The sequence below is a fragment of the Nonomuraea mesophila genome, from assembly GCF_004352805.1.
Classification (GTDB): domain Bacteria; phylum Actinomycetota; class Actinomycetes; order Streptosporangiales; family Streptosporangiaceae; genus Nonomuraea; species Nonomuraea longispora.
The window spans coordinates 1-55,011 of the sequence record NZ_SMLD01000029.1 but is presented as its reverse complement, the minus strand read 5'-3'; the positions used below and the strand labels follow the sequence as shown (position 1 = coordinate 55,011).

58 protein-coding genes, 1 tRNA gene, 2 pseudogenes and 1 riboswitch (1 of these 62 only partly in view) are annotated in these 55,011 nt (G+C 70.0%); of the genes and pseudogenes, 34 read left to right on the top strand and 27 right to left on the bottom strand.

Translation table 11 applies throughout. The features are described from left to right. Window positions 1-24 carry the beginning of a glycosyltransferase 87 family protein gene (locus tag E1295_RS14080; protein WP_132630709.1) on the bottom strand. The gene continues 1,293 nt to the left of window position 1, outside the view, so only the first 24 of its 1,317 coding nucleotides appear in the window; the start codon lies at window positions 22-24; the stop codon falls past the left edge of the window. Between the two features lie 139 nt (window positions 25-163). Here E1295_RS14080 and E1295_RS14075 point away from each other — a divergent pair, with 139 nt between their 5' ends. The 3 genes from E1295_RS14075 (at window position 164) to E1295_RS14065 (ending at window position 3,066) form a co-directional block, all read left to right on the top strand. After that, complete coding sequence (locus tag E1295_RS14075) at window positions 164-1,135, top strand: NAD-dependent epimerase/dehydratase family protein (protein ID WP_132630728.1); 972 nt, start codon at window positions 164-166, stop codon at window positions 1,133-1,135. Beyond that, window positions 1,132-1,788 carry a glycosyltransferase family 2 protein gene (locus tag E1295_RS14070; RefSeq protein WP_132630708.1) on the top strand — a complete coding sequence of 219 codons (657 nt, stop codon included), beginning with the start codon at window positions 1,132-1,134 and terminating at the stop codon, window positions 1,786-1,788. Before E1295_RS14075 ends, E1295_RS14070 begins: the two co-directional genes overlap by 4 nt. A 174-nt stretch (window positions 1,789-1,962) precedes the next feature. Next, complete coding sequence (locus E1295_RS14065) at window positions 1,963-3,066, top strand: epoxide hydrolase family protein (RefSeq protein ID WP_132630707.1); 1,104 nt, start codon at window positions 1,963-1,965, stop codon at window positions 3,064-3,066. Between the two features lie 14 nt (window positions 3,067-3,080). On the opposite strand, the gene E1295_RS51820 is transcribed toward E1295_RS14065, so the two are convergent. Beyond that, window positions 3,081-3,206, bottom strand: a complete 126-nt coding sequence (locus tag E1295_RS51820; protein WP_281284738.1) for a hypothetical protein — start codon at window positions 3,204-3,206, stop codon at window positions 3,081-3,083. Between the two features lie 308 nt (window positions 3,207-3,514). Further along, window positions 3,515-4,384, bottom strand: coding sequence for a hypothetical protein (locus tag E1295_RS14055; protein WP_132630706.1), 870 nt, complete (start codon window positions 4,382-4,384; stop codon window positions 3,515-3,517). A gap of 395 nt (window positions 4,385-4,779) precedes the next feature. Between E1295_RS14055 and E1295_RS14050 the strand changes: the two genes are divergently transcribed. After that, a complete protein-coding gene (locus E1295_RS14050; protein ID WP_132630705.1) occupies window positions 4,780-6,501 on the top strand; it encodes a serine/threonine-protein kinase in 1,722 nt (573 codons plus the stop codon). A gap of 66 nt (window positions 6,502-6,567) precedes the next feature. Further along, complete coding sequence (locus E1295_RS14045) at window positions 6,568-7,002, top strand: protein-tyrosine phosphatase family protein (RefSeq protein ID WP_132630704.1); 435 nt, start codon at window positions 6,568-6,570, stop codon at window positions 7,000-7,002. Window positions 7,003-7,063: 61 nt separating this feature from the next. On the opposite strand, the gene E1295_RS14040 is transcribed toward E1295_RS14045, so the two are convergent. Both E1295_RS14040 and E1295_RS14035 read right to left on the bottom strand, forming a co-directional pair. Beyond that, window positions 7,064-8,410 (bottom strand): hypothetical protein, encoded by a 1,347-nt coding sequence (locus E1295_RS14040; protein WP_132630703.1) that lies wholly within the window; start codon window positions 8,408-8,410, stop codon window positions 7,064-7,066. Between the two features lie 92 nt (window positions 8,411-8,502). Next, window positions 8,503-8,793 (bottom strand): hypothetical protein, encoded by a 291-nt coding sequence (locus E1295_RS14035; protein WP_132630702.1) that lies wholly within the window; start codon window positions 8,791-8,793, stop codon window positions 8,503-8,505. 82 nt (window positions 8,794-8,875) lie between these two features. Here E1295_RS14035 and E1295_RS14030 point away from each other — a divergent pair, with 82 nt between their 5' ends. The 4 genes from E1295_RS14030 to E1295_RS14015 all read left to right on the top strand — a co-directional run bounded on the left by E1295_RS14030 (window position 8,876) and on the right by E1295_RS14015 (window position 12,933). Further along, window positions 8,876-9,145 (top strand): GntR family transcriptional regulator, encoded by a 270-nt coding sequence (locus E1295_RS14030; RefSeq protein ID WP_132630701.1) that lies wholly within the window; start codon window positions 8,876-8,878, stop codon window positions 9,143-9,145. Between the two features lie 129 nt (window positions 9,146-9,274). Beyond that, complete coding sequence (locus E1295_RS14025) at window positions 9,275-11,080, top strand: flavin-containing monooxygenase (RefSeq protein ID WP_132630700.1); 1,806 nt, start codon at window positions 9,275-9,277, stop codon at window positions 11,078-11,080. Between the two features lie 63 nt (window positions 11,081-11,143). Then, window positions 11,144-12,301 carry a sensor histidine kinase gene (locus E1295_RS14020; RefSeq protein ID WP_246080031.1) on the top strand — a complete coding sequence of 386 codons (1,158 nt, stop codon included), beginning with the start codon at window positions 11,144-11,146 and terminating at the stop codon, window positions 12,299-12,301. Beyond that, window positions 12,292-12,933, top strand: coding sequence for a response regulator transcription factor (locus tag E1295_RS14015; protein ID WP_166427217.1), 642 nt, complete (start codon window positions 12,292-12,294; stop codon window positions 12,931-12,933). The genes E1295_RS14020 and E1295_RS14015 overlap by 10 nt, the downstream gene beginning before the upstream one ends. Here the strand turns inward: E1295_RS14015 and E1295_RS14010 are convergent, their stop codons facing one another. After that, the gene (locus E1295_RS14010; protein WP_132630699.1) at window positions 12,934-13,365 is read right to left on the bottom strand and encodes a VOC family protein; all 432 of its coding nucleotides are present in this window, start codon (window positions 13,363-13,365) and stop codon (window positions 12,934-12,936) included. It abuts the gene before it with no gap. A gap of 31 nt (window positions 13,366-13,396) precedes the next feature. Between E1295_RS14010 and E1295_RS14005 the strand changes: the two genes are divergently transcribed. The 4 genes from E1295_RS14005 to E1295_RS13990 all read left to right on the top strand — a co-directional run bounded on the left by E1295_RS14005 (window position 13,397) and on the right by E1295_RS13990 (window position 16,317). Further along, complete coding sequence (locus E1295_RS14005; RefSeq protein WP_166427216.1) at window positions 13,397-14,194, top strand: MBL fold metallo-hydrolase; 798 nt, start codon at window positions 13,397-13,399, stop codon at window positions 14,192-14,194. Window positions 14,195-14,274: 80 nt separating this feature from the next. Further along, the gene (locus E1295_RS14000) at window positions 14,275-14,847 is read left to right on the top strand and encodes a PadR family transcriptional regulator (RefSeq protein WP_132630697.1); all 573 of its coding nucleotides are present in this window, start codon (window positions 14,275-14,277) and stop codon (window positions 14,845-14,847) included. A gap of 109 nt (window positions 14,848-14,956) precedes the next feature. Further along, a complete protein-coding gene (locus tag E1295_RS13995) occupies window positions 14,957-15,334 on the top strand; it encodes an SgcJ/EcaC family oxidoreductase (RefSeq protein ID WP_132630696.1) in 378 nt (125 codons plus the stop codon). Between the two features lie 23 nt (window positions 15,335-15,357). Beyond that, window positions 15,358-16,317 carry a GNAT family N-acetyltransferase gene (locus E1295_RS13990; RefSeq protein WP_132630695.1) on the top strand — a complete coding sequence of 320 codons (960 nt, stop codon included), beginning with the start codon at window positions 15,358-15,360 and terminating at the stop codon, window positions 16,315-16,317. Here the strand turns inward: E1295_RS13990 and E1295_RS13985 are convergent. Continuing rightward, window positions 16,314-17,693: a sensor histidine kinase gene (locus tag E1295_RS13985; protein ID WP_132630694.1), complete on the bottom strand. Its 1,380-nt coding sequence runs from the start codon at window positions 17,691-17,693 to the stop codon at window positions 16,314-16,316. The two genes, E1295_RS13990 and E1295_RS13985, sit on opposite strands and share 4 nt — an antisense overlap. Beyond that, window positions 17,690-18,361, bottom strand: coding sequence for a response regulator transcription factor (locus E1295_RS13980; protein WP_132630693.1), 672 nt, complete (start codon window positions 18,359-18,361; stop codon window positions 17,690-17,692). The genes E1295_RS13985 and E1295_RS13980 overlap by 4 nt, the downstream gene beginning before the upstream one ends. 124 nt (window positions 18,362-18,485) lie before the next feature. Here E1295_RS13980 and E1295_RS13975 point away from each other — a divergent pair, with 124 nt between their 5' ends. Then, a complete protein-coding gene (locus E1295_RS13975; RefSeq protein WP_132630692.1) occupies window positions 18,486-18,959 on the top strand; it encodes a hypothetical protein in 474 nt (157 codons plus the stop codon). Between the two features lie 255 nt (window positions 18,960-19,214). On the opposite strand, the gene E1295_RS13970 is transcribed toward E1295_RS13975, so the two are convergent. Then, a complete protein-coding gene (locus E1295_RS13970) occupies window positions 19,215-19,715 on the bottom strand; it encodes a YtxH domain-containing protein (protein WP_132630691.1) in 501 nt (166 codons plus the stop codon). 159 nt (window positions 19,716-19,874) lie between these two features. Between E1295_RS13970 and E1295_RS13965 the strand changes: the two genes are divergently transcribed. Together E1295_RS13965 and E1295_RS13960 are read left to right on the top strand one after the other, a co-directional pair. Continuing rightward, window positions 19,875-20,414, top strand: a complete 540-nt coding sequence (locus E1295_RS13965; RefSeq protein WP_132630690.1) for a peptidylprolyl isomerase — start codon at window positions 19,875-19,877, stop codon at window positions 20,412-20,414. A gap of 111 nt (window positions 20,415-20,525) precedes the next feature. Continuing rightward, complete coding sequence (locus tag E1295_RS13960) at window positions 20,526-21,392, top strand: rhomboid family intramembrane serine protease (protein ID WP_166427215.1); 867 nt, start codon at window positions 20,526-20,528, stop codon at window positions 21,390-21,392. Window positions 21,393-21,427: 35 nt separating this feature from the next. Here the strand turns inward: E1295_RS13960 and E1295_RS13955 are convergent, their stop codons facing one another. Further along, window positions 21,428-21,673, bottom strand: coding sequence for a cell division protein CrgA (locus E1295_RS13955; protein WP_132590961.1), 246 nt, complete (start codon window positions 21,671-21,673; stop codon window positions 21,428-21,430). Window positions 21,674-21,830: 157 nt separating this feature from the next. On the opposite strand from E1295_RS13955, the gene E1295_RS13950 reads away from it, so the two are divergent. From E1295_RS13950 to E1295_RS13945, 3 genes are read left to right on the top strand one after another with little or no spacing between them, the layout of a single operon-like run. Next, window positions 21,831-22,448 carry a class E sortase gene (locus E1295_RS13950; protein ID WP_132630689.1) on the top strand — a complete coding sequence of 206 codons (618 nt, stop codon included), beginning with the start codon at window positions 21,831-21,833 and terminating at the stop codon, window positions 22,446-22,448. Window position 22,449: 1 nt separating this feature from the next. Further along, on the top strand, window positions 22,450-22,608 hold the full coding sequence (locus tag E1295_RS48680) for a hypothetical protein (RefSeq protein WP_166427214.1): 159 nt from the start codon (window positions 22,450-22,452) through the stop codon (window positions 22,606-22,608). Continuing rightward, on the top strand, window positions 22,605-23,177 hold the full coding sequence (locus tag E1295_RS13945) for an anthranilate synthase component II (RefSeq protein WP_132630688.1): 573 nt from the start codon (window positions 22,605-22,607) through the stop codon (window positions 23,175-23,177). The genes E1295_RS48680 and E1295_RS13945 overlap by 4 nt, the downstream gene beginning before the upstream one ends. 185 nt (window positions 23,178-23,362) lie before the next feature. Here the strand turns inward: E1295_RS13945 and pknB are convergent, their stop codons facing one another. The 7 genes from pknB to E1295_RS13910 form a co-directional block, all read right to left on the bottom strand. After that, window positions 23,363-25,234: a Stk1 family PASTA domain-containing Ser/Thr kinase gene (gene pknB / locus E1295_RS13940; protein ID WP_132630687.1), complete on the bottom strand. Its 1,872-nt coding sequence runs from the start codon at window positions 25,232-25,234 to the stop codon at window positions 23,363-23,365. Window positions 25,235-25,317: 83 nt separating this feature from the next. Beyond that, a complete protein-coding gene (locus tag E1295_RS13935) occupies window positions 25,318-26,688 on the bottom strand; it encodes a protein kinase domain-containing protein (protein ID WP_132630686.1) in 1,371 nt (456 codons plus the stop codon). A 21-nt stretch (window positions 26,689-26,709) separates the two neighbouring features. Next, window positions 26,710-28,170 carry a peptidoglycan D,D-transpeptidase FtsI family protein gene (locus E1295_RS13930; RefSeq protein WP_132630685.1) on the bottom strand — a complete coding sequence of 487 codons (1,461 nt, stop codon included), beginning with the start codon at window positions 28,168-28,170 and terminating at the stop codon, window positions 26,710-26,712. Next, entirely contained in the window at window positions 28,167-29,561 is a 1,395-nt protein-coding gene (locus E1295_RS13925) for an FtsW/RodA/SpoVE family cell cycle protein (protein ID WP_132630684.1), read from the bottom strand. Before E1295_RS13925 ends, E1295_RS13930 begins: the two co-directional genes overlap by 4 nt. Continuing rightward, entirely contained in the window at window positions 29,562-30,860 is a 1,299-nt protein-coding gene (locus E1295_RS13920) for a Stp1/IreP family PP2C-type Ser/Thr phosphatase (RefSeq protein ID WP_132630683.1), read from the bottom strand. Next, on the bottom strand, window positions 30,857-31,327 hold the full coding sequence (locus E1295_RS13915; protein WP_132630682.1) for an FHA domain-containing protein FhaB/FipA: 471 nt from the start codon (window positions 31,325-31,327) through the stop codon (window positions 30,857-30,859). The genes E1295_RS13920 and E1295_RS13915 overlap by 4 nt, the downstream gene beginning before the upstream one ends. Window positions 31,328-31,344: 17 nt before the next feature. After that, entirely contained in the window at window positions 31,345-32,085 is a 741-nt protein-coding gene (locus E1295_RS13910; protein WP_132630681.1) for an FHA domain-containing protein, read from the bottom strand. A 199-nt stretch (window positions 32,086-32,284) separates the two neighbouring features. Here E1295_RS13910 and E1295_RS13905 point away from each other — a divergent pair. Beyond that, window positions 32,285-32,367, top strand: a tRNA-Leu gene (locus E1295_RS13905). A gap of 616 nt (window positions 32,368-32,983) precedes the next feature. Here E1295_RS13905 and E1295_RS13900 read toward each other — a convergent pair. Then, on the bottom strand, window positions 32,984-34,012 hold the full coding sequence (locus tag E1295_RS13900) for a hemolysin family protein (protein WP_132630680.1): 1,029 nt from the start codon (window positions 34,010-34,012) through the stop codon (window positions 32,984-32,986). After that, window positions 34,009-35,355: a hemolysin family protein gene (locus E1295_RS13895; protein WP_132630679.1), complete on the bottom strand. Its 1,347-nt coding sequence runs from the start codon at window positions 35,353-35,355 to the stop codon at window positions 34,009-34,011. Before E1295_RS13895 ends, E1295_RS13900 begins: the two co-directional genes overlap by 4 nt. Window positions 35,356-35,644: 289 nt before the next feature. On the opposite strand from E1295_RS13895, the gene E1295_RS13890 reads away from it, so the two are divergent. Continuing rightward, window positions 35,645-36,901, top strand: coding sequence for an LCP family protein (locus E1295_RS13890; RefSeq protein ID WP_246080030.1), 1,257 nt, complete (start codon window positions 35,645-35,647; stop codon window positions 36,899-36,901). A gap of 5 nt (window positions 36,902-36,906) precedes the next feature. On the opposite strand, the gene E1295_RS13885 is transcribed toward E1295_RS13890, so the two are convergent. Beyond that, complete coding sequence (locus E1295_RS13885) at window positions 36,907-37,566, bottom strand: GOLPH3/VPS74 family protein (protein ID WP_132630678.1); 660 nt, start codon at window positions 37,564-37,566, stop codon at window positions 36,907-36,909. 23 nt (window positions 37,567-37,589) lie between these two features. Here E1295_RS13885 and E1295_RS13880 point away from each other — a divergent pair, with 23 nt between their 5' ends. The 5 genes from E1295_RS13880 (at window position 37,590) to E1295_RS13860 (ending at window position 42,081) form a co-directional block, all read left to right on the top strand. Next, entirely contained in the window at window positions 37,590-38,195 is a 606-nt protein-coding gene (locus tag E1295_RS13880; RefSeq protein WP_132630677.1) for a TenA family protein, read from the top strand. A 46-nt stretch (window positions 38,196-38,241) separates the two neighbouring features. Continuing rightward, window positions 38,242-39,120 carry an Fpg/Nei family DNA glycosylase gene (locus E1295_RS13875; protein ID WP_132630676.1) on the top strand — a complete coding sequence of 293 codons (879 nt, stop codon included), beginning with the start codon at window positions 38,242-38,244 and terminating at the stop codon, window positions 39,118-39,120. Between the two features lie 380 nt (window positions 39,121-39,500). Next, the gene (locus E1295_RS13870; RefSeq protein WP_132630675.1) at window positions 39,501-40,385 is read left to right on the top strand and encodes a hypothetical protein; all 885 of its coding nucleotides are present in this window, start codon (window positions 39,501-39,503) and stop codon (window positions 40,383-40,385) included. Next, the gene (locus E1295_RS13865; RefSeq protein ID WP_132630674.1) at window positions 40,382-41,329 is read left to right on the top strand and encodes a DUF3558 domain-containing protein; all 948 of its coding nucleotides are present in this window, start codon (window positions 40,382-40,384) and stop codon (window positions 41,327-41,329) included. Before E1295_RS13870 ends, E1295_RS13865 begins: the two co-directional genes overlap by 4 nt. Window positions 41,330-41,757: 428 nt before the next feature. Next, a complete protein-coding gene (locus tag E1295_RS13860; protein ID WP_132630673.1) occupies window positions 41,758-42,081 on the top strand; it encodes a rhodanese-like domain-containing protein in 324 nt (107 codons plus the stop codon). 72 nt (window positions 42,082-42,153) lie between these two features. On the opposite strand, the gene E1295_RS13855 is transcribed toward E1295_RS13860, so the two are convergent. Then, window positions 42,154-42,516: a hypothetical protein gene (locus E1295_RS13855; protein ID WP_132630672.1), complete on the bottom strand. Its 363-nt coding sequence runs from the start codon at window positions 42,514-42,516 to the stop codon at window positions 42,154-42,156. 221 nt (window positions 42,517-42,737) lie between these two features. Beyond that, a riboswitch (TPP riboswitch) is annotated at window positions 42,738-42,850 on the top strand. Between E1295_RS13855 and E1295_RS13850 the strand changes: the two genes are divergently transcribed. Next, entirely contained in the window at window positions 42,841-44,175 is a 1,335-nt protein-coding gene (locus tag E1295_RS13850; RefSeq protein WP_132630671.1) for a purine-cytosine permease family protein, read from the top strand. Its footprint overlaps the riboswitch before it by 10 nt. Here E1295_RS13850 and E1295_RS13845 read toward each other — a convergent pair. Then, window positions 44,138-44,713: a methylated-DNA--[protein]-cysteine S-methyltransferase gene (locus E1295_RS13845; RefSeq protein ID WP_132630670.1), complete on the bottom strand. Its 576-nt coding sequence runs from the start codon at window positions 44,711-44,713 to the stop codon at window positions 44,138-44,140. The genes E1295_RS13850 and E1295_RS13845 overlap by 38 nt on opposite strands. 97 nt (window positions 44,714-44,810) lie before the next feature. On the opposite strand from E1295_RS13845, the gene E1295_RS13840 reads away from it, so the two are divergent. Together E1295_RS13840 and E1295_RS13835 are read left to right on the top strand one after the other, a co-directional pair. Beyond that, complete coding sequence (locus tag E1295_RS13840; RefSeq protein ID WP_246080029.1) at window positions 44,811-46,676, top strand: sensor histidine kinase; 1,866 nt, start codon at window positions 44,811-44,813, stop codon at window positions 46,674-46,676. Between the two features lie 144 nt (window positions 46,677-46,820). Next, entirely contained in the window at window positions 46,821-47,249 is a 429-nt protein-coding gene (locus E1295_RS13835) for an ATP-binding protein (protein ID WP_246080028.1), read from the top strand. Here E1295_RS13835 and E1295_RS13830 read toward each other — a convergent pair. The 3 genes from E1295_RS13830 to E1295_RS48675 all read right to left on the bottom strand — a co-directional run bounded on the left by E1295_RS13830 (window position 47,233) and on the right by E1295_RS48675 (window position 48,337). Continuing rightward, window positions 47,233-47,874 (bottom strand): YidC/Oxa1 family membrane protein insertase, encoded by a 642-nt coding sequence (locus E1295_RS13830; RefSeq protein ID WP_132630668.1) that lies wholly within the window; start codon window positions 47,872-47,874, stop codon window positions 47,233-47,235. The two genes, E1295_RS13835 and E1295_RS13830, sit on opposite strands and share 17 nt — an antisense overlap. An 84-nt stretch (window positions 47,875-47,958) precedes the next feature. Next, complete coding sequence (locus E1295_RS13825; protein WP_132630667.1) at window positions 47,959-48,159, bottom strand: DUF6412 domain-containing protein; 201 nt, start codon at window positions 48,157-48,159, stop codon at window positions 47,959-47,961. Window positions 48,160-48,163: 4 nt separating this feature from the next. Continuing rightward, a complete protein-coding gene (locus E1295_RS48675) occupies window positions 48,164-48,337 on the bottom strand; it encodes a hypothetical protein (RefSeq protein WP_161714338.1) in 174 nt (57 codons plus the stop codon). A 94-nt stretch (window positions 48,338-48,431) separates the two neighbouring features. Between E1295_RS48675 and E1295_RS13820 the strand changes: the two genes are divergently transcribed. Together E1295_RS13820 and E1295_RS13815 are read left to right on the top strand one after the other, a co-directional pair. Beyond that, on the top strand, window positions 48,432-49,133 hold the full coding sequence (locus E1295_RS13820) for a response regulator transcription factor (protein ID WP_132630666.1): 702 nt from the start codon (window positions 48,432-48,434) through the stop codon (window positions 49,131-49,133). Then, the gene (locus E1295_RS13815; RefSeq protein WP_220448697.1) at window positions 49,133-50,266 is read left to right on the top strand and encodes a sensor histidine kinase; all 1,134 of its coding nucleotides are present in this window, start codon (window positions 49,133-49,135) and stop codon (window positions 50,264-50,266) included. Before E1295_RS13820 ends, E1295_RS13815 begins: the two co-directional genes overlap by 1 nt. 115 nt (window positions 50,267-50,381) lie before the next feature. Here the strand turns inward: E1295_RS13815 and E1295_RS13810 are convergent, their stop codons facing one another. After that, window positions 50,382-50,786: a hypothetical protein gene (locus tag E1295_RS13810; RefSeq protein ID WP_132630665.1), complete on the bottom strand. Its 405-nt coding sequence runs from the start codon at window positions 50,784-50,786 to the stop codon at window positions 50,382-50,384. A 189-nt stretch (window positions 50,787-50,975) separates the two neighbouring features. Between E1295_RS13810 and E1295_RS13805 the strand changes: the two genes are divergently transcribed. From E1295_RS13805 to mptB, 3 genes and pseudogenes are all read left to right on the top strand, one after another. Beyond that, a complete protein-coding gene (locus E1295_RS13805) occupies window positions 50,976-51,323 on the top strand; it encodes an STAS domain-containing protein (RefSeq protein ID WP_132328427.1) in 348 nt (115 codons plus the stop codon). 30 nt (window positions 51,324-51,353) lie between these two features. Further along, window positions 51,354-52,079 carry a glycosyltransferase family 2 protein gene (locus tag E1295_RS13800; protein WP_132630664.1) on the top strand — a complete coding sequence of 242 codons (726 nt, stop codon included), beginning with the start codon at window positions 51,354-51,356 and terminating at the stop codon, window positions 52,077-52,079. 126 nt (window positions 52,080-52,205) lie between these two features. Continuing rightward, a pseudogene (gene mptB / locus E1295_RS13795) lies at window positions 52,206-53,345 on the top strand (polyprenol phosphomannose-dependent alpha 1,6 mannosyltransferase MptB); the annotation flags it as partial. Window positions 53,346-53,772: 427 nt separating this feature from the next. Here mptB and E1295_RS13790 read toward each other — a convergent pair. Then, window positions 53,773-55,011, bottom strand: a pseudogene (locus tag E1295_RS13790) (hypothetical protein); the annotation flags it as partial.

Genomic DNA, 55,011 nt, shown 5'->3' with positions numbered 1-55,011 from the left:
GGCGAGGAGCAGGCTTCGGTTCACGAGCGGCAGCCTCGCATCCCGCGGCCGTTCCAGGGCCGCGGTGGCGGCGTCCGTTCGCCGTCCGTAAGAGCCCTTACGAACCTCTTACGTCCCTTCGGCGCGGCCGGGGCGACGGGCTAGCGTCGGCGGCGTGAGAGTGATGGTCACCGGCTCGGCCGGTTTCATCGGCGGGCACGTGGCCGAGACCCTGGAGGCGGCGGGTCACGACGTCGCCGGCCTGGACCTGCGCCACGGCGCCGACGTACGCGACGGGGACACCCTGGACGCGCTTCTGCCGGGCGCCGACGTCGTCGTGCACCAGGCCGCCAAGGTCGGGCTCGGCGTGGACGTGTCCGACCTGCCGGACTACGCCTCGGTCAACGTGTACGGCACCGCCGTGCTGCTGGCCGCCATGGCCAGGCACGGCGTCGGACGCCTCGTGCTGGCCTCCTCCATGGTCGTCTACGGCGAGGGCGACTACGAGTGCGTACGGCACGGCCGGGTCCGGCCGGGGCCGCGTACCGTGCCGGACCTGGAGCGGGGCCGGTTCGAGCCGAACTGCCCGCAGTGCGGCGAGCCGGTGCGCTGCGCCTCCATCGGCGAGGACGCCGCACCCGATCCGCGCAACGCCTACGCCACCAGCAAGCTCGCCCAGGAACACCTGAGCGCCAACTGGGCCAGGGAGACCGGCGGGAGCGCCGTCGCCCTCAGGTACCACAACGTCTACGGCCCGCGCATGCCCCGCGACACCCCCTACGCGGGAGTGGCCGCGATCTTCCGCTCCGAGCTGGCGGCGGGCCGGGCTCCGAAGGTGTTCGAGGACGGCCGCCAGCTCCGGGATTTCGTGCACGTACGCGACGTCGCCCGTGCGAACCTGGCGGCGATGACGGCTACGCCGCGGGCGGGGGAGCTGAGGGCGTACAACATCGCGAGCGGCACCCCGCACACCGTGGGCGAGATGGCGGCGGCGCTGGCCGCCGAGCGGGGCGGGCCCGACCCGCGGATCACCGGGGACTACCGGCTGGGCGACGTGCGCCACATCGTGGCCTCGCCCGAACGGGCCGGCGAGGAACTCGGCTTCCACGCCGAGATCGGCTTCGACGCCGGGATGAAGGAGTTCGCTCGATCATGACGGTGGACGTGATCCTCCCCTGCCTGAATGAGGAGGCGGCGCTCGGCTGGGTGCTCGGGCGCATGCCCGACGGCTACCGGCCCATCGTGGTCGACAACGGCTCGACCGACCGTTCGGCCGAGGTCGCCCACGAGCTCGGCGCCCACGTCGTCCACGAGCCGCGGCGCGGCTTCGGCGCCGCCTGCCACGCCGGCCTGCTCGCCTCGGCCGCAGACGTCGTCTGCTTCATGGACGCCGACGCCTCACTCGACCCCCGCGAGCTGCCCACGGTGGTCGCGCCCGTCGCCGGCGGCCAGGCCGACCTGGTGCTCGGCGCCCGCCGGCCGCAGGCCCGCGGGGTGTGGCCCTGGCACGCCCGGCTCGGCAACGCCGTGCTCGCCCGCATCCTGCGCCGCCGCACCGGGGCCGTGCTGCACGACCTCGGGCCGATGCGGGCCGCCCGGCGGGACCGGCTGCTGGACCTCGGGCTCACCGACCGCCGCTTCGGCTATCCGTGCGAGATGGTGCTGCGGGCAGCCGCGGCCGGCTGGCGGATCGCCGAGTCGGAGGTCGCCTACCTGCCCAGGGAGGGACGTTCGAAGGTGACGGGGACGGTGCGCGGGACCCTGCAGGCCGTCTCCGACATGCGGCGGGTCATGGCCGAACTCGGCTGACTTCCTCGGGAAACCAATCTCCCACTGGGCTTTCCTCCCGCTCGTCCTGCCGGTGACGACGCGAAGCCTACGGCTCTCCAACGACATGTCGGCCGGCTCGCCTCGTTCAACGCGGAAAGAATCTTGCCGCAATGGCTTCTAGCGTGGGCCTCACCCAACCGACAAGGAGTCCCCATGGACATCCGGCCGTTCACTGTCGCCATTCCCCAGCCCGACGTCGACGACCTGGCCGACCGGCTGGCCCGTACCCGGTGGCCCGACGAGCTGCCCGGCGTCGGGTGGACCCGCGGCCTGCCGCTGACGTTCCTCAAGGAACTGGCCGCGTACTGGGCCGACGGGTACGACTGGCGTGCCGCCGAGGCGGAGCTCAACGCCTACCCGCAGTTCACGACCGAGATCGACGGGCAGCGCATCCACTTCCTGCACGTACGGTCCGAGGACCCCGGCGCGCTCCCCCTGGTGCTCACCCACGGTTACCCCAGCGCCTTCGCCGAGTTCACCCAGCTGATCGAAGAACTGCGGCAGGACTTCCACGTGGTGGTCCCCTCGCTGCCGGGCTTCGCCTTCTCCACCCCGGTGCGCGAGACCGGCTGGTCGATGGGCCGCACCGCGCGGGCGTGGATCGAGCTCATGCGCCGCCTCGGCTACGACCGGTACGGCCTCCACGGCGGCGACGTCGGCGCCGGCGTGGCCGGTGCGGTGGCCGGCCTGGACGGCGAGCACGTCGCGGGCGTGCACACCGTGACCGACCCGTACACCGCGGCCGCCACGGCCACCTTCATACCGGGCATGGCCGACCGCCTCGACCCGTCCGACCCGGTGGACCGTACGGCACTCGACCGGATGGCCCGCTTCCGCGCCGAGGACAGCGGCTACCTGGCCATCCAGAACAGCCGCCCGCAGACGATGGGCTACCTGCTCAACGACTCGCCGGCCGGGCAGCTCGGCTGGATCGCGGAGAGCTTCGAACGCTCCACCGACCTGCCGTACGACCGGGACCAGCTGCTCACGATCGTGAGCCTGTACTGGTTCACCGGCTCGGGCGTGTCCGCCGCCCGCTTCCTGTACGAGCAGGCCCACTTGTCCGACTGGGGCGAGCCGCCGACCGTGCCGCAGGGGTTCTCGGTGTTCGGTGCGGACTCCACGGCGCGCAGGCTCGTCGGCCCGCCCGACGGCGCCTTCTGGACGGAGCACGAGCGCGGCATGCACTTCCCGGCGATGGAGGCGCCGCAGACGCTGGCCGCCGACCTGCGCGCCTTCTTCGGCGAGCTGAAGTGATCCGCCCGGGCCCGTCAGCGACGTGCCGTGGCCTCCGCGTCCGCGTGGCCGGGGGCGGCGAACGCGGCCCGGTGCTCGGTGACGAACTCGGCGAACGAGCGGGCCGGGCGGCCGGTGACGTCGGCGACGGTGCCGGTCACGCGGTCCTCCGCGCCGCGCCGGATGTCCGGGCGCGACCACCGCGACGGCGCTGCGCGGCGTCGGCGACTGAGGGGCGTCGGGGCTGAAGGGCGGCCTGCCCGGCGATCAAGGAACGTACGTCCCTGATCGCCGGGAGAGGGGGATGGCCGCCGCGGCGTCGGGGGGTCGGCGCGCCGCACCCCGCTCGTCCCGTACGCTGCCGGTCACGCGCAGGCGGCAGGCAGGGCGTCGGCGAGGTGGTGTCCGGCGCGCACGGAGGATCACCGGTGGCCGCGGCCGCACCGGGATCCCGCGCTTGCGGGAGCGGTCAGCCCTTGCTCCAGATGGCCGCGAAGGTGTTGCCCGCGGTGTCCAGGACGACAGGCGTGTAGCCCAAGGCCTTCATCTTGGTGTTCTGCACGGTGTAGGTCACGCGGTTGAGGTTCAGGCGTTCCTTCAGGCCGGCCGTGCTGCCCTTGCTCCACACGGTGGTGTAGAGCTGACCGGGCTCGATGGCCATGAGGACAGGGCGCAGGCCCTGCCTGGCCATCGCCAGGAGTTCCTTGCCGCGCTGCTCCACGGTCTGGCCGAGGCTCACCTTGACGGCACCGGTGGCGGAGCCGGTGACCCAGACGGCCGCGTAGAGAGGCTTCTCGACGGTGCCGTAGACGTCGATCGAGGCGAGGCTGAGACCGGAGCCGCTGAGCTTGGTGTTGAGCTTCTGGAAGGCGTCCTTGGTCAGGTCGACCTTGGCCTCGGCCTTGCCGGCGGACTTCTTCTCGAAGACCGCCGCGAAGATGGCGCCGGGACCCGAGCCGGTGCCGCTGATGATGGTGGGCACGTAGCCCAGCTTCAGCTGCTCGGTGATGCGCTTCTGCAGGTCGAGGGCCGACAGGCCCTGCAGTACGTTGACCTTGCGGGTGGCGTCCTTGACCCAGACGGACGCGTACTGGGGGTTGGCCGCGTTCGTCACGCTCAACGCCTGCGGCACGTAGCCGGACTTCAGCAACTGCTTGACGCGCTTGAGCTGCTGCAGCGGGTTGAGTCCCTGGATGGGGAGCACGTCGTCCAGCGGCAGGGCCTGCTGAACGGCCGTCGCGGGCTGCGCGGCGGCTGCGGGGGACGCGACTGCCAGCAGGGGAGCGGCGGTCGCCGCCACGGCGGTGCTGATGGCGATGATCCTTCGGGCGCTCCGCATGATCCTCCTCAGGTAAAGGGTGTCCCTTATTTTCGGGCAGGAAGGGACCATAACAGAGGATGCGAGATATTTGACCATGTGTCCGGGGGATCGTGACGTTGCTGTGTCAGGCCGTTCACGTATCGAATGCGATTCGGTAACGGGGTGCGAAACTGCGGTGTTTCCCCAGGTCGGAGCCGGGTTTTCCATTAAGATCATCCGGGGATGGCACGGTCTAATTTGGTAATCTGGCGCTCCGAATTTGCTGCCTTCAATGCAATTCGCGGCTTCTTCGTATATGGGGCATCTCGGGCATTTCGGTCCCGGTGCTCGGGCGGGCTCCGGCACACCTTGATCATCACGGAATCAAGCGACCTGCTACCGGCGGCCAAGCATCTCTCGCAACAATCGTCACTGTGACCCACGAACCCCAGCACATCGGTCCATACAGCATCGTCCGCCCGCTGGGGGAAGGCGGCATGGGCATCGTGTACCTCGCCCGCGACCGCGCGTCACACCTGGTCGCCGTCAAGACACTCCGTCCTGGCCTCGGCGCCGACGCCGACTTCAGGCGCCGCTTCACACGGGAGATCGAGGCGGCGCGGAGCGTGGCCCGCTTCTGTACGGCACCCGTACTCGACGCTGGCATCGACGGCGACCTGCCCTACCTCGTCACCGACTACGTCGAGGGCCCCGACCTGGCCGGCGAGATCACGAGGAAGGGGCCCATGACGGGCGCGAACCTCGAGGCGCTGGCCGTCGGCGTGGCGACCGCGCTCACCGCCATCCACCACGCCGGGATCGTGCACCGCGATCTCAAGCCCGCCAACATCCTGCTCAGCTCCGTCGGGCCACGTGTGATCGACTTCGGCATCGCCCAGCTCGTCGAGCCGGACGCGACCCGGTCCGCGTCGGTCGTGGGCACTCCCGCGTACATGTCGCCGGAGCAGGCCACCGGCGGCCAGGTCACAGCGGCAGGCGACGTGTTCGCGTGGGGCGGCGTGGTGGCGTACGCATCCACCGGGCGGGCGCCGTTCGGCACGGGAGGTGCGCCGGAGGTGCTGTTCCGGGTGGTGCACTACGCGCCCGACCTGCACGGCATGGACGAACGGCTGCGGCCGCTGGTGGAGCAGGCGCTGGCCAAGGAGCCGGAGCGGCGGCCGACGGCGCAGCAACTCCTCGACCGCCTCCTCGGCCGCGAGGCGATCACCGCCGCCACGGCCACGCACCTGGTGAGCGACTCCTGGTCGGCCCTCATGAGCGGTGGTTCCGGCGCCTCGCCCGAAGCCCCTGGCGTCCCCTCCCCGGCGTCCGGCGCTTCGCCTGGCGTCCAGGGTCCGGCGTCCGGGCGGTCCGGCGGGAAGGACCCGGGGTCCCGGCCCGGCGGTGACGCGGAGCCGGTGTCCGGCGCGGGCGGGTCCCGTCCGGGGCCCACGAAGCGGCTCCTGCTGGAAAGCCTGAGCCGCCACCTGCCGGGCCCCCTGAGCCGGTTGCTGCCGTACAGAAAGGTGCTGCGGGACGGAGGGACGCTGTCGCGCGGGAGGTGGCGGCGGTCGGCGGCGGCGGCCGGGGCGGTGCTGCTGGCGTCGGCGGGTACGGCCGTCGTGTTGTGGCAGACGCGGCAGGCGAGCCCGCCCTCGGAGCCCAGGGCGACCGCAGTGAGCTCCCAGCAGGTCGCCGCCACCGTCACACCCCGGGGCGCCACCCGCCCGCCGCGTGATCCGGACGCCCTGGCGCAGCACAAGGTGATGATCACGAACGTGTCCGGGGCCCAGGTGCCGCTGTACGTCACGATCGACAAGGTCGTGCAGGTGGGCGACCAGGCCAGGTTCGAGGCGACGGTCACCAACATCGACTCCACCGGCGCGAGAGCCGACCTGGACTCGATCCTCGGCACGCCGGCGTCCGACCTCCGGGACATCACCCTCGCCCCGTACGGCACGACCGAGCCGCTCCACCCCGTCCTGGAGGACGAGGTCTGCACGTGCACGACGTGGAGCAGCCGGGCCAACGCGATCGACCCGGACGAGTCCGTCATGCTCCACGCGACCTTCTCCGAGGTGCCGCTGGATGCCGGTGAAGCCGACCTCCATCTGCTGGGGCTCGGCACGTTCAGAGGGCTCCCCTTGAACCCATGAGACGGCGGCCGATCAGCCGGAAGCTGAACGCCGCCACCGCGCCGCCCGTACGGCTACGCTTGCCGCATGGTCGAGACCTGGGATCCCGCTGCGAAGGGGGTCATGCGTCTGCCGTCGGGGCGCCTCGTGCGCGGCCGGGGGCTCAGGCGTGCGCTGCCCGAAGGTCCGCTGCCCGCGTTCGGCCTCTATCTGCTGGGCCGCCCCCCTGCCGAGATGGAGTGGCGGCATCTGTGGCTGCGCTGGCCTGACTTCTGGTTGCCGTCCGACCGGCACGCGACCGCGCAGGCCCTGGGCGAGGCGCTGCGCCGTGCGGGTTCCGAGCGGGTCGAGATCGCGTGCGGCGGCGGCCGGGGCCGCACCGGCACGGCGCTGGCCTGCCTGGCCGTGCTCGACGGCGTGCCCGCCGACCAGGCGGTCGCCTACGTACGCGAGCACTACGCCAAGGGCGCCGTCGAGACCCCGTGGCAGCGCCGCTTCGTCCGCGGCTTCCGGCACACCTGAACGCGAACGTCTCACGCCTGAACGCGACCGGCGTGAACGTCCCGCGACAGGCGAGAACGTGTCACGCCTGCACGCGGCCGGCGGGCTCCGGTTCGGTGGTGGCGGGCTCCTGGCGCGACGGTGAGCGGGCGCCGAGGGTGAGCCCCACGGCCAGGCACACCAGCGGGATCGCCGGGATCACATACCTGATGTCATAGGCGGCGAGGAAGGGCGGCGAGGCGATCAGCGCGAGCGCCGCGACCCCGGGCAGCAGCGCGTCCCACCGCCGCCGCACCAGCGCCGCGACCAGTGCCCCGCCGAGGGCCAGCACGAGCAGCGGGAAGGGCGTGTACCCGAACCGCTGGTACGCCCGCAGCCACCCGGCGACCGGCTCCACCACCCGCGTCGCGGCCGGACCCGCTTCGTATGACTCGGCGACGTCCCGCACCGACTCGTTGATCGGCTTCTCCGACGTCGGCAGCTTGTAGGGCGTCTTCTCGTCGACGGCCGTACGCTCCCAGCGCAGCAGCTCCGTCAGGTCGGTCGCGACCGCGGCGAGATAGTCGCCGGGCTGGGCCAGGATCGCCATCCTGGCGAACTCGCCGGCGAGCTGGTTGCGGTTGGCCGTGCCCGGCACCTTGAGCAGCGGCGAGAAGTCCTCCCAGAGCCAGTGCGGCGGGTAGGGCCGCTGCTCCACCGGCATGCGGGGGCAGAGCACGGCCAGCCGTTCCGGAGGCTTGATCACGTCGCAGTCGGCGAAGCTCATGGTCCGCGACCACAGGAAGTTGCCGTCGGCCTCGGTCAGCCCGAACTTGCCCTTCTCCACCTTGGTCCACGTCGCGTACGCGCCCAGCGGGATCGCGCCGGCGACCAGCAGCGCCAGCAGCGGGCGCCAGCCGTACCGGCGGATCAGCAGGTAGGCGGCGACCAGGATGAGCAGCGGCAGCCCGACGGTCCTGGTGATGCCGGCCAGGCCGAGCAGCAGCCCGCCGACGGCGGCCGTGGTGGGGGTGACGCGCCAGACGACGAGCACGACGGCGGCGGTGACCAGCACGATGAAGATCGCGTCCGCCATGATCATGTGCTCGAGCAGCAGCATGAACTCGTCGTACAGCAGCGGTGTGACCAGCAGCGCGGCGCCCCAGCCCGGCAGGCCGCGCCGCCGCAGCAGCGCATAGACGGCCACGGCGAGCCCCAGCACCAGCAGGTGCTGCAGCACGGTGACGAGGGTCAGGCTGTGTGCGGGGCGGAGCAGGGCGAGGAGCAGCGAATATCCGGACGGCCGGGTGGTGCCGGGGGCCAGTTCCTCGCGCATGAACGCGAACGAGTCGCCGTAGAACAGCAGCGCAGGAGGGTACCCGAGCATGGCGAGCACGCGGAGCCCGATCGCGGGCAGCATGGCGACGACCAGTGCGCGATGAGCTGACATGAATCGGCTTCCTCGTGAGTCGGGGCCCCCACAATAGTGCGTGTTCCGGTCACCGGTCGGGGCCCCGGGATCACTCCGACCGGCACTCCTGGCTACACACGCCTGCGGGTGCCGGCGAGAGTCTTGACGAGGGTCGGCTCGCGCTTGCTCGGAAACGAGATGTCGTAGACCGCAATGTCGCCGTAGTGACCATCGCCCACATTTTCATCCAGCCAGTCGTAGGCGTCGTTGACGTCGATCGTCAGGTATAGGTCCCGGACGTCGGCCGATCCGGCCTTGAACACGTGAGCCACGAATGCGAGCGAGTAGAGATGTTCGAGGACGGTGAGGCTTTGACCTTCGAATTTGAGTGTGACCTGGGGTGAAGCTGGCTGTCGATTCATAGGATTCACGGTAGACCTCTATAGACCTATGTGGAAGATAGAAGGTGACATCGAAGGTCTCAAGCCTTCTACTGTTGATCACATGGCGAAGGACGATCTCGGGCAAGAGCTTCCTGAAGTGGACCCATCGGGCCAGGAGCTGGTCTACATGGCGGTCGCCAACCACATCGCGGGGCAGATCGAGCGCGGTGAACGCGCTGTCGGCTCTCGCCTCCCGAGCGAGCTGGACCTGTCGAACATGTGGGGTGTGGCTCGGATGACCACTCGCCGCGCGATTCGGGAACTGAGCGAGCGCGGACTGGTCCGAGCCGTGCACGGCAAGGGAACCTTCGTCACGCGGCCGGACTCCTGATCTTCGCGGTGAACCCGGCGTAAGCAGTCGACCTTCCTTGCCGGGGCTATTTCCGAATGTCATTCTGGAATTGGTGCCCCAGCGCTTCAGCGCTCCAGCGTCCTGGACCCTCGTCGTCGCGGAGGATGCATGACCGATCACCCGATCATCGACAAGGAAGCGCTTCGCCTGAAATATCGGGAAGAGCGTGACAAGCGGCTGCGTCCTGACGGCAATGACCAGTACCTCCGCCTCACCGGCCGCTTCGCGCACTACCTCGACGACCCCTACACCCCGGTCACCGAGCGCCCGCCTAAGTCCGACCACGTGACGGTCGCCGTCATCGGTGGCGGCTTCGCCGGGCTCCTCACCGGCGCGCGGCTGAAGGAGGCCGGCGTCGAGGACGTGCGCATCGTCGAGAAGGGCGGCGACTTCGGCGGCACGTGGTACTGGAACCGCTACCCGGGCGCGCAGTGCGACACGGCCTCGTACGTCTACATGCCGCTGCTCGAGGAGACCGGGCACATGCCGACGGAGAAGTACGCCCACGCGCCCGAGATCCTCGATCACTGCCGCCGCATCGGCGAACACTTCGGCCTGTACGACAACGCCCTGCTCCACACCGAGGTCACGGACCTCGTATGGGACGGGTCCCGCTCCCGCTGGCGCGTCAGCACGAACCGGGGCGACCACTTCACCGCCCGGTTCGTCACCATGGGCATCGGCCCGCTGCACGTGCCCAAACTCCCCGGCATCCCGGGCATCCAGACGTTCCGCGGGCACGCGTTCCACACCAGCCGCTGGGACTACGCCTACACCGGCGGCGACCCGTCGGGCGCGCCCCTCGACCGGCTGGCCGACAAGCGCGTGGCCGTCATCGGCACCGGCGCGACGGCCGTACAGTGCGTGCCGCACCTCGCGCGGGCCTGCGAGGAGCTGTACGTCTTCCAGCGCACCCCCTCGTCGGTCGACGTGCGGGACAACCGGCCGACCGACCCGGAATGGTTCGCCCAGGTCGCGACCCCTGGCTGGCAGCAGCGCTGGCTGGAGAACTTCACCGCCAACCAGACCGGCGCACTGGCCGACGAGGACCTGGTCATGGACGGCTGGACCGATCTGGCCCGCCGCGTGCGCTTGCGCATCCGGGCGCTCCCGGCCGGGGATCGTACGACGGAGAACATGCTGGCCGCCTTCGAGGACTCCGACTTCGAGAAGATGGAGGAGATCCGGGCCCGGGTCGACGCCGTCGTCACCGACAAGGAGACCGCGCGCAAGCTGAAGGCGTGGTACCGCCAGCTCTGCAAACGCCCGTGCTTCCACGACGAATACCTGCAGGCGTTCAACCTCCCCGGCACCCACCTGGTCGACACCGACGGCAAGGGCGTGGAACGCATCACCGAGAAGGGCGTCGTGGCCGCGGGCAGGGAGTACGTCGTCGACTGCGTCATCTACGCCTCCGGCTTCGAGGTCGGCACCGACTACACCCGCCGCGCCGGCTACGAGGTGACCGGACGCGACGGGGTCAAGTTGTCGGACCACTGGGCGCAGGGCATGCGCACGCTGCACGGCATCCACGCGCACGGCTTCCCCAATGTCTTCCTCGTCCAGCCGACGCAGGGCGCGAACCTCATCTCCAACATCCCGCACAACCTCACGGAGGCGGGCAGGACCATCGCGCTCACCGTGCGGCACGCCCTCGACCACGGCTACGGCGAGATCGAGGTCACCAAGGAGGCCGAGGACGCCTGGATCGAGCTGCTGCTGTCGGGCGGCGGCGGGATCCTGGGCTCACCCGACTGCACGCCGGGCTACTACAACAACGAGGGCCAGGGCCTCGGCCTGCGCAGCTGGCTCAACGTCGGCTATCCGCACGGGGCCACGGCGTTCTTCGCCTACATCGACCGCTGGCGCACGTCGGGCGCGTTCGAGGGGCTGGAGTTCCAGTACGGCGCGTAGAGACGCCGGAAAGGTACACCCTGGACTACTGCCCTGCCCCGCGCCCCTGGTTACGGTCGTAAGGTGCTCAACCGGACCGCGCTGGAGGCGCTGACCAGGCGCCCGCTGCCCTTCCTCAGGTCGTCGTGGCCGTGGCGGAGCGTGGCGTACCTGATGGGCGGCGCCGTCCCCGGCGCGGCCTTCGCGCTGGCCGCCGTCGCCGCGGCGTTCATCGAGCCGCCGCGGGGCTTTCTCGTGGGGGCGGCGGTCGTGGCGGTGGCCGTGCTGCCCGTCGCGTGGTTCGAGCCGCGCCGGCTGCGGCTGGTCGATGACGTGCCCCTTCCCGAGGCGCGAGACCGGCGCGGGCGTGAGCTCGGGCTCGCCGTCCTGACGTTGCTCGCGATGTGGTGGATCGACCTGCTCATGGTGCTGTTCACCGTGGTGGGCCCGGTGCTGCTCATCCTCACCCCGGCCGTCCAGCCGGACGTGATGCCCGCCGTCGGGGTCGCGGTCAGCGTGGCGGGCGTGCTGCTGCTGCCCGTGGCCGCGTACACGGTCACCGCCTGGGCCGGCGCGCGCGGGGCGATGGCGCGGGCGGTCCTCGTGCCGCAGGGGCCGGAGCTGAACGAGGTGCGCAGGTCCCGGGCCCGGCTGGTGGACGCGTTCGAGATGGAACGCCGCAGGATCGAGCGGGACCTGCACGACGGCGCCCAGCAGCGGCTGGTGTCCCTGTCGATGGCACTCGGCCTGGCCAGGCTGGACCTGCCCGAGGACTCGCCCACGGGACGGCTGATCGGGCAGGCCCACGACGAGGCCAAGCAGGCGCTGGCCGAGCTGCGCGAGCTGATCAGAGGCGTGCACTCGCAGGTGCTCACCGACCGGGGCCTGGCCGCGGCCGTACGCGACGTCGCGGGACGCTCGCCGGTGCCGGTGGACGTCGACGTCGAGTTGCCCGGACGGCTGCCCACCGCCGTGGAGGTCACCGCCTACTACGTCGTCACCGAGGCCCTCACGAACCTCGCCAAGCACGCCCGCGCGACCAGGGGCTCCGTCACCGGCCGGGCGGAACGCGGCACGCTGGTCGTCGAGGTGCGCGACGACGGCGTGGGCGGCGCCGACCCCGCCCAGGGGACGGGGCTGACCGGCCTGGCCGACCGGCTGGCCGTCGTGGAAGGAAGACTGTCGGTGTCCAGCCCGGCAGGGGGTCCGACCCTGGTACGAGTGGAGATCCCGTGCGCATAGTGATCGCCGAGGACGCCGTCCTGCTCAGGGAGGGCCTGGTCGGGCTGCTCGAACGCTTCGGCCACACCGTGGTCGCGGGGGTCGGCGACGCGCCCGCGCTGGAGTCCGCCGTCGCCGAGCACCGCCCCGACGCCGTGGTCACCGACGTACGCATGCCGCCCGGCTTCAGCGACGAAGGGCTGCGCGCCGCCCTGCGCCTGCGCCGCCTTCGCCCCGACCTCGCGGTGCTGGTGCTCAGCCAGTACGTCGAGCAGACGTACGCCACCGAGCTGCTCGAGTCGGGCGGCGGCGCGGGCGTGGGCTACCTGCTGAAGGACCGCGTCGGCGACGTACGCGAGTTCGCCGACGCCCTGGTCCGGGTGGCCGCGGGCGGCACGGTCGTCGACCCCGAGGTGGTGCGGCAACTGCTGAGGCGGCGGCGCGACCCTCTGGGCAGGCTCACCTCGCGCGAACTGGAGGTGCTCGGCCTGATCGCCGAAGGGCGCTCCAACGCCTCGATCGCGAAGGAGCTGGTCGTCACCGACGCGGCCGTGGCCAAGCACATCGCCAACATCTTCGCCAAGCTCGACCTGCCGCCGGCCGCCGACGGTCACCGCAGGGTGCTGGCGGTGCTGGCGTACCTGCGGGGCTGATCAGGTGATGCAGAGCTCGTTGCCCTCGGGGTCGGCGACGGTGATCCACCAGTTGGGGCCCTGGCGGCCGCGGTGCAGCACCTTCGCGCCCCTGGCGGTCAGCCGCTCGACGACCGGCTCGATGTTGTCGGCCCCCACGCGAACGTCGAGGTGCACCCGGTTCTTGACCGTCTTGGCCTCGGGCACGAGCTGGAACAGCACGCGCGGCGCACGTTCGAGCCCGTCGGGATGCCTGATGGCCGCGCCCGCCTTCCACACCAGCGCGCCGTTGTGCGTGGTGGTGTCGTCCTCGGTGGCGTGACCCTTCTCGATCATGGCGTGGATGAACGCCTCGTTCGAGGGCTCCACCTGCCAGCCGAGCGCGTCGGCCCACCAGTCGGCGAGGGGATGCGGGTCGACCGTGTCGACGACGACTTGGAAGTCATATGCCATGAGTCCAATGCTAAAAGTAGGGTTCGTGGGCATGAATGAGCAGTGGCAGGAAGTGGGGGACCGGGTCTACGTCCGGCGCCACCGGTCGTACGACATGAACGTGGGTCTGGTCGTGGGTGACGGGCACTGCCTGGTGCTCGACACCCGTACGTCCTATCGGGAGGCGGCGGACCTGATCGACGCGATCAGGAGGATCACCGCGGTCCCGTGGACGATCGTCAACAGCCACTCCCACTTCGACCACTGCTTCGGCAACGCGCTCTTCCGCCCCGCCGAGATCTGGGGCCACGTCAGGTGCGGGGAGGAACTGGAGCTGTACGGCGAGCGGCAGCGGGCCGGCGTCATCAGGAACTCGCCGGAGCTGCGCGACGAGCTGGAGGAGCTCACCATCGTGCCCCCGGACCAGACGTTCAGCACGGCGGCCGAGCTCGACATCGGCGGTCGCATGGTGCACCTGCGGCATTTCGGGCTCGGGCACAGCAGCAACGACGTCGTCGTACAGGTTCCCGACGCCGGGGTGGTGTTCGCCGGTGACCTGGTGGAGGAGGGGGCGCCTCCGGCGTTCAGCGACTCGTACCCGCTCGACTGGCCGGCGACCGTGGGGAAGATGCTGGAGGAGATGCCCGAGCCGGTGGTCGTGCCGGGGCACGGCGCGGTGGTCGACCGGGCGTACGCGCTGGCGCAGCGCGAGGAGCTGGCCCTGGTGGCGGAGCTGGCCGAACGGGCCCACGTGGAGGGGCTGCGCGACCTGATCAAGAGTTTCCCCTATCCGGAGGACGTGACCAGGCAGGCGATCGACCGCGCCTTCATGCAGCTCGACGCGGCCTGAAGGGGTCTGAGGGGGTCCGGGCCTCGACAGCGGCGAAGTCGTCGCGCTATATTGCATTTTGCAATATGGAGGGAGGCGGCATGGCGCGACGGCACGACCTGGTGGGCCTCACCGTGCTGGCCATGCTCACGGTGCGCGCCGCTCACCCGTACGAGCTGCACCGGTTCATCGTCGACACGCACAAGGACTTCATCACCGGCCTGCCGCGCAGCCTCTACCACGCCGTCGAGCGGCTGGCGAAGGAGGAGCTGATCGTGCCCGCGGGCACCGGCCGCGAGGGCCGCAGGCCGGAGCGCACGGTCTACGAGATCACCGACGAGGGCCGCGAGGAGCTGGCCACCCGGCTGCGCAGGCTGCTGGAGACGCCCGACCCCAACCGGCTCACGTTCGTCGCGGCCGTCTCCCTCATGGGCTGCCTCCCGCTGGCGGACGCGCAGCGCGCGCTGCGCAGCCGCGGCGCCGCGATCGAGGGCATCCTGGCCGGCCTGGACGCCCACATGCGCGCGCTCGACGCCGGCGGCCTGCCGCGCGTCCTCATGCTCGAGATCGAGTACGAGCAGGCGCTCCACACCGCCGAGCTCGCCTGGATCACCGGGCTGCTCGACCGCCTCGACAAAGGGGAGCTCGACTGGTCCCCCACGATCGAGATGTGAAAGGCCGCCGGAGTGCGCCAACACCCCGGCGGCCGTAAATCCGAACAAGGCGCCTGCCCTGCCGAACTCGCATGCACAGGATAGGCGCCGCAACCGAAGGAGCAGTGCCATGTCCGCAGAAGTCACCCACCTGCTCGCCCGCATGACGGAGACCTGGAACGCCGGTGACGCGACCGCGTACGCCGAGCTGTTCACCCAGGACGCCGAGTACATCACGTTCTTCGGCCTGCACCTGCGCGGCAGGCAGGCCATCGAGGACACGCACAGGGAGCTGTTCAAGACCCCGATCAAGCTCGAGCCCGACGGCGAGCAGCCGGTCGTCAAGGCGCTCTCCGGCGATGTCGCCCTGGTGATCTCGGGCGGCGGCTCCACCGTGGACGGCCAGGCCGACCCGAGCCGCACCTCCATCATCACCCTCACCGCCCTGCGCACCCCCGAGGGCTGGCGCTTCGCCTCGTTCCAGAACACCCGGGTACGGCAACCATGAAGAGGCTCACCTAGGCTTCCCGCATGCAATGGGGACCGCTGACACGGGAGGACGCCCGGCCCTTGGCCGAGCTCTGGGCCGCCATCGAGGCCGAGGACATGACCGGCGCCGTCTACGGCACCGACGACGTGGCGGAGCGGCTCGGCTCCCGCCTGCTCGACATGACCGAGGGCACGCTGGCGGCCAGGGACGGCGACCGGATCGTCGCCTTCGGCTGCCTCCCGGCCCGTCAGTCCGCCGGCGAGACGCACCTGATGCATCTGTGGGGCGGCGTGCACCCGGCCCACCGCAGGCGGGGGCTCGGCCGGCGGGTCATCGACTGGAGCCTGCGCGCGGCGCCCAAGGTGAGCGCGAAGCCCTATCCCGGGTTGCCCGTGGAGGTCACGTTCGACGTCTTCGACGACCTGCCGGGCACCCGGGTGCTCGCGGAGGGCGCCGGCTTCACGGCCGCACGCCATTTCGCCCGCATGGAGCGGTCCCTGACCGGCGACCTGCCCCCGGTGCGCCCGCCCGCGGGCGTGTCGATCGCCACCTGGTCGCCCGAGCTCGACGACGGCGTACGCCACGTGCGCAACGCGGCGTTCCGCGACCACTGGGGCAGCGTGCCGCACACCCCCGAGAGCTGGCGGCACTCCATCACCGGCTCCCGCAACTTCGTCCCCGAGGCCACGTTCGTCGCCCTGGCGGGTGAGCAGCCGGTCGGCGCGCTGGTCACCCACTTCTTCGACCGGAAGGCCGCGCTCACCGGGGATCGCCAGGCCTGGATCCAGATCGTCGCCACGCTGAAGGAATGGCGCGGCAGAGGCGTGGCGAGCACGCTGATCGCCCATGCCCTGTCCGCATTCGCCGAGCAGGGCTACACCAGCACCGGGCTCGGCGTCGACGCCCACAACCCCACCGGAGCGGTCAGCGTCTACACCGGGTCGGGCTTCGCCGTCACGAGACGCTGCACCAGCTACCTCCGCGCCCTCCCCGCGGGTTAGCCAGGGGTCCGGGGGAATCTGGCGATGAACCCGGCGTCTTCGTACACCAGGGTGCCGTCGTGCAGCGCGGCGATGTCACGGGCGATCGAAAGCCCCAGCCCCGCCCCTCCCGCGTCACGGGCGCGGGCCTCGTCCAGCCGGGTGAACCGGTCGAAGACCGCCTCCCGGTGCTCCGGCGGGATGCCGGGCCCGTCGTCGGCCACCTCCAGCACCGCGTGCTCGCCCTCGACGCGCACTCCCACCCGCACGGTCGAGGCCGCGTGCCGGACGGCGTTGTCGACCAGGTTGGTCACCAGACGGTCGAGATGCGCGCGTGAGCCCTTCATCACCACGTCGGGCTCGACGTCGAGCTCCACCCGCACGTCGGGCCGCCGCCTGACCCGCAGCGACTCCTCCGCCGCCACCTGCCCCAGATCCAGCTCCACCGTACGCGGCGGCTCACCCGCGTCCAGCTTGGCCAGCATGAGCAGGTCGGCGGCCAGCGACTGCAGGCGTTCCACGTCGGCCAGCGCCTCCTGGGTGAGTTCGCTGCGCTCGGCCAGCTCCAGCCGGGCGCGCAGGGTGGCGATCGGGCTGCGCAGCTCGTGCGCCGCGTCGGCGACGAACCTCTTGTGCGTGCCGACCGCCGTCTCCAGCCGGTCGAGCGTCGCGTTCACGGTGGTGGCCAGCGCGGCGATCTCGTCTTTGGAACCGGGTACGGGCACCCGCTGGTGCAGGTCGCGCGCCGTGATGTCGGACACCTTCGCCCTGATCGCGGCCACGGGGGCCAGCGCGCGGCCCACCGAGAACCACGTCATCCCGGCCACCACGGCCAGCACGGCGGGCACACCGGGCACCAGGGCGGCGTACAGCGTGTTCAGGGCGTCCTCGGCGCTCGCCAGGCTGACCCGGGACCACAACATCGCGGGGCCGGCCTCGGTCGTCACCTCGACGCCGGCGATGGCGTACCGGCCGGGCTCGGCCCATTCGCCGGTCGCGGCGGGAGCGGGCTCCGCCTTGGTCAGCATGACGTCCGGGTCGGCGATCCTGGCCACCGCGCCGTCGCTGCCGTAGATCAGCTCTCTCGCCCCCTTCGCGGGCGCCCGCTGCACCTCGCGCGGTTCGGCCTTGCGCGCGGGGCGGAACTCGCCCAGCTGCGCGGGCACCACGGACACGGTCCGCGCGTACGGCATCGCCTCCACGATCTTCCTGACCGCCGCGGCGTCGGCGCTGCGCTCCAGGCTGCCCCGCAACATCGCCACCAGCCCCAGGGCGACGGCGCCGAGCGCGAGCGCCACCACGAGCGTCGCCGCCGCGGTCGCCCGCAGCCGTACGGACGACCAGCCCGACGACCTGGGCGACGACCGCCTCACCCACGACGTCCTCAGCCGTTTCATGCCGCCTCCAACCGGTATCCGGCTCCGCGTACCGTTATGAGCGTCGTCCTGCCGAACGGCACGTCGATCTTGCGGCGCAGAGCGCTGATGTAGACCTCGACGATGTTCGGGTCGCCGTCGTAGGCGAAGTCCCACGCCTGGGCCAGCAGCTCGCTCTTGGACACCACCTCGCCGGCCCGCCGCGCCAGCGCGTGCAGCACCGCGAACTCCTTCGGCGTCAGCGAGATCTCCGACTCTCCCCGGTGGCAGCGCAGCCCGGCCGGGTCGATCACCAGGTCGCCCACGCTGATCGACACGGGCCGCTCCCGCCCGCCCCGCCGTACGAGCGCGCGCAGCCTGGCCAGCAGCACCACGTAGTTGAACGGCTTGGCCAGGTAGTCGTCGGCGCCGTTGTCGAGCGCCTCCGCCTCGTCGTAGATGCCGTCCTTGGCGGTGAGCATCATGATCGGCGTCCAGTCGCCCGCCTCGCGAAGCTTGGAGCAGACGGCGTAGCCGTTCATCCTGGGCAACATCACGTCGAGCACGATCACGTCGTACGTGTTCTCGGTGGCCATCCAGAGCCCGTCGCGCCCGTCGTGCGCCACGTCCACCGCGAAGCCCTCACCGGCCAGGCCGCCTTTCACCAGGTCGGCCAGCCGCTCTTCGTCCTCCACCAGTAACACTCGCACACGCACCAGGGTGCCGCAGCGTACCTAAAGCCAACCTGAAGATCGTTTCGGGCGTCTTCAGGGTCGCTTCAGGTACGCGCGAGCAGGCTCGGGGGCGTTCACTCGTCACCGAGTAAGGAGAATCATGTTCAAGCGACGTCTCGCGGTCCTCGCCGCGGTGGCCACCCTGGCCGTGACCGGGCTGGCCGGCTCGGCCCTGGCAGACGAGCCCGTCCGTCCCACCGCCGGCACGAAGGTGATCTGCAAGACCAGCGACGGCAGGACCATCGAGATCGTCAGGGCCCGGTCCATGGAGGGGGTCAAGCCGGCTCGCCCCGACGGCGAGATCAGGAAGACCAAGCCCATGAAGGGATTCGAGGCGACTCGCCCCGACGGCGAGATCAGGAAGGCCAAGCCTGCGGAGACGGTGGTGCTCCGGGAAGGCGACCCGGCCGCGGAGGTGAAGGCTCTGCCGCTGCCCGCGGAGAAGGCAGAAGCACTCACGCGGGTCGAGGAGGGGGACGCGGTGCGGTCGCCCGCCGAGCCGGGAACGGTCCGCGACCACGCCGACAAGGGCTGGGCCAAGACCCTCAAGATCCAGTGCGAGAAGGCCGAGTGAACGGCTCGCTCCGCTGACGACGGTCGCGAACCCGCGCGGAGGCCCCGGCTCGTGGCCGGGGCCCCGCGTGTGGAGCCTTGACCCGTCACACCAGGCCGACCTGCTACGTGCCGTCCGAGTCGCGCCGGCCCATGCCCCTTCGGCCGGGACATGTCACGTACACGTCCCAATGCGAGGGCTGCACGGCCCGGCGATCGGGGCCCCGCACAACGGAAGCGCGCCCCTTGTCGACAGGGGGCGCGCTTCCCAGCGAACTCAGGGCATCTTGCGAGCTGCCTCGTCCGCCTTGTCGGAGGCCTTCGCGGCCATCCGGTCCGCCGACTCCGCGGCCGTGTTCGCATTCTCGTTGACCCAGCGTGACGCATCGGAAGCGGAGTCCTTCATGTGCTCGGTCCACTGCTGGGCGTTGCGGCGGTAGAACATGTAGCCGATCGATCCCACCGCGAGGCCGGTCAGCAGCATGAGCATCGGCCACCGCCGGGAGCGTTCTGGCTTGGGATCGATCCTCCTGGCCGCCGTGGTCAGCATGTGGCTGACCTTGGGGGCGAGTTGTTCCTCGACACCGTGTGCCGCGGACTCCAGCCGCGGCGCCGCCCAGTAGCGGGCGTCCTCGATGCGCCGGGCGGTGACCACTTTGGCCTGGTCCGCCATCGGCGCCATACGGTGGCCGGTTGCGACGGCCTGGGCCTTCATCCGGCCCATCCACGTGGCGGGAACCTCCATGACCACGCGGCGTTTTCTCATTGTCAGGGACACGACAACCTCCCCTGTCGTTGGGTGCCCGAGCCTGACCTTCCCTGGACAAGAGGGCTCAATCATGGCCGTCCGTGGGAGGATGGCCGGGGCTGGGCCGTACCGGCTCCGTCCTGAGAACCTGAAAAACCGACCCTGTACATAGAGGGAGGCAGCTGTCTCGTGGCTGAGAAGCTGATCGCTAACCTGAACACCAACCACGGCACCATTAAAATAGAGCTTTTTCCCAATAAGGCCCCGAAGACGGTGCGAAACTTCGTCGAGCTCGCGGAGGGCACGCGCGAGTGGACCCACCCGGGCACCGGCGAGAAGGGCACCGGCCCCTTCTACGACGGCACGATCTTCCACCGGGTGATCTCCGGCTTCATGATCCAGGGCGGTGACCCGCTGGGCCAGGGCGTCGGCGGCCCCGGCTACGAGTTCGACGACGAGATCCACCCCGAGCTGCTTTTCGACCGCCCCTACCTGCTGGCCATGGCCAACGCGGGCATCCGCTTCGGCAAGGGCACCAACGGCTCGCAGTTCTTCGTCACGGTCGGCGCGCCGCTGCGGCACCTCAACGGCAAGCACACCATCTTCGGCGAGGTCGTCGAGGGCCGGGAGGTCGTCGACGCCATCTCGAAGACCCGCACCGGCGCCGCCGATCGCCCCGTGAAGGACGTCGTCCTGGAGTCGGTCACCATCGACCGCGTTCCTGCCTGACCTCCGCGCGACAGCACGCTCCGGCGCTGCGGGGCCGTCCAGCGGCGGCCTCGCCGGAGCGCGGGCGTTCGCGGTCACGCGGCATCCCCGCGCAAGCCATAGGCTTCGGTCATGACCAGCCAGCCGCCGAGCCCGCCCCCGCAGCCCGAGCAGCCCGCTGAGGCGGTGCCCACCTGCTACCGGCACCCCGACAAGGAGACCTGGGTACGCTGCCAGCGGTGCGAGCGTCCCATCTGCCCCGACTGCATGCGTGACGCGGCGGTCGGCTTCCAGTGCCCCGAATGCGTGGCCGAGGGCAACAAGGGCCTCCGCCAGGCCAGATCCACCTTCGGCGGCGCCATCGTCCGCACGCCGATCGTGACCTACACGATCCTGGTCATCAACGTCGTGGTCTTCGGCGTGCAATATGTCGCGGGCAACGCGATCACCAGCGAGCTGGCCATGTGGCCCGCCGGCGTCGCCCTGCTCGACCAATATCACCGGCTGCTCACCGCCGCGTTCGTGCACGGCGGCGTGTTCCACATCCTGTTCAACTGCTGGGCGCTCTATGTCATCGGCCCCTACCTGGAGCGCGCCTTCGGGCACACCCGCTTCACCGCCCTCTACCTGATCAGCGCGCTCGGCGGCTCGGCGCTCGGCCTCTGGGTCGACCCGCTCAACCAGCCCACGGTCGGCGCGTCCGGAGCCATCTTCGGCCTGTTCGGAGCGGTGTTCGTGGTGGGCCGCAAGCTCAGCATGGACGTGCGCGGCATCGCCGTGCTCATCGTGATCAACCTGGTGATCACCTTCGTCTTCCCCAACATCAGCTGGACAGGACACATCGGCGGGCTGATCACGGGTTCACTGCTGGCGGGGGCGCTGGCCTACGCCCCCAAGAACAACAGGACCCTGTGGCAGATGCTGGCGATCGGCGGAGCGCTGATCGTGCTGGCGGCGCTCATCCTGGTCAGGGTGTCGGCCATCCTGGCCCTGGCCTGAGCTTCCCCAGGCTGTGGAAAAGGCTGTGGAAAGAACTAACGCCAGCGGGTGGAAAGCACCACACCGAAGATGATGAAAACAAACCCGATCAGCAGATTCCAGTTCTGGAGGTCGCCGATGAAGGGCGTCGTCGGAGCGACGTAATAAACGGCGATCCACAGGATGCCGATGATCCACGCCGTGACCATGGTGGGCGCCAGCCAGCGGGGGCTGACCTTGACCTGCTGGGACCTCTGCGGCGGGGTGTAAACCGCCTTCTTGCGAGCCTTCGACTTGGGCACTGGGTAACTCCTGCTGAGGGCCTGGGCTTCCGGATCGTCCACAGGCCTTTCGGTAAGCGTAGTTCAAGCACAGTAGTGCGAGCGTGCCAAGGATAGTCGCCACGCGCACGACATGGCGATCCCCGGAGCCCGCATCGTCCAGGAATACCCTGATCGCATGCGGGCCATGCTCCGGGCCGTGGGGGAGACGAGCATCACCGCGGGCCTCATCCTCATGCTGTTCTGCGCCTACCTGCTCTGGGGCACCGGCGCCTACACCCAGCAGCAGCAACTGCTGCTCCAGCGCGAGCTGGCGGCCGACAGGGCGGCACAGGAGCGCCTGAGCGCGGTCGAACCCGGCCAGGCCCTCGCCGTGCTGCGCATCCCCGCTCTGGGCCGCGACTACGAGTACGCCATCGTCGAAGGCGTCGGCACCGCCCACCTGAAACGCGGCCCGGGCCACTACCCCGACAGCGCCCTCCCCGGCCAGGTCGGCAACTTCGTGCTGTCGGGACACCGCACGACGTACGCGGCCCCGTTCAACGAGATCGACGAGCTCGAACGCGACGACGAGATCATCGTGGAGACCCGCGAGGCCCGCTACACCTACCGGGTCACCTCCCAGGACATCGTCCGGCCCGACGAGGTGGACGTGCTCGCCCCCGTGCCCGGCAAGCCCGACATCCGCCCCGTACGCGCCTTCATCACCCTGACCACCTGCCACCCCGAATACTCGGCCGCCGAGCGCCTCATCGTGTACGGCGTGCTAAAGGAGAGCGAACCGCGAGAGGAGTGACATGTACGCCTGGCTCTGGCGCAAGCTGCCCGGCCCCACGCGCACCAGGGTGCTGACGGCCCTGGTGCTGGTCGTCGTGGCGATGGCCGTACTCTGGTGGGTGGTGTTCCCGCTCTTCGAGCCCGTGGTGACGCTGGACGAGGTGACCGTCAGGAAATGACCCGTGTGCTGGTGGTGGACAACCACGACAGCTTCGTCCATACCATCGTCCAATACCTGCGCGAGCTGGGGGCCGACTGCGACGTGCGGTCACGCGACGACGTGGCCGTGAGCGACGCCGACGGCTTCGACGGCGTGCTCGTCAGCCCCGGCCCCGGCACGCCCGAGGCGGCCGGCGTGAGCGTGCCCCTGGTCCGCCACGCGGTCGCACGAAACCGGCCGCTGCTCGGCGTCTGCCTCGGCCACCAGGCCATCGCCATCGCCCACGGAGCCACCGTGGCCCGCGCGTCCGAGCTCTTCCACGGACGCACCAGCGCCGTCCTGCACGACGGCGAGGGCGTGTTCGAGGCGCTGCCCTCCCCCGTGCGGATGACCCGCTACCACTCCCTCGCCGTGCTGCCCGGCACGGTGCCCGACGTGCTCGACGTGACCGCCCGCACCGGCGACGGCGTCATCATGGGCCTGCGCCACCGCAGGGCGCCCGTCGAAGGCGTCCAGTTCCACCCCGAGTCCGTGTTGTCCGAGCACGGCCACCGGCTGCTCGGCAATTGGCTGCGCCGGATCGTGTAACAAACCTCCCGCCCCGGACGACAGACAAGTGAGCGCCCCCGCCGTTGCCCCCGAGCGGCGGGGGCGTTCTTCGTTGTGCGCGACCTGACGGCGGGCGTACGCATGGCCTGACGGCCGGGCACGTGCGCGACATGACGAAGGGCCGCCCATCCTCTCGGGATGGACGGCCCTGTCACGTGCGAGGCTCAGCCGAAGCCGCCGTCGCCGATCGGGTTGTCGTCCGCCGGCGGCTCGTCCTGGAACTCGTCGGTCGGCTCGTCGGTCGGCTCGTCCGACGGGAACTCGTCCGTCGGGAACTCATCGCTCGGCGGCGGCTCGGTGGCGGTGTCGCCGGGACCGGTGGACACCACGATCGTGATCGTCGTGCCCTGCGGCAGCTTGGTGCCCTCGCCGGGGTTCTGCTGGATGACCGTGCCCTCGGGCTGCTCGTTGGGCTGCGGCGAGGTCTTGACCTTGAAACCGGCGCTCTTGATCTGGGAGGTCGCGTCCTCCTGGGTGAGACCGATCACGCTGGGCACCTCGGCCAGTTCCTTCGGCACGTAGAGGGTGACGGTGCCGCCCTTCTCCAGCGACTCGCCGGCCTTCGGCCGGGTGTCGATGACCGTGCCCTGCTCCTTGGAGGAGTTTTTCGCCTTGACCGTGCCGCGCAGCCCGGCCGACTCCAGGGCCGCCATGGCGTCCGCCTGCGGCATGCCGACGAGGTTGGCCGGCACCTTGACCCGCTCGGTGCCCTTGGACACGAACAGCTTGACGCTGGCGCCCTTGTCGACCTTGGTGCCGGCGACGGGCTCCGTTCTGATCACGGTGCCCTTCTCGACGTCTGAGCTGAACTCCTGCTCCATCGCGACGTTGAGCCCCAGGCCCTTGAGCTTCTGCTCGGCGAACGTGCCCTTCTGCGTCGAGAGCTCGGGGATCGCGATCTGCGTTTCGGCCGGGGTGTCCTTGGAGCCGAACACCAGGTAGCCGGCCGTGATGAACCCGCCGATGATCAGCAGCGGAATGATGATCCACATCGCGGTCTTGACCGCGTTGCCGCCACCGCCGCCGGAAGCCCTGCGCCGGCCGCCCCGGCCGCCGCCGTCGCCGTCGTCGTACTCGTAGGGCGGGATCGCGCCGCTGCGCTGCGTGGCCGGCCCGCCGGACGTCTGGGGCGAGGGCATCATGCGCGTGCCCTGGCCGTAGTCGCCGGTCATCGCCATCGTCTGGGCGTCGACCGGCATGCCGGACATCGCGCGCTGGATGTCGGCCCGCATCTCGCCCGCGCTCTGGTAGCGGTGCGCCGGATCCTTCGCCATGGCCTTCAGCACGATGGCGTCGGCCCACTGGGGGATCTCACGGTCGATCTGGGACGGCGGGATCGGCTCCTCGCGCACGTGCTGGTAGGCGATCGCGACAGGGGAGTCGCCGGTGAACGGCGGCTGGCCCGTCAGCAGCTCGTAGAGCACGCAGCCGGTGGAATAGATGTCGCTGCGGGCGTCGACCCGCTCGCCCCGCGCCTGCTCGGGCGAGAGGTATTGGGCCGTGCCGATCACCTGCGCGGTCTGCGTCATGGTGGCCGCGGAGTCGGCCATGGCCCGCGCGATGCCGAAGTCCATCACCTTGACGTCGCCCGCCCGCGTGATCATCACGTTGGCCGGCTTGATGTCGCGGTGCACGATGCCGCCGCGGTGGCTGTAGTCGAGAGCCCGCAGGATGCCGTCGACCAGCTCGACCGCGCGCTCGGGCAGCAACCGCCGATCCTGGCGCAGCAGGTCGCGCAGCGTCCGGCCGTCGACGTATTCCATCACGATGTACGGCACGGGGGTGCCGTCGGTGACGTCTTCGCCGGTGTCGTAGACGGCGACCACGGCAGGGTGGTTGAGTGAGGCCGCCGACTGCGCCTCGCGGCGGAACCGGGCCTGGAACGTGTGGTCGCGGGCCAGGTCGGACCGGAGCGTCTTGATCGCGACTATGCGGTCCAGCCGGATGTCTCGGGCGCGATACACCTCGGCCATGCCGCCGCGCCCGACGACACCGTCGAGCTCGTAACGACCTCCGAGTAGCCGAGGCTGAGTCATTTCCTGCACTGTCCCTTACCGTTCATCTTGGGTACCGGCCTGCTCGGGGGGCCGCCGGTGTCCATCATCGACCCCATTGCGCGTCACGTCTGCTCCTTGGGCGGGTTTGTCTCACCCGGGTCCGGCGAGGCGGTGGGTGTCGGGGTAGTGGGTGTGGTGGTGGGCGTAGGGGTCGGTGTGGGCGTAGGGGTCCGCGTCGTCCGTGTGGGTGTCGGTTTTGGTGTCGGCTTCTTGCTGGGCGTTGCCGACTTGCTTACGGTAGCCGACCGAGAGGGTATAGGCCGCTGCGACTTCACCGGAAGCGCTGGAGGCCGCTTGGTGCGCTTCTTCTTCGTGGGTTCGCTCCGCTGCGGCGTCAACGGCGGCGACTCGCTCGGCTCCGCCACGTCGGGCGTCGGCGGGGGCGGCTGCCGGTTGGCGAAGGTGACGGCGCTGAGCCCGACCGCGGCCGCGCAGCCCGCCGTGGCCACCACGGCCAGCGTCCGCGCGCCCTTGCGGCGCCTGCGGGCCGGCGGGCCGTGCGGCTCGGTGGCCGGGGCGATGCGGTCGGTCGCCTGCTGGTCCTCGGGCGGCGACTCGGGCGACGACTCGCGTACGCGGAAGCCGCCCGGGTCGGTGAGCATGCTGAGGTCGGCGCCGGACCGGGCGCCGGCCAGCGACTCGCGCAACATGTGGGCCCGGTCGGTCAGTTCGAGCGCCGTGGCCGGGCGCTGCCCCGGCTCCTTCGCCAGCAGCGCCATGACCAGCTCGCGCACCTGCGACGGGACGTCCACGCCGAGCGGCGGCGGCGGCTCGTTGAGGTGCTGCAGGGCGATCGCCACCTGGGTGTCGCCGCGGAACGGCGTGCGCCCCGCCAGGCACTCGTAGGCCACCACACCGAGGGAGTAGAGGTCGGTGGAGGGCGTGAGCGGGAAACCCTGCGCCTGCTCGGGGCTGACGTACTGGGCCGTGCCCAGCACCGTGCCCGTCTGCGTCACCGGCGCCGCCTCCAGGGCCCGCGCGATGCCGAAGTCGGTCACCTTGATGGTGCCCTCGGGCGTGACCAGCAGGTTGCCCGGCTTGATGTCGCGGTGGATGATCCCGGAGGAGTGGGCGGCGTGCAGGGCCCTGGCCGTCTGGTGCACGACGTCGAGCGCCACCTCGGCCCCGAGCGCGCCGTTGCGCGCCAGGATGGCCGACAGCGGCTCGCCCTGCACCAGCTCCATCACCAGGTAGGCGAGATCGCTCTCCTCGCCGTAGTCGAAGATCTGCGCCACCCCGGGATCGGCCAGCGCCGCCGTGAGCCTCGCCTCGTTGCGGAAGCGCTCGCGGAAGGTGGGGTCGGCGTGGATGTGGCTGCGCAGGACCTTCACCGCAACCTCGCGCCCGAGCAACTCGTCACGGGCACGCCAGACCTCCCCCATACCGCCGGTGGCGATGCGGGAGATCAGGAGATAGCGGTTACGGAGCCGCATGGTTCAGCAGGTTACCGTCACTCACTTGTTCAGCACCGCCTCCATGACGGCCTTGCCGATCGGCGCGGCGGTGCCGCCGCCCGTCGCCTCCGCGCCGACGTTGGCCGCACCCGACTCCACGATGACCGCCAGGGCCACCTTCGGGTCCTCGGCCGGAGCGAAGGAGATGAACCAGGCGTGCGGAGGCTGGCCGTCGGCCGTCTCCGCGGTGCCCGTCTTGCCCGCTACTTGGACGCCCGGCACCTGCGCCCGGTTGGCGGTGCCGTTGCTGACGACGCTCACCATCATGTCGCGCAGCTTGGCCGCCGTCTCGGTGCTGACCGCCTCGCTCAACTCTTCCTGCTCGGCATCCTCGATCGAGTCGCCCTTGGAGTCAGTGACTTTTTTCACGAGGTACGGCTTCATCACCGTGCCCTCGTTGGCGATGCCCGCGGAGATCATGGCCATCTGCAGCGGCGTCATCTGGTTGCTGCGCTGCCCGATGGAGGCCATCGCGACGGCGGCTTCGTCCTCACGAGGGCCGAAGTCGCTCTTGGCCACGCCCATCGGGATCGCGAGCTCCTCACCCATGCCGAACTTGACCGACTGCTCCTGCACCTTGTCGTAGCCCAGCTCGATGCCCATCTTGCCGAACGGCGTGTTGCACGAGCGCTCCAGCGCGAACACCAGCGTGACCTGCCCGCTGCCACAGGCGGCGCCGCCGTAGTTGGGCAGGCTGATGTTCGTGTTGGGCAGCGGGAGCCGCTGCGGCGCCTCGACCGTGGTCTGCGGCCCCCGCGAGGTGTCGTCCTCAAGGTAGGCCGCCATGGTCACGACCTTGAACGTCGATCCGGGCGGATAGGTGCGGTCGATCGTACGGTTGAGCAGCGGCTGGTTCTTCTGCTTGGCCAGCTCGTCATAGCGCGGGAACACCTTGCTCTTGTCGGTCAGTGACAGCTCGGCGGGGTCGTAGGTCGGCAGCGAGACCATCGCCAGGATCGCGCCCGTCTTCGGCTCAAGCGCGACGACGGCGCCGCGCTTGCCGCTCTCGCGCAGCGCGTCGTAGGCGGCCTCCTGCACCTTGGGGTCGATCGTGACCTCGACGTTGGCGCCCTTGGTGGGCTCACCGGTGAACAGATCGATGCTCCGCCTCAGCAGCAGGTCGCTGCTGGAGCCGTCGAGCAGCCTGTTGTGGGTGCCCTCGATGGCGCTCGCGCTCTCCGGCGAGAAGAAGCCGGTGATGTGCGCGTAGAGCTCGCCCTCCGGATATTTCCTGACGAACTTGAACTCCGTGCTGTCGGTCTCGACGGACTGCGCGATCACCTTGCCGCCGGCGGTGATGCGGCCGCGCTCGACGGCGTAACGGTCGTAGAAGTTACGGGTGTTCCGAGCGTCGGTGCTCAGGCCTTCGGCCCTCACGGCCTGCAGGTAGTTCACGTTGACCATCAGAAGCGCGAACATGGCCAGGCAGGCCACGGCCGTGCGCTTGAGCGTGCTGTTCATCGCTGGAACACCTGCGTCATTCCTTCGTTCTGGATCGCCTGGGGCGGAGGCTTCCGCGCCGCATCCGACATGCGTACCAATAGCGCGATAAGGATCCAGTTAGCCAGCAGCGCCGAGCCACCCTGCGACATGAACGGAGTCACCAGGCCCGTCAGGGGAATCAGGTTGGTCACACCGCCCACGATGATGAACACCTGCCAGGCCAGGATGAACGACAGGCCGCCCGCCAGCAGCTTCGAGAACGGGTCACGGGCCGCCAGTGAGGTGCGCAGGCCCCGCTGCACCACCAGGGCGTAGAGCATGAGCAGCGCCATCAGGCCCGTCAGGCCCAGCTCCTCCCCCGCCGCGGCGAAGATGAAGTCGGAGAAGGCCAGCGGGATCAACTCGGGGTGTCCCTGGCCGAGCCCCGTGCCGAGGATGCCGCCCGAGCCCATGGCGAACAGCCCCTGCATGAGCTGCGCGCTGCCGCCGACGCGGTCGAAGAGCTCGGGGTCGCTCGGGTTGAGGAAGACCTCGAACCGTTGCTGGACGTGGTCGAAAACCAGACCCGCCAGGATGGCGCCGCCCGCGAACAGCAGGATGCCGATGATCACCCAGGAGACACGCTGTGTGGCGATGTAGAGCAGGGCGATGAACGTGCCGAACAGCAGCAGCGACGACCCCAGGTCTTTCTGCAGCACCAGAACGCCGAGACTGACACCCCAGGTGATGAGGACCGGGCCCAGGTCACGTGCGCGCGGCAGATCGATGAAGAGCAGCCGCCGCCCGGCGAGGGCGAGCACGTCGCGCTTGGCGACCAGATAGCCGGAGAAGAAAACGACCAGCGCCAGCTTGGCGAACTCGGCAGGCTGGAGCTGGCCCAGGCCGGGAATGCCGATCCAGATCCTGGCGCCGTTGATCTCCTGGCCGAGGAAAGGGATCAACGGCGATACCAGCAGGAGCAGGCCCGCGGCGCCCGCCGTGTAGGTCAGGCGCTGCAGTGCGCGGTGGTCCCGCAGGAAGATCAGCGTGACGCTGAACAGCACGATGCCGACGAGTGTCCACATCAGTTGCGAGTTGGGCGAGGCCAGCTTGGCGGAGGGCAGGCTCGAGTCGGACTCGGAGAGCCGGAAGATCATCACCAGGCCGAGCCCATTGATCAGCGTCACCAGCGGCAGGATCAGCGGATCGGCCCACGGCGCGAACTTCGCCAGCACCAGGTAGGCGGCCAGCATCAGAACGCCCAGGCTCAGGCCGTACGTCAGCATCCCCGAGGGGATCGCGCCATCCATCGCCAGGCCCACGTTGGCGTACGCGCCCATGACGACCACGACCGCGAGCGCGAGCATGACGAGCTGGGCCCCGCGGCGCTTGGCCGGCATCGGGACCGGTTCGGCGGCGACTTCGCTCATCTATTGCTGCTGTTTCGTCTTGGTCGCGCTCACGGTGGGCGTGGGCGACTGGCCGACGGACGGGGAAGCTTCGCTCTGCGTGTCCTCGGAGAACTTCAACGCGTTGATCCTCGTGATGCCTTCGTCGACGGTGGTGACGGGGAAGGTGCTCTTGATGAGCTCCTGATCCGCCTCCGACAGCTTGGAGAGCTGCCGGCCAGTGGGCCTGGAGACCTCGAAGAGCTGGAACGGGCCCACCTCGACCTTGATCCCCTGGAACACGACCACCTCGTCGCCCCTCGCGCCGACGAAGAACTGGTCCTGGGTCCACTGATATCCAAAGTAACCGCCGACGCCGACGGCGAGCGTGCCGATGCCGAGCACGGTGACCAGCACGGGCCACAGACGACGACGGCCCGACCGCCGGGACGCCTGCGCCACCGGCTCGTCGAAGCCGTCATCATCAGCGATCACCGGCTGGGGTGCGGTCACCGCGCCGGCTCGCCCCGGCGGCTCGGCCTCCCCCGAGCCCCCGCGCAGCCGGTTCATGCCCGCGGCGCCCACGACGGCGGCGTCGCCCGGCACCTGCTGCCCTTCGGTGATGTCGAGCACGTCGGCCAGCACGCACGTGATGTTGTCGGGCCCGCCGCCCCTGTTCGCCAGGTCGATGAGCTGGCGGACGACCTCTTCCGGGTCGTCGATGTTGGTGAGCGTGGCGTGCAGCGTCTCCGCGCTCACCACCCCCGACAGGCCGTCGGAACACAGCAGGTAGCGGTCGCCCACCTGCGCCTCGCGGAGCGTGAGGTCGGGATCGACCTCGCCACTGCCGTCGAGCGCGCGCAGCAGGATCGACCGCTGCGGGTGCGTGGCCGCCTCCTCCGGCGTGATGCGCCCGTCGTCGACGAGCTGCTGGACCAGCGTGTGGTCATGGGTGATCTGGTAGAGCTCCCCGCGTCTGAGCAGGTAGGCGCGCGAGTCGCCGACATGCACCAGGGCGACCTGGGTGCCGTGCCAGAGCATGGCCGTGAGAGTCGTGCCCATGCCTTTGAGGCTGGGATCCCGCCCCACCATCTCGTGCAGCTTGCGGTTGGCGTCGCGTACGGCTGCCTCGATGGCGTTGAGCAGGTCACCCCCCTGTTGAGCCTCTTCCAGAGAGGCCATGGCGTCGATGGCGACTGAGCTCGCCACCTCGCCGTGTGCGTGCCCGCCCATGCCGTCGGCGACGGCGAGCAGGCGGCCGCTAGCGTACGCCGAGTCCTCGTTCCCTTCGCGGAGGAGGCCGACGTCCGAGCGGGCGGCGTAGCGGAGTGCGATGGTCATTTGCGCAATTCAATGACTGTCTTGCCGACGCGGATCGGAACACCGAGCGGCACCGGGGTCGGGCGGGTGACTTTCGAGCGGTCGAGATACGTGCCGTTCGTCGAACCGAGATCTTCCACGATCCACTGACCGTCCTGAGGGAAGAGCCGGGCATGCCGGCTGGATGCGTAGTCGTCGCTGACTACCAGCGTGGCGTCGTTCGCCCGGCCAATGGTGATGGGCGTCTCCGTGAGGTTAATGGTGGTGCCTTGCAAGGGGCCACCGGTAACGACGAGCTGGCGTGGCTCACCCTTCTTGTTCTTGGGCTTGGCCACGGGTTTGGCGGGTTTCACGCCTTTGCGTGGGCCCGCGGGAGCCGTGCGTGAACCGAACAAGTCAGTCCGGATCACGCCGACTGCGGCAATGACGAAAAACCACAGCACCGCCAGGAAGGCGAGCCGGATCAGCAGCAGCGTGAGCTCGGACATGGACCGTCTGTCTACCCCTAATCGCGCCGGAACACCAGAGTCGTGCGCCCCAACGTCACTCGCGTGCCGTTCTGGAGCTCGATCCTGCGTACCGGCTGGCCATTGACAAAAGTGCCGTTCGTCGACCCGAGATCGACGAGGGCCACGAGCTGGCCCTCGACACGCAACTCCGCGTGATGACGCGAAACGCCCGGATCGACCAGACGAAGATCGCAGTCCGTGCCCCTGCCGAGCAAGGTCACCGGAGTGGTGAGCTCGTAGGAACGGTCGCCCTGCGGATCGTCCTGGGTGGAGACGAGCAGCCTGGGCCGCCCCTGGAACGCGTGCGGCCGCGACGGAGGCAGGTCGCTCGCCGGATGGCGGATCTCGTCCTGCTCGACCGTGGCGCCGCGGATGACACCCGACCTGATGCGGAACAAACCGACAGCCAGGTCGCCCGCTGTCTCGAAACGCACCCGGACCGGTCCCACGAAGGAGTAGCCCTGCTCCTTTGCGTACTCCCTGGCGAGGTTGGCCAGTTCGTGGCTGATGCTGTCGGCGTAGACCTCAAGCCGCTCGCTGTCGGTCGTGGACAGCTCAACCACGAAGTCATTGGGCACGAGCGTACGGCCCTGGGCGACGATCGCCGCACGCTCATCCATCTCCCGCTGAACCGCGCTGGCGACCTCGACCGGCTGAAGGTCAGATTTGAACGCCCGCGCAAAGGCTCCCTCAACCAAGCCTTCGAGCCTTCGCTCGAAGCGCTGAAGGACTCCCACCGGGTACCTCCCTTCCTCCGTGCATATGATCGCGGCCCCCAGGCGCTGGTGGCGCCCGGTTCCCGCTCGTTCCACTTCACGGCGTCCCTGGCGCTCGTCAGCTGTCGCGCCCAGCTCCTCCGCTCCCGTGTCTTATGCGATCGTATCCGGGTTCAGTACCAGTGGCTGTTCCGTGCTACTGTTCTTTCCGCACCCACAAGGGCGGGTGGCGGAACGGCAGACGCGCACGGTTCAGGTCCGTGTGTCCGAAAGGACGTGAGGGTTCAAATCCCTCCTCGCCCACTCGTTGACAGGGGATCCTTGGTCGCAAGCCTTTCAGGCGTTGCTCCCTCGGGTCCCCTCGTCGTGTCTCCCGGGGGATAACCCCCGGACCCCCAGGCAGGACGCTGGCGCTCCCGGGGGTTCCCCCCGGGCCCCCTTCACAACCATGTTGTGGCTGGTGACCGGTTCCAAGCTTGTCGTGCTGGTGACCCGTTCCAGCTTTGTCGTGCTGGTGGCTGGTTTCGGGCTTGTGGTGCTGGTGAGCCGTTCCAGGCTTGTCGTGCTGGTGGCTGGTTTCGAGCTTGTGGTGCTGGTGAGCCGTTCCAGGCTTGTCGTGCTGGTGGCTGGTTCGAGCTGGTGGTTTGGTCGACCATGTCGTGCTGGGTGTTCGGGGCCGGCTTGTTGGGTCGGTGGCCGACTTGCGGGTGTCGGGGTGGTTGCCCCGTTCGCCTTGTCGGGTGCCTTCCCTTACGTCGTGGTCCTGGGTTCGTTTGTGCAGACCCACATTGGCGAAGCTTGTTGCGGATCGCAAGGGCCGGGGTCTTCCTTTTCAAGAAACTGTCTGATGGGCGCCTGTCGGACTGTACGTCCTGGTGGTTGCAGGACGCTTTCTGGTGGCTTGCGGTTGGTGTGTGTTTTAGTTCACAGTTACGCCAGCTTTGGTTCGGGTGTCCAGGAGTGTGCCCACCAGGTCCGTGAGGGTCACCATTCCGATGATCGTGTCCTGCTGGTCCGTGACGAGGGCGAGATGGGCCCTGCCCTCCTGAAGTGCCGTCACCGCCTCGGGGATCTGGGTGGTCGAGCGGAGCCTGGGCACCTTCCTGGCCAGCTCGCGTGCGGTCTTCCCCGGGTTGAGCAGCGCGTCTCTGGCGTGCAGGGCTCCTTGGACGCCTGACTCGTTCTCCACCAGGAGGCGCAGGTGGTTCGTGGCCGTCGCCGTTCGCTTGATCTGGGCGGTGTCCGCCGTCGGTGGCACCTTCGCCGCCTGGGCGATCGGGGTCATCAGGCGTTCGATGCCCTCGTTGTCGAGGCGCAGGGCGCGGGTCAGGAGGTCGTGCTCCTCCCTGTCGAGCAGGCCCATGCGGCCCGACTCGCCCACCAGCATGGCGAGCTGGCTCGGGGTTCTGGTCGTCGCCAGCTCGTCCCTCGGCTTGACGCCGAAGAGGCGGAGTATGACGTTCGTCAGGCCGTTGAGCGTGGACAGCAGCGGGCGCATCAGCCACGTGAAGCCGCGGAACGGCAGCGTCAGCAGGAGCGCCGCGCGCTCCGGGTGGGTCAGCGCCCACGACTTGGGGGCCATCTCGCCGATGACCATGTGCAGGAACGTCACCAGGGCCAGGGAGATCGTGAGGGCGATCGGCAGGCGCAGGCCCTCGGGCACGCCGGCCATGGCGAAGACGGGCTCCAGATAGTGCTCGATCGCCGGCTCGGTCACCTGGCCCAGGCCCAGCGTGCACAGGGTGATGCCGAGCTGGGCGCCGGCCAGCATGAGGGAAAGCTGACGGCCGCCGCGCACCGCCGACTTGGCGGTGAGCCTGACCAGGCGGTTGCCGCCCGCGGCCATCTCCTCCAGGCGGTGGCGGCGCGAGGAGACGAAGGCGAACTCGGCGGCCACGAACAGCGCGTTGAAGGCCAGCAGTGCCAGGCCCAGAATGATCATGCTCATCGGGCGGCCTCCGCGTGTCGCACCGGGGCCAGGCGCACCCATTCGGGCACCCGGCGGTTGAGTGACATGACCGTGAGCTCCGCCAGGTGCTCTTCGACGTCCTCGGCGAACGGGTCGGAGTCGGGTTTGATCGGTACGGTCACCGAGTCGCCCTGGTCGGGCATTCTGCCCAGTCTGGCGAGCACGAGCCCGGCGAGCGTGTCGTAGTCGTCGCTCTCCGGCAGGGCCACGCCGGTGGCCCGCTCGACCTCGTCGAGCCTGAGGCTGCCCGGCACCTCCCAGACGCCGCCCGGGTGTTCGAGCACGCCGACGGGTTCGGGGTCGTTCTCGTCGACGAGCTCGCCGACCAGCTCCTCGGCCAGGTCCTCGACGGTGATGACGCCGGCCAGGCCGCCGTACTCGTCGATGACGCAGGCGACGTCGTCCTTGGCCGCCCGCATCCGCTCCAGAACGGCGGGCAGCGGCACTGAGGCCGGCACCAGCAGCGCGGGGCGCGTGATCGTGGAGACCGGGCCCTCCTCCTTGCCGGAGGCGAGCAGCTCGCGCACGCCCGTCACGCCGACGACGTCGCCGTCCTCGGCCAGCACCGGGTAGCGGGAGTGGCCGCACGCGCGCATGGCGTCGAGCAGGTCGGAAATGGGCTGCGAGGCGCGCAGCGCGACCACGCGGGGCCGCGGGACCATGATCTCCTCCGCGTTGCGGTCGCCGAACTCCAGCGCCCGTTCGAGCAGCTCCGACAACTTCGGAGGGAGCTCGCCCGCCTGGGTGGACTCCGCGATGATGCGCGAGAGCTCCTCCGGCGTGACGCCGTGCTCGACCTCCTCCACGGGCTCGATCCCGATCCGCCTGAGCAGCCCGGTGGCGGCCGAGTCGAACAACCGGACCACCGGCCCCACCACCGCGAGATAGGCGAGCGTCGAGCGGGCCAGGAACTTGGCGACCGCCTCCGGCCTGGCGATGCCGAGGTTCTTCGGCGCCAGCTCGCCGAGCACCATCTGCACCACGGTCGCCACGAACACGCCCGTGGCCACGGAGACGCCCGTGATCATGGCGCTGGGAAGCCCCCAGCCGGCCAGCCACGGGCGTACGATCACGGCGATCGCGGGCTCGGCCAGGAATCCGACCAGCAGCGCGGTGACCGTGATACCGAGCTGCGCGCCTGAGAGCATGAAGGACAGGCGGGAGGTCACCTGGAGGGCTCTCTCGGCGGCGGCGTCGCCGGCGGAGGCCTGTTCGCGCAGGATGCCGCGGTCGGCGGCGACGAAAGCGAACTCCTGGGCGACGAAATAGCCGGTCGCCGCCGTGAGGAGGATAAGGGCCAGCAGGCCGAGATAAGCACTCACCGTAGCGAGCCTTCAGAGGAACCCGTGCACGAGCACGGGCAAAGACTCCACGAGTCCGGAGCGGACACGGTCTTCCCTTCGATAGAGGTCGTCCATAACCGTAACGACGTCGATGGGCTCTATGTTTCCTGGGCCTCCGCCGGGACGGGTCTCCGGTTTGGCGAGTGCCCGGCCGCACCGTTACGGTCGGCTGGTTCTGTGTACTTTTCCGTGGGAAATCCTTGACCGAACGCCTTCACTGCCGGGGGGTTGGACGTAGCGTCTATGTACGAAGCGAAGGGAAGGCGAAGTGTCTGAGGACGACCGTACGCGGGCCATGCGCTCGCCGGGCGACGGCCGCCCGCTGCCGCCGCGGCCCAACGACGTCCCGCGCTCAGGCGGCGCCCCCGCGCACCGGTTCCCGTCGGGAGGGCCGGGCGCGCCCACGCACAAACTTCCCGCGGCCTCCCAGATTCCGGAGCCGCCGCCCGGCGCCGAGCCGCGCGGCTCCAGCGGGCGTGTCTACGGCAGGCAGCGCTCTGGCGGCGGGGGCGGTCCCATCAGGCCGCTGAGGTCGAGGGGCGAGCAGCCGCCGCGGGGACCCCGCAGGAAAGTCTCCGGCAGAACGATCCTGAAGATCATCGCCGGGCTTCTGGCCGTGTTGCTCGTGGCGGCCGTGGGCCTGTTCTTCTGGATCGACTCGCGGCTGTCGGGCATCGACGACGTGCTCACCGACTACGAGGACCGCCCCGCCGACGGTCCCGGCACCAACTGGCTGCTGGTCGGCTCCGACAGCCGTAAAGGGTTGTCGAAGGCCCAGCGCAGGAAGCTGGCCACCGGGCGCGCGGTCGGGCAGCGTACGGACTCGATGATGTTGCTGCACATCCCCGACACCGGCGACAGGCCGACGCTGGTCAGCCTGCCGCGTGACCTGGCGGTCACCATCTACGGCAAGCAGCGCGACAAGCTCAACGCCGCCTACAACGGCGGGCCGCAACTGCTGGTGCGCACCATCGAGACGGTCACGGACCTGCGCGTCGACAACTACATGGAGATCGGGTTCGCTGGTTTCGTCGACATCGTGGACGCGGTGGGCGGGGTCGAGATGAACGTGACGGCCGCCGTGAACGACCCGAAGGCCGGGCTCAAGCTGAAGAAGGGCAAGCAGGTGCTCGACGGCTCCCAGGCCCTGGGATACGTACGCACCCGCAAGGGCGGCGCGCTGCCCGACTACGAGCGCACCAAGCGGCAGCGCCAGTTCCTCGCGGCGGTCGTGAAGAAGGCGGCCAGCCCGGGGGTGCTCATCAACCCGTTCACGTCCATCCCGCTGGCGATGAGCGCCACGGACGCGGTGACGGTCGACTCGAGCACCGGCGCTTTCGACCTGCTCTCGCTGGGGCTCGCCATGGGCGACAGCCCGGTGACGACGGTCGTGCCGTTCGGCGGCAACGAGAACCTCCCCAACGGCGGCGTGGCCGTCAAGTCGGACAGGCAGAAGGCGTTGGCGCTGTTCAACGCGCTGAAGGAGGACAAGCCCGTGCCGAAGAGCGTGATCGACGCCCGCTAGCCCCGTCAGCCGCCGCTGCTGCTGCCGGCGGCTGCCGTGGTCGCGGCGCTGATGGCGGCCATGGTGGCCGCGTTGATGGCGGCGATGGTCTTGGCGACGGCGTCGGCCGTCCACGCGCCCTCCGAGATCTCCTTGATCCGCCGCCTGTCCGCCTCGGGGAAGACCTTGCGGTCGAGCTTGGCCGCGTGCGTGATTGCGATCAGCACCGCCGTGCGCGCGTCGGGGGTGGCGCCCGCGAGCACGGCCGACGCCCGCTCGCGTACGTCGGCCTCGACGCCGGGGTGCGCCTCCGGCCAGCGGGTGACGGGGAAGATGCCGAGGGCCCTGCCGCGCTCCTCGGCCAGGACGCCCGACTCGGCGAGCTTGGTCAGCAGGCGCATGCGCAGCTTGCCCGTCTTCAGCCGCTGCACCCACCAGGCGGGTTTCCTGGCCTTGGTCTCGGAGGCGATGCGGGTCAGTGTGGCGTCGAGCTCCGCGTCGCCGAGAGGGCTCGGATCGGTGACCGTCACTTTCTTGTCCGACAACTCCAGCCGTCCGGCGACGGCCAGCTCGGCGAGGAGCGCGCCGGCGAGCGCGGAGTCAAGCCGCGTGGAGTCGATGAGCGGGGTGCCCTTGTCGTCCCGGTAGGCCAGCAGGAGGAATTCTTCCGCGATCGTCACAGTCATGTTTCGACACTAACCTCCCTTTTATGAGCTTGTCCGAGAAGTTGCACGCCATCGGCCGTCCCCTGCTGCAGGCGCAGCTCGACCATCCGACCGTGGTCGGCATCGGCCGTGGTGACCTGGCGGAACCGGTGTTCAGGTCGTGGCTGGAGCAGGACTACCTGTTCCTGCTGGACTACGTACGGGTGTTCTCGCGGCTGGCCTGGCAGGCGCCCGACGCCCATCTGCGCGACCTGGTGGACCTGGCGCACGCGACGTACCACGACGAGCTGAACCTGCACAGGTCGTTGTCGGCGGAGTTCGGGGCCGACCTGGGAGGCGTGGTCAAGGGGCCGGCGTGTGCGGCGTACACGGGGTTCCTGCTGGAGTCGGCGGCGTCGTACGGGGAAGGGCTGGCGGCCCTTTATCCGTGTATGTGGGGCTATTCGACCCTCGGGCAGATCCTGGCCGAGAACCCGCCCAGCGAACCGAGATACCGGGCCTGGGTGGACACGTACGCCGACCCGGGGTTCGCCCAGCTCGCCGTACGCATCGCCGAGATGATCGACGAGGCCGATCTCGACCCGGCGCGGGCGGAGGAGAAGTTCACCGAGGGCATGGCGCACGAGCTGGCCTTCTGGAGCGTGCCGTAGCGTCCACAGGCTGTGGACGGCGCGGCGTGGACCGTACCCTGGTGACATGCCGGAACTTCCCGAAGTGGAGTCTCTCACCCACTTCCTGCGCGAGCGGGCGGTGGGCCATACGATCCTGGCGGTCGACGTGGTCGGCTTCCAGGCGCTCAAGACGTTCGACCCGCCGGCGACGGCGCTCGGCGGGTTGACCATCACCGGCGTGGCGAGGCACGGCAAGTTCCTCGACCTCGACTGCGACGGCCTGCACCTGGTCATCCACCTGGCCAGGGCCGGATGGCTGCGCTGGCGCGACGACCTGTCGGGAGCCAAGCCCGTCCGTCCGGGCAAGGGGCCGCTCGCGGTGCGGGTGCGGCTGGCTCCCGACGACGACGGCCAGGCGCCCGGCTTCGAACTGACGGAGGCGGGCACCCAGAAGCGGCTCGCCGTCTATGTCACAAGAAATCCGGACGAGGTGCCCGGCATCGCCGCACTCGGCCCCGACCCCCTCGACCCGTCGTTCACGGTCGCCGCGCTCAAACGCATCGTGGGCGGCAACCGCACCCAGATCAAGGGCCTGCTGCGCGACCAGAAGATCATCGCCGGCATCGGCAACGCCTATTCCGACGAGGTGCTGCACGCGGCCAGGATGTCCCCGTTCAAGATCGCCGCGACGCTCACGGACACGCAGATCGCCGACCTGCACGAAGCCATCGTCACCACACTCGGCGAGGCGGTCGAGCGGGCGCACGGGCTGGCCGCGAAGGACCTCAAGGCGGAGAAGAAGTCGGGGCTGCGCGTGCACAACCGGGCGGGGCAGCCGTGCGACGTCTGTGGCGACACGATCCGCGAGGTGTCGTTCGCCGACTCGTCGCTGCAGTACTGCCCGACCTGCCAGACCGGCGGCAAGCCCCTCGCCGACAGGAGGCTTTCTCGTCTGCTGAAGTGATTGTTCTCCTTCTTCACTGCACAGCCCGCGTCCGCCCGCGCCGAGCCGGAACCACGGAACACGGCCAAGCTGACGCTCGTCACGGCGAGCAGCCCGTGAGCCTTCACGACCGGCCATGACAGACGCCGGCCGACGTCGGCGCGTGCGGTGACGCGGGCTGTGCCGTAAAACCAAAAAATATCACCCAAGCAGCAGAATCAACGCGGACCGGAGAGTCATGGGCATACCCGCGATATACCGGCGTTGAATAGCATCCGCTGGTGCGTCTCGTTATCGCTCTGATGTTATGGCTCAACCCGCTGCCACCAGCGGTTCAGCCACGGTTCCCCGCGCCGGTCGACCTGTGCGCGACCGTCGACCGGGCCCTGGTCGAGCGGCTCGTGCCCGACGCGGACGCCAGGCTGCACGGACGATACTGTGTCTGGTCGCAGGGGGCCACGGAACTGGGGGTCAGTTGGGTCACCCGGGACGGGGACCCGTGGGATCACACTTCGGCGCAGGTTCACGAGGAGTACCGCAAGCGTCTGGTCGGCGACCTTCGCCCGCGCACGTCCCCCTTCCCCATGTGGGTCAAGAGCGGCTCCCGCCAGATGACCACCACGAAAGCGCGGGTGGTGGAGAAAGTGGGCGACGAGGCCCACCTGGTCGACCACCTCTCCGCCGACACGAAGCGAGTGGAACTCGTCCAGGTCTTGTTCCGCGTTGGCAATCTCCTGGTGAAGGTCGAATACTCCACGTTCGACCGGCCGGTGAGCGCTGACCGCCTGCGTCAAGGCGCGGTGTCGGTGAGCCGCCGCGTGGCGCGCGGCCTCGGGCGGATGAGCCCACCCGAACCGACGCCCACAGCGCCCTCCGGCACCTACGCGGAACCGCCGGTCGCCTGCGCCGTCCTCAGCGACAAGCAGCTCAGGAAACTGGTCGACACGGAGGCCGACGCGGGGACCTCGGAATCGGCGAACTGCGACTGGGAGAAGCCGAACACGCCCGGGGATCCGCAACTCGAGCTGCGGTTCTGGGCTCCCCAGCGCGGTCCGGCGGGTGACGGGATCGCCCAGGCGAAGGAGATGTTCGCCGGTTGGAAAGGATCGGAGGCGGCGGCCCTGGATCTCGCGGACGAGGCGCTGGCCTTCCGGGAAGGGACACCCCAGTCGCCCGGCCCGCCGGTGGTGGTCTTCAGGAAGGCCAATCTGCTCGCCCGCGTAGAGGCCCGGGATCGGCACAAGGCCGAGCAGGCCGCTCGGTGGATCGTGGAGGCGCTGTCATGATCAGGGCCGTCGTGGCCATCCTCCTGCTGCTCACCGCCGCCTGCTCGGCGGCTTCCCCACCCCCCAGCCCGACCCAGGCCTCCAGCCCTCCGCCGTCGGGTCCCGGCAGGTTCGCCGGACCCCTCGACCCCTGCTCGCTGCTGACCGCTGAGCAGGTGGAGCAGTTGGTCACGCTCGCCGAGCAAGAGTACGCCGACGCCGGATGCACCTGGTCGACCCCGCGCCTCGGGCTGGAAGGGCCTGCGATCTACCAGCTCGAGGTCGGCATCCATCTGGCCGCGGACGTGGCGGCGGCTCACGCCTTCTTCACCGAACCGCCGGAGTCCGCCTTTCCCAGGATGGTGGCCACGCAGCCACCCGACCCTCCCGCCGGCGCGCAGGTGGGTGACGAGTCGTTCATCCTTGTCCGCGAGCTGTCGCACACCACGGTGCTGACCTTCCGGCTCAGCAACGCGGTGATCAACATCAATTACGGCTGGAATGCGCCGCCCGTCCCGCGGCACCTGGAGCAGGCGCGGAAGGCGGCGCAGTGGATCACCGAGGCCATGAACCGGCCCGCGCCCAGCGCCGACCCTGCGGACGGGCGCTTCGCCGTGCCGCCCTACGCCTGTTCCCTGCTGCCGGAGGGCACCCGGGGCATCCCCAAGTCGGCGACCCAATGCGGCGGGGTCAAACTGCGGCACGCGCGCGCGTGGCGCGGCAAGAGCGGGGTCACCGTGGCCGAGGAGCTCTTCGCCCACTACAGGAGGGAGGCCGACAAGCCGGCCACCGTCAAGGGCCTGGGAGACGAGGCCTTCTCCGCGGTGCCCGAAACCCAGGTGACGGTGTGGGTGCGGGTGAGCAACCTCGTACTGGAGATCCCGTTCAACCAGCGAGAGGGCAAGGTGACGCCGCAGATGCGCGAACAGATCGCCGAGGTGCTCAACCGCCTCCCCGCCCACTGACTCTTGTGGTCGGCGACCGCACCATCGTTTTCTTCTCTTCACGGCACAGCACCCGTCCCCGCACGCGCCGACCCCGGGCGTTCTGTTGGTCGGGGGTGACTTTTTCTTTACGGCACAGCCGACGTCCCCGCACGCGCCGACGTCGGCCGGCGTCTGTCATGGCCGGTTGTGAAGGCTCACGGGCTGCTCGCCGTGACGACGTCTTCTTGGCCGTGTTCCGTGGTTTCCACGCAACAGGGCCGTCGGGAGAGCAGGGCGGCGGCCAGGGGGACCGTCAGGGCTGTGCGGAGGGCGGTCATACCGGCCTCCTGCGTGGTCGCGTCGCCGGACCGAGTCGCACCAGGAGGAGATCGCCCGCGCCGCGTACGACGCCCGCTCAGGGCCCCTCTGCGTGAGCCGGGCCGCCGTCGTCGCGAGATGATGGGGTCATGACCGTTCCAGAGATCGAGCCGAGCGACATTCCCGCGGACGCCTACCTCCTCGACGTCCGCGAGCAGGACGAATGGCGGGCGGGCCACGCCCGTGAGGCGGTGCACATCCCGATGACCCAGATCCAGGGGCGGGTCGACGAGGTGCCGGGCGACCGGACGATCTATGTCGTCTGCCGGGTCGGCGGCCGGTCGCTGCAGGTGGCGGCCTGGCTCAACCAGCTCGGGCGCGACGCGGTCAACGTCGGGGGCGGCATGCAGTCGTGGGAGGCGGCCGGGCGTCCGATGGTCAGCGAGTCGGGGGAGCAGCCCTTCGTGGCCTGAGCCGTACGTCCTTCAGCAGGCGGAAGGGCCACCCACGAGTGTTGTGGGTGGCCCTTTGTCCGGCGCTGGTCGTCAGCAGGATCCCTTGGTCGCCGTGAGCTTGGTGATGGTGATCGCCCCGTCGTGCAGTTTCTTGCGGCCCTTCGTCTTGGGGTTCACGGTGAAACATTGCGGGTCGCTGAGTTCGTAATGCATGCTGATCGCCATCTTGGTGCTGCAGTGGTTGTTGAAATAGACGGTGACGGATGTAATTCCGGGCTTGTACGACGTGTTGAGCTTCGCCCCCTTCGGTGAGGAGCAGGCGAAGGAGTTGCGGATGACGTCGTCCTGCACCGTGACGCCCGCCGTGATCGGCGCTGCCATGGCGGGTGCGGCCGCCGCGAGGCTGCCGGCCAAACATGCCGCCGAAATGGCCAGAGCGTGGAATTTCTTCATTTTCCCCCCTTTTTTCGTGAATCGGTCCTGACAGGCCGGTTGACTGCTAGGCAGGATGTGCGCGCTTGATCGCGCTGTGCGATGGAGGAAATGGACGCCCATCCCCCGTTTTCTGCCGGGCGTCCCCGTGAGGGCGCTCAATGGCTCCCGGGCTGGCCTTACTCGGAGGGATGAGGCATCATGGGGCCGGCGGAACTGGACATTCCTGCTCCGCAGGCAACAAATCGATCCGCGGGAGCTTGAGGCAATCAGGCTGAGAGGGCGACTACGGCTGTCGCCGACCGCATGAACCTGTCCGGGTAATGCCGGCGTAGGGAGTGTGCGATGTCGCACGTGGCCGACGAAGTTCCGCTGACCCTCGACGGGCAGCCCCCCAAGACCCTGGGCGTGCTCGACCAGGGTGCGCTCTGGGCCAACCTCGGTGTCAGCCTCCTCGGCTTCTCAGGGGCGCTGCTCCTGCTCAACCCGACCGGCGACGCGCCGCTCAGCCTGACTGCCGCGCTGGTGGCGACGGTGGTCGGCAGCCTCGTCGGCACGGCCATGGTCGGACTTTCCGCCATCCCCGGCACCCGTACGGGCCAGCCCGCGATGGTGCTGCTGCGCGGCCTGTTCGGGGCCAGGATCTCGTACGTGCCCACGGTCCTGAACATCGTGCAGATGCTCGGCTGGGGCGCGTTCGAGCTGTGGGTGATCGCCAAGGCCGCCACCGCGATCTTCGACGGGGTGGCGTACTCCGTGTGGGTGGTGCTGGCGGGTGTGCTGACCACCGCGCTCACGATCTGGCCGCTGGGCGCGATCAGGCTGCTGCGGCGGTACGTCACCGTCGGCGTGATCGTGTCGATGATCTGGTTCACCTGGTATTTCCTGTCCGAGGCGCCCGCCCCCGCCGGCGGGTCGTGGACCGGGTTCGCCCCGGCCGTCGACTACGTGATCGCGCTGTCGGTGTCGTGGGTGCCGCTGGCCGCCGACTTCGCCCGGCACTCCCGCTCGGGGCGGGCGGCGTTCACCGGGATCGTCGGCGGTTACACGATCGCCCAGGTGGCCTGCCTCGGGCTCGGCGTCTACGCCGTGGCCATCGCCGGCGCCGCCGCCGTGGAGGCCGACAACACGGCCGTGTTCGACCCGTTCGTGGCGGCTCCGCTGGGCGCGCTGTTCTTCGGCATCCTGGTGCTGCGCGAGACCGACCAGTCGTTCGCGAACGTCTACTCCACCACCATGTCGCTGCAGAACCTGATGCCGCGCGTCGACCGGCGGATCATCTCGACCGCCATCGGCGTGTTCACGGTCGTGATCGCCCTCGTCGTCGACGTCACCTCGTACGGCGCCTTCCTGGGGGTGATCGGGGCGGTGTTCGTGCCGATGTTCGCGGTGCTGGCCGTCGACTATTTCGCCTTCGGCGGCGGCCGCCGCTGGAACACCGAGGAGAACGCCCCCTCGCGCTGGTCGATGCTGGTGCCGTGGGCGCTCGGCTTCGCCGCCTACTGGCTGACCACCTCGACGCCCACCATCGCCGCGTGGGACGGGTTCTGGGCCTCCGCTCGCGACGCCATCGGCTTCACCCGGCAACCGTGGATGAACGGCGCACTCGGCGCGGCGGTGGTGGCGGCTCTGGTGACCGCCGTCATCGGCGCGGCGCGGAGGCGCGCTGCTCGACGTTGAGCAGGTGCTGCTTGGCGCTCGCGCCTCCCGCGTAGTCGCCGAGCGCGCCGTCCTCGCGCACCACCCGGTGACAGGGCACGATCACGCAGACGGGGTTGGAGGCCAGCGCGTTGCCGATCGCACGCAGCGCGCGCGGCCTGCCGATGCTCTGGCCGATCTGCTCCAGCGTCGTGGTCGTGCCGTAGGGGACCGCCATGGTCTTCTGCAGCACCGAGCGGGCGAACGTGGTGGCCAGCGCCCAGTCGACCGGCGTGGCGAACGCGCGCAGCCGGCCAGAGAAGTAGGCGTCGAGCTCTCTGCGCACCGGGTCGAGCCGCCGCGCGTCGTTGCCGATGAACGTGCCCACATGCCGGCTGACCAGCTCGAAGACGTCGTTCTCGCTCTCGAAGCTGCAGGCGGCGATGCCCTTGCCCGTCACGGCCAGCACCAGCCTGCCCACGGCGCCGTCGTAGGTGCCGAACGCGATGTCGGGCGGCGTCTCGCCGCGGTAGGTGCTGGAGGTCACCCGCAACAGGGCATCGAGATCACCGCTCGCCATTCGCCCTCACCCTCCACACCCGCCGAGAATCGCCGTGACCGCAGCGTATCGGACGGATCGCCCGACGCACCTACCTAGCCACGTGCACTATGGAGGTGTGGGGGACGAATGGGCCGGTAGTGACGACGAGATCGCACGCGCGGTGCTCGCCGGTTCGCCCAACGCCGTGGTGGTGCTCGACCGCGACCAGAGCGTGCTGGTCTGGAACGAGGCCGCCGAGCGGCTGTTCGGGTGGACGGCCGAGGACCTGCTCGGGCGGCGGGCGCCGATCGTGCCGGGCGAGCTGACCGCCGAGCTCAACGCCGTGCTGGAGCGCGTACGCACGGGCGAGTCCGTGTCGTTGCGTACCAAACGCCTGCGTAAGGACGGCGTCCTCCTCGACCTCCGGGTGGACATCAGCGCGCTGCGCCTGGGCAACGCCGTGGCCGGATACATCTGCGTGCACCACCCGGCGCGGGCCGACGAGCTGGCCAGGCACCGCATGGCGCGCAGGGAACGCCTCGTGCGCCGGCTGACGGACGTTGTCGGCGACATCAACTCCGAGCTGGAGCTGTCGGCCGTGCTCGACCGGATCTCGGCCAGCCTGACGGAGCTCACCGGCGCGGACGCGGGCGGGTTCGTGCTGATCGAGGCTGACCGGCTGCGCCTGGTCAGCACGTACCAGTTGCCGGAGGCCATCAGGGGCACCACCACCGACCTGCGTACGAGCCTCGTGGACAAGCTGTTACGCACCGGCAAGACCGTCATGCTGGAGACGAACGGGCTCGACGAGCTGGTATGGGCGCGGCTGGACGGCCTGCACACGATCACCCTGGGCCTGGCCGCCGTCGGCGGGCGCCCGTACGGAGCCCTCTACGCGCTCTTCGCCGGGCGTGTCCCCGGGCACCTCGAACTGGAGCTGCTGGAGCTGCTCGCCGGGCATGCGGGCATCGCCGTGGGCAACGCGGTCGCCTACCAGGAAGCGGTACGGCAGCGGGCCCACGAGCGGGCCGTCTTCGACGCGAGCGCCGACGGCATCGCCGTCCTCGACGGGGCGGGCCGCGTGGTCCGCTGGAACCCGGCCGCCGCCGCGCTGACCGCGTTCTCGGCCGACGACGTCATCGGCGGACCTCCGCCGTTCCCGCTGCCCGAGCCGGGTGAGAAGGTCACGTTCCAGATGGAGACGGGCCGCTGGCTGGACGTGGTGAGCGCGCGGATCGAGGAGACCGGCGAGGTGGTCATCGACTTCCGCGACGTGACCGCGGCCAAGGAGCTGGAGGAGGCCAAGGACCTGTTCCTCGCCACGACCAGCCACGAGCTGCGTACGCCGATCACGATCGTGCGGGGGTTCGCCAGCACGCTGGACTCGCGCTGGGACAAGCTGAGCGATCCCGAGCGCCGCGCGGCCGTGCACACCATCGCCGAGCGGTCCAGGTCGCTCGGCCAGCTCATGGACCACCTGCTGCTGGGCTCCAGGGCGGGGGCGGACGAGCTCAAGGTAAGCATCGAGGAGTTCGACCTGGCCGAGCGGATCGAGGCCGCCACGCTCGGGCTGCCCGTGCTGTCCGACAGGCACCGGGTCGAGGTGAGAATTCCCGGCAAGCTGCCCAACGTGCTGGGCGACGCGCTGGCGACGGACATCGTGCTCGGGCAGTTGCTGGAGAACGCCTTCAAGTATTCGCCCAAAGGCGGGTTGATCGCGGTGGAGGCCTGGCCGGAGTCCGGCAACGTGGTCGTGGTCGTCGACGATGAGGGCGTCGGTATCGCCCCTACTGACCGGGAGCGGATCTTTGAGCGGTTCGTCCAGGTGGACAGCGGCGACCGGAGAAGGTTTGGTGGAGTAGGGCTCGGGCTCTACATCGTCCGCAGCCTCGCGAGGGCACAAGGGGGAGACGTGAGCGCCCATCCGAGACCAGGAGGTGGCACCCGCATGCGGCTGGTTCTGCCCTATCGGATCCGACACACCGATGCGGTAACGAGGTAGTCACAGTTGCGCTGATCTATCGTCCAATGTGTACAAGCTGTGATCGAGATGCGGTTTCTGGGGTCGAGTAACGGGGCATTTCGGTCGTATCGGGGAGTGTTCCCACGGGGGGCACAGGGAACGGGGAGGTGGGTGTTGTCAAGCGTGGTGCTACTGCCGTACGCGCCGTCCAGCGTCGCCGTCGCCCGCCAGCGTCTGAGCACTGACCTGCAGGATTGTGGGGTCTTCTCCGCGGCGATCGACGACGCGGTGCTCGTGGTGAGCGAACTGCTGAGCAACGCGCTCCGGCACGCGCATCCGCTTCCTTCCGGCATGGTGCGGGTCGCCTGGTTGCGTAACGAGGATCACATCGAGGTGGCGGTCAGCGACGGCGGGGCGGCGACGGAGCCGCGCGCCGGGCGCCCGACCCTGTCCTCGCTCGGCGGCCGGGGGCTCGGCATCGTCGAATATGTGGCCGAAAGCTGGGGCGTCCGGCATGAGGGCGACACCACGACCGTGTGGGCCATCCTGCCCGCTCCCCACAGCAACGGCTCGGTGAACGGGCAGGTGGCGGCGCTCAGAGAGGCCGGCTAGCGAGCACGGCCCGCTCGCTCACGGCCCACGCCGTGGAGACGAGCAGATAGATCCCGGCCGCCAGTGGCAGCACCAGCGCGGCGAGCACGGAGCCGTACGGCAGCAGCGGCATGATCTTCTTCATCAGCTCGGGCTGCTCCTCCGTGATCTTGATCTGCCGGGCCGAGAACCACGCGATGGCCGCGACCAGCACGATGACCAAGATGAAGACCAAAACCGGGGTGCTGGCCAGACCGTAATGTGCGATCACGCCTGCGACCTGCTGCCCCAGCGGCGCCCCGAACAGGTCATGACCGGCGAGCGCGGTCGGATGCGTGGCTACCCGGTACATCAGCCACAGGAACGGAAGTTGCGCCAGCATCGGCATGATCCCGGCGAACGGCGAGCTGCCCTCCTTGGCGTAGAGGGCGGAGACCTCCTTCGCCAGCCGCTCGGGATTGCGCTGGTGGCGCTTCTGCAGCGCGCGCAGGCGGGGCGCGAGCTGCTCCTTGATCTTGGCGGTGCGGGCCTGGCGCACGTTGAGCGGCAGCAGCAGGAGCCGTACGGCCAGCGTGAAGAGCACGATGCCGAGCGCGGCGTGCCCACCGGACACGGTGATGACGAACATGACAAGAGAATCGATCATGAGCCCTGTTTCTTTTCACGAAGGGAGGAAGGGCTCACCCGGCTCAAGCCTGAGGAGCCCCGCTTGGAAGGAAGCGGGGCATGCCTAGGGCGCGCGTGGACGCGGACGCCCGGCCGCGTCAGGATCGCGCATACGCTGGAACGCCGTACGGCGCGCGTAGGTCAGCGGGAAACGCCGCGGCCCGCCACAGAAGGCGGGCAGCAACGTGGCCGCCCACGTGACCAGCAGCAGGACCGCCACCAGGGTGATCCCCACCAGCCACGGGTCGAACAGGAACTGCGTCACCGGCTCAATGTGACCTTGAGGACTTGCCCATCACCGTGACCACGACGAAGACGAGCAGAGCGACGACACCGATGATCAGGGCGACCTTCAGCAGCCCCAGCACCATCGGCAGGAGGAAGTTGAACAACACGAAGAGACCCAGCAAGGTCCCGAGAACGAGCATCACGACTCTACCCATGAGGCAACCGTACGTGCTCATGGCATGATCCGCGACGCTTACGAAGTAATGACGTCCTTGCCCTCTTCACAGAGCCGGGCCGTACCGTGAAGTGGTGAACAGCCGCATCCTGGTGGTCGACGACGATCCGACCGTCTCCGAGGTCGTTGCCCGCTATCTGGAGCGCGACGGGCACGAGGTCGAATGCGTCGGCGACGGCGTCGAGGCGCTGCGCAGGGCGCTGGCGCACCCGCCGGACCTGATGGTGCTCGACCTGATGCTGCCCAAGATCGACGGGCTGCAGGTGTGCAGGAAGCTCAGGGAACGCTGGCCCGTACCGGTGATCATGCTGACCGCGCTCGGCGAGGAGATCGACCGGGTGGTCGGGCTCGAAACCGGTGCCGACGACTACGTGACCAAGCCGTTCAGCCCGCGCGAGCTGGCCCTGCGCGTCCAGTCGGTGCTGCGCCGCGCCCGCGGCGCCGCCTCCATCACGGGCGGCACCGGCGTGCTCCGCGACGCCGGCCTGGTGGTCGACGTGGGCGCCCACCAGGTGCGGCTGGAAGGCGAGGAGGTCATGCTGACGGCACGGGAGTTCGACCTGCTGGCCCACCTCATGCGCAACCCCCGCCAGGCGTTCAGCCGGTCCGCGCTGCTCAACCAGGTGTGGGGGTGGTCGTTCGGCGACTCCTCCACCGTGACCGTGCACGTGCGGCGGCTGCGCGAGAAGATCGAACCCGACCCCACCAGGCCGCGCAGGATCGTGACGGTGTGGGGGGTCGGATACCGGTACGAACCCTTGATAGACGGGTCCTGATGACTGCGGTGCCCGCGCTGACCCAGCCGGCGGTGGCCGTCGGCGAACTGGCCATGGTCGTCGCCGTCACCGCCGGGCTCGGGCTGCTGATCGCGTTCGCCGGCGTCGCGGTGATGTGGCGGCTGCGCACCCGGTCGATCGGCGTGATGCTGGCCGTGGTCGTGGTCGTCGCCGTGGCGGCCACGCTGGCGGGCGTTGTGGCGATCATCATGAAGATGATCATCGCGGGGGCGGTGAAGGACTTCGTGCTGAGCGTGGTGACCGTGGGCGGGCTCGTGGGGCTCGGGGTCGCGTTCGTGCTGGCCAAGCGGGTGGTCGGAGAGAGCAGGCGGCTGGTGGCCGCCGTACGCGAGCCGCCGTTCGTGGCGCCCAAGGGGCTGCCCGCCGAGCTCCAGACGATCGCCAACACCCTGGAGGAGGCGTACGCGCGCGAACGGGCGCTCGAAGGGGCGCGGCGGGAACTGGTGGCGTGGGTGAGCCACGACCTGCGTACGCCGCTGGCCGGGATGCGGGCCATGGCCGAGGCGCTGGAGGACGGCGTGGTCTCCGACCCCGAGACGGTCGCCCGCTACCACGGGCAGATCAAGCAGGAGGTCGAGCGGCTCTCCGCGATGGTGGACGACCTGTTCGAGCTGTCACGCATCCACGCGGGCGCCCTGCGGCTGTCACGGGCCAGGATCGGGCTCGCCGACCTGGTCGCCGACACCCTGGCCGGGGCCGAGCCGCTGGCCCGCGCCAAGGGCGTGGTGCTCACGGCCGAGGCGGCGGACGTCGTGCCCGTGGAGGCCGACGCCGGGGCGCTGGGGCGGGCCCTCGGCAACCTGGTGGTCAACGCCATCCGGCACACGCCGTCGGACCGGACCGTGGTGCTGAGGGCGCGCGTGGACGACACGGGCATGGCCTGCCTGTCGGTGACCGACTGTTGCGGAGGCATCCCCGAGGAGGACCTGCCCCGGTTGTTCGAGGTGGCGTTCAGGGGTGAGGCCGCGCGCACTCCCACGGCCGACGGAGGGGCGGGGCTCGGGCTGGCGATCGCGCAGGGGATCGTGGAGGCGCACGACGGAAGGATCGAGGTGGTCAACGACGGGCCGGGGTGCCGGTTCGAGATCCGGCTGCCCCTCGTCGCCGGGTGACCTCGCCTGGTCGTCCGTGAGGTCCGAGGGCCGGTCCGGTCGCCCCTCGTCGCCGGGTGACCTCCCGGGACGCTCGGGCGTTTCCCGGCCGGACGGTCAGGCCGCGTCGGGACACTCAGGCGCTCTCCGGGAGGTCGACGTCGGAGCGCGGGAGCCCGAACGACTCCGACATTGCCCGAAATGTCGGGCAAGGCCAGCGCCACATGCAGCTCCTGCACCGCAGGATCGGATGCGCCGTGTCACTCGTGATGCCCCCCGCGTCTCTCGGCTGGTGGAGGTCCAGCAGCCGGAGCCCGAGCTCCGAGAACCTGAGCAGGTCGGCGCGCGCGTCGGCGAGGAAGTCGAGGTCCTCGACGGCGAGCCGGGTGCGGATGGGGACATAGCCTTCGTGGTTCACCAGGCCGCGGAGGCGCCCTGCTTCGTCATCCCATGAGGTGGCCTTCTCTGTGCGGATGAGGATGGTCTCCAGCCGTTCGCGGAGCCCCTGACGCTGAGGATCTTCAGGTTTGTCTGCGTTCATCGATCCAGGGGCCCGACGGACGTGCCCCAGCCCCTCCTTCGCCATGACGCGGTTGCCAGTTCCGATGTCACGCTGTCAAGCTTCGCGTACTCTCCGTTTCCATGGAGCCCAAACGGAGGACAAAAACCGGTGGTTGCCCTATCGGCGTGACAACGTGACCGGAAGCCTCCGCGCCGCTAGCCTGCCCATGTGGAGCTCAAGGTCTCGACTCGATCACAGGCCGGGTGCGCGCTCGTCGCCATCACCGGAGAAATCGACCTGTACACGGCGCCCCACCTGCAATCCGAGTTCACTCGGCTGCTGCAGGAGGGGCCAAGCCGGGTGGTCATCGACATGTCCGCCGTGGATTTCTGCGACTCCACGGGGATGAACGTGCTGCTCTCGGCGCTCAAGCGCATGAAAGAGCAGGGCGGGGCGCTCGACGTGGCCGCGCCGCGTCCCGCCGTACGCAAGATCCTGCAGGTCACGGGCCTCGACTCGGTGTTCACCGTGTACGACGAGGTGCCGCAGGAGTTCCTCATAGCAGAGGGATCATGACGGATGCCGCGGGTGCGGAGGTGACGTCCCATGGGCGGTGACACGGCGGCCGTCATCCCGGCCGTCAACGAGGCGGACCGCATCGCGGCCACCGTCAGGGCGGCCATGGCGCTGCCCGGCGTCGACCTCGTCGTGGTCGTCGACGACGGCTCGTCCGACCAGACCGGCAGGGTGGCCCGCGCGGCCGGCGCCCGGGTGGTGCGTCACAGCCGCAACAGGGGCAAGGCCGCCGCCATGGAGACGGGCGCGGAGTCCGTACGCCTCCTCGACGAGGACGCCGCCCGCCATCTCCTCTTCCTCGACGCCGACCTGGGCGACACGGCCCAGGCCGCCGCGCCGCTCATCGAGCCCGTACGCGCCGGCGAGGCCGACATGACGATCGCCGTGTTCGCCACCCGGGTGCGGCTCGGCGGCCACGGCTTAGTCGTCCGCCTGTCCAGGGAGGGCATCCGCCGCGCGACCGGCTTCGAGCCCGCCCAGCCGCTCAACGGCCAGCGCTGCCTCACCAGAGCCGCGTTCGAGGCGGCCAGGCCGCTGGCGCACGGTTTCGGCGTGGAGACGGCGCTGACGATCGACCTGCTGCGCAAGGGGTTCCGGGTCACCGAGGTCGAGGTCGACATGGCACACCGCGCCACGGGCACCGACTGGCGGGCACAACTGCACCGGGCGGTCCAGCTGCGCGACGTGGTGCGCGCATTGGCCACGCGGGAGCCGCTTGTCGTGCAAAATCTGGACAAACTTCGCCCCAAGCGCTGACCAACGTCCGTACGAGGGTCGATACGTGGGCCCGGGTGCGAGAACCTCCCGGAGTCGTCCACAAGGAACGGCCCTCGGAAGCGGTTGTCCACAGGCTGCCGGCGCCCGTCCGGAGCCACCTCGCGAGTGTGCTGGAATCGTCCGGTGACTTCGCAATCGCGGCACGACAAGGCACGAGGCCGGCTCGGGTGGGCGGCCGCGGCGGCGATCGGCGCCTCGATCCTGCTGACGCTCACCATCGGTGCGCTAGGCCCCTCGCCGATGGTCCCCGCACTGACCGGCCCCGCCTGGCAGCCGCCCTACTCCCTCGGCGTCCGGCCGGACCCGCATCTGACGATCGTCCTGGCCGCCGCCGCCCTCGTCCTCGGCGGCCTCGGTCTCCTGCTCGCCCTGCCCCTGGCCCACCGGCTCGCGGCCGCCCGTCCTGACCTCGTGCGACCGGTGGTCCTGATGGGCTGCCTGACGGCGGGGCTGCTGGCGTTCCTGCCCCCGTCCGGTTCCGGCGACCACCTCAACTACGCCGCCTACGGGCGCATGGTCACGCTGGGCCTCGACCCCTACGCGCACGGCGCGGTGGATCTGCCCGGCGACCCCATCGCCGGTGCCGTCGAGGAGCCGTGGCGGGAGGAGCCGAGCGTCTACGGCCCGGTGGCGACGGCCTTGCAGGCGGTGGCGAGCTGGGTGGGCGGTGACTCGCTCCGGCTGACGATATTCGTGCTGGCCCTGTTCAACGCCGCGGCGTTCATCGTCACGGGCCTGCTCATCGACCGGTTCACCCGGGACGACCCGGCCAGGCGCCTGCGGGCCGCGCTGTTGTGGACGGCCAACCCGCTGCTGCTCTACCAGCTGGTGGCGGGCATGCACGTCGACACCCTCGCCATCGCCTGCATGGTCGCGGCCCTGCTGGCGAGGGGGCGTCCCGCGGGGTCGGGCATCTTGCTCGGCCTCGGCGTGGCGATCAAGGTCAACGCCGGTCTCGTCGCTCTCGGGCCGGCCTGGGAGTTGCGACGGCGACCTGCTCGTCTGGCGGTCATGGCCGGGTGCGCCCTCGCCGTGGTCGTCGCCGGTTACGCGATCGTCGGCACGGCGGCGATCGAACCGGTGACCCGCACCAGCAAGGCGATCTCGCACGCCTCGTTCTGGAAGCTCGTGCAGGGCTGGCTGCAGTCCGTCGTGGGCACCGGCAGCGCCTACCGGGGAGAGATCCAGGTCGGATCCCTCCTGGTGCTCGCGCTCATCGCCTGGTCCCTGTTCCGCCTCACCTCAGGCGCGTCATCCCTTCCCTCCACGGCATCCGGGTCGGGTTCTGTGACGGTCCCGGGGGCGGGGCCGGGGGCCGGTGCGGACGGCGGCCGGGCCGGGGCGCCGCCTGCCGGTCCGGCCGGGGCGCGGTCCACCGGTGTGGTGTCCAGGCCCGGCCTGGGCTCCCGCGTCGGCCGCCCGCGCGGCGGCGGGCCGGACGGGGCAGGCCTTGAGGCTCCCGTCGTGGCGACGGTGCTGGTGGTGGCTTACGTGTTCGCGACCCCCTACGTGCTGCCGTGGTACGACGGGCTGGCGCTCGGGCTGCTGGCGCTCGTGGGGGCGTCGGCACTGGACAGGTTCGCGGTCGCCCACCTGCTGGTCCTGTCGCTGGCCTACCTGCCCGCCCGGGTGGAGGCCCAGCCACAGGACCTCGAGTGGCTCAGGACGGTGCTCAGGCCTCAGCTCGCGTGGGCGCTGCTGGCCCTGACCGTGGCGCTGCTGGTGTGGGCGTGGCGAGCTGCAGGGCGCGCACACACGCCGCCAGCGTCAGCGGCACGGCGACCGTCAACGCCATAGAGGGGATGGCGATGCCCGAGTCGTTCATGAGGAAGGCGACGAACGCGCACGTGAGCGTGCCGAACAGGCCCGCCCTGAGCACCGGGGCGAGGGCGTACACCTGGCCGAGCGCGGAGGCGCCCCAGCGCGACGGCCGGGCGAGCACCAGGAAGAGGAAGGCCAGCGCGACCACGGACAGAAGGGTCAGCGACCAGTTGCCGACCGTGACGCCGACCATGGCACTGAACTTACGCCAGACGACCGTCCACGCCTGGCCGTCGATGATCTGCTGGACGAAACCGCCCAGGTGCGTACGTTGGGCCTCGGGCCGCAGCCAGTCGAACACGGCCAGCGTCCCCACGAGCACCGCCCCCGCCAGGCCCACGAACACCAGTCTCAGCAGCGAAACGCGCCTGCCCGACAACAGGATGAGGAAGACGGCCAGACCCACCACGAAGGCCGGCACGCCACCGAAGTCGGCGCCCCACGACGGCCATCCGTCCGCGAAGACCGCCAGCCCTCCGTAGACCGCGCACAGCACGACGACCACGACCCTGGACACCCCCTTGCCGAGCAGCCACTGGGCCACCCCGGCCAGGCCGAGCACGGTTCCGGTGGCGTAGACGGCGAAGGCGATGTTGCTGAAGCCGTAGAACCGTCCGCCGGTGACGGGCTCATAACCGGTCACGGCGTTCACCTGGAGCGTGGAGCCGGTCATGACGTCGAGGAGGAGCGCGAGCGAGGTGACGGCGGAGACCACGGTGAGCGGTCCGAGCACGTGCGAACGCCACGGCCCCGCGAAGGCCGCGGCGGTGATCAGGGCGGCGATGGCGACGATCGTCACGATCACCGACACCATCGGCACGGGCAGCGTCCACCACGGCACGAGCTGAGCCAGGAAGGTCGACACGGGAATGGCCCCGCTCACGACCGCGACGGCCTGCACGGCGACAAGCAACTTCGACGCGCTCGCCAGGCCCGCGACGGGGACGTCCACCGCCGGCGGCACGTCCACGGGCTCGTCCGGGCTGATGGGAACGTCCCGCTGCGGCCCTGGTACGTCGGGGGTGGTGGTGTCGTGGGGCGGTGTGGACGCGGAGGTGTCGGGCGTGGTGGTGGTGGCTTGCGGGTGGGC

Coding starts and splice junctions, on each gene's coding strand:
- E1295_RS13960 (WP_166427215.1), top strand. CDS start 20,526: ATGACCAGCCAGCCGCCGAGCCCGCCCCCGCAGCCCGAGCAGCCCGCT.
- E1295_RS13885 (WP_132630678.1), bottom strand. CDS start 37,566: ATGACTGTGACGATCGCGGAAGAATTCCTCCTGCTGGCCTACCGGGAC.
- E1295_RS13855 (WP_132630672.1), bottom strand. CDS start 42,516: ATGAAGAAATTCCACGCTCTGGCCATTTCGGCGGCATGTTTGGCCGGC.
- E1295_RS13860 (WP_132630673.1), top strand. CDS start 41,758: ATGACCGTTCCAGAGATCGAGCCGAGCGACATTCCCGCGGACGCCTAC.
- E1295_RS48680 (WP_166427214.1), top strand. CDS start 22,450: ATGTACGCCTGGCTCTGGCGCAAGCTGCCCGGCCCCACGCGCACCAGG.
- E1295_RS13975 (WP_132630692.1), top strand. CDS start 18,486: ATGTTCAAGCGACGTCTCGCGGTCCTCGCCGCGGTGGCCACCCTGGCC.
- E1295_RS13880 (WP_132630677.1), top strand. CDS start 37,590: ATGAGCTTGTCCGAGAAGTTGCACGCCATCGGCCGTCCCCTGCTGCAG.
- E1295_RS14055 (WP_132630706.1), bottom strand. CDS start 4,384: ATGCGGAGCGCCCGAAGGATCATCGCCATCAGCACCGCCGTGGCGGCG.
- E1295_RS13800 (WP_132630664.1), top strand. CDS start 51,354: ATGGGCGGTGACACGGCGGCCGTCATCCCGGCCGTCAACGAGGCGGAC.
- E1295_RS14025 (WP_132630700.1), top strand. CDS start 9,275: ATGACCGATCACCCGATCATCGACAAGGAAGCGCTTCGCCTGAAATAT.
- E1295_RS13950 (WP_132630689.1), top strand. CDS start 21,831: ATGCGGGCCATGCTCCGGGCCGTGGGGGAGACGAGCATCACCGCGGGC.
- E1295_RS13990 (WP_132630695.1), top strand. CDS start 15,358: ATGCAATGGGGACCGCTGACACGGGAGGACGCCCGGCCCTTGGCCGAG.
- E1295_RS13920 (WP_132630683.1), bottom strand. CDS start 30,860: ATGACCATCGCACTCCGCTACGCCGCCCGCTCGGACGTCGGCCTCCTC.
- E1295_RS13830 (WP_132630668.1), bottom strand. CDS start 47,874: ATGATCGATTCTCTTGTCATGTTCGTCATCACCGTGTCCGGTGGGCAC.
- E1295_RS13935 (WP_132630686.1), bottom strand. CDS start 26,688: ATGCGGCTCCGTAACCGCTATCTCCTGATCTCCCGCATCGCCACCGGC.
- E1295_RS13985 (WP_132630694.1), bottom strand. CDS start 17,693: ATGAAACGGCTGAGGACGTCGTGGGTGAGGCGGTCGTCGCCCAGGTCG.
- E1295_RS14070 (WP_132630708.1), top strand. CDS start 1,132: ATGACGGTGGACGTGATCCTCCCCTGCCTGAATGAGGAGGCGGCGCTC.
- E1295_RS13810 (WP_132630665.1), bottom strand. CDS start 50,786: ATGAACGCAGACAAACCTGAAGATCCTCAGCGTCAGGGGCTCCGCGAA.
- E1295_RS13875 (WP_132630676.1), top strand. CDS start 38,242: ATGCCGGAACTTCCCGAAGTGGAGTCTCTCACCCACTTCCTGCGCGAG.
- E1295_RS14035 (WP_132630702.1), bottom strand. CDS start 8,793: ATGAATCGACAGCCAGCTTCACCCCAGGTCACACTCAAATTCGAAGGT.
- E1295_RS13945 (WP_132630688.1), top strand. CDS start 22,605: ATGACCCGTGTGCTGGTGGTGGACAACCACGACAGCTTCGTCCATACC.
- E1295_RS14030 (WP_132630701.1), top strand. CDS start 8,876: ATGGCGAAGGACGATCTCGGGCAAGAGCTTCCTGAAGTGGACCCATCG.
- E1295_RS14010 (WP_132630699.1), bottom strand. CDS start 13,365: ATGGCATATGACTTCCAAGTCGTCGTCGACACGGTCGACCCGCATCCC.
- E1295_RS14075 (WP_132630728.1), top strand. CDS start 164: ATGGTCACCGGCTCGGCCGGTTTCATCGGCGGGCACGTGGCCGAGACC.
- E1295_RS48675 (WP_161714338.1), bottom strand. CDS start 48,337: ATGGGTAGAGTCGTGATGCTCGTTCTCGGGACCTTGCTGGGTCTCTTC.
- E1295_RS14045 (WP_132630704.1), top strand. CDS start 6,568: ATGGTCGAGACCTGGGATCCCGCTGCGAAGGGGGTCATGCGTCTGCCG.
- E1295_RS13925 (WP_132630684.1), bottom strand. CDS start 29,561: ATGAGCGAAGTCGCCGCCGAACCGGTCCCGATGCCGGCCAAGCGCCGC.
- E1295_RS13930 (WP_132630685.1), bottom strand. CDS start 28,170: ATGAACAGCACGCTCAAGCGCACGGCCGTGGCCTGCCTGGCCATGTTC.
- E1295_RS13915 (WP_132630682.1), bottom strand. CDS start 31,327: ATGTCCGAGCTCACGCTGCTGCTGATCCGGCTCGCCTTCCTGGCGGTG.
- E1295_RS13845 (WP_132630670.1), bottom strand. CDS start 44,713: ATGGCGAGCGGTGATCTCGATGCCCTGTTGCGGGTGACCTCCAGCACC.
- E1295_RS14005 (WP_166427216.1), top strand. CDS start 13,397: ATGAATGAGCAGTGGCAGGAAGTGGGGGACCGGGTCTACGTCCGGCGC.
- E1295_RS14065 (WP_132630707.1), top strand. CDS start 1,963: ATGGACATCCGGCCGTTCACTGTCGCCATTCCCCAGCCCGACGTCGAC.
- E1295_RS13850 (WP_132630671.1), top strand. CDS start 42,841: ATGTCGCACGTGGCCGACGAAGTTCCGCTGACCCTCGACGGGCAGCCC.
- E1295_RS13865 (WP_132630674.1), top strand. CDS start 40,382: ATGATCAGGGCCGTCGTGGCCATCCTCCTGCTGCTCACCGCCGCCTGC.
- E1295_RS13815 (WP_220448697.1), top strand. CDS start 49,133: ATGACTGCGGTGCCCGCGCTGACCCAGCCGGCGGTGGCCGTCGGCGAA.
- E1295_RS14040 (WP_132630703.1), bottom strand. CDS start 8,410: ATGTCAGCTCATCGCGCACTGGTCGTCGCCATGCTGCCCGCGATCGGG.
- E1295_RS13900 (WP_132630680.1), bottom strand. CDS start 34,012: ATGAGCATGATCATTCTGGGCCTGGCACTGCTGGCCTTCAACGCGCTG.
- pknB (WP_132630687.1), bottom strand. CDS start 25,234: ATGACTCAGCCTCGGCTACTCGGAGGTCGTTACGAGCTCGACGGTGTC.
- E1295_RS14000 (WP_132630697.1), top strand. CDS start 14,275: ATGGCGCGACGGCACGACCTGGTGGGCCTCACCGTGCTGGCCATGCTC.
- E1295_RS13995 (WP_132630696.1), top strand. CDS start 14,957: ATGTCCGCAGAAGTCACCCACCTGCTCGCCCGCATGACGGAGACCTGG.